The sequence below is a fragment of the Vibrio sp. V30_P3S12P165 genome, assembly GCF_009904905.1.
GTDB classification, from domain to species: Bacteria; Pseudomonadota; Gammaproteobacteria; order Enterobacterales; family Vibrionaceae; genus Vibrio; species Vibrio fujianensis.
In genome coordinates, this window is the sequence record NZ_WXWH01000030.1 from 230,686 (window position 1) to 288,356 (window position 57,671).

The window sequence follows — 57,671 nt, forward strand, 5'->3', positions numbered from 1 at the left end:
CGGCAAGACATTGAAGCAAATTTTGCCGCCTTCAACTTTAACCAAGCATCTGATATTAATCTCTATGAAAACCTTTTAAAACAAGGCTTTACTGCCATTAGCCATGCATTAAAAGAAATTGGACAAATCTTTGTTGATACTAAGTTTGAATTTGGCTATGTCACTGATGTTCATGGACAAGAAAAATTGATTTACATGGATGAAGTAGGAACCCCCGACTCATCGCGAATTTGGGATGAATACCACTACCAATCTGGAAAAATTGTCGAAAACTCTAAAGAGGGCTTTCGTCAATTCTTACTCAACTATTTTTCAGATCCCGATATTTTATTAAACAAAGAGCGGATGCCAGAACGGGAAGCACTTGCTCGTGATAACGCGCTCCCACTGGAGGCTTTCATGGCTATCTCTCATGTCTATCTTGGTATCGCAGAAAAAATTGTAGGGCATCCTATTGAATTAAGTACAAATCCTAAGCAAGAAATTATCGATATTTTACGCGATCAATATGGATTAATTGACTAATGCCACACCCAATAAGGTGAAACAAGGAAACTGGGTGAAATGACCGTAATAAGTAATTTCACCCTATTGAATACCGTTTGGCTTAAGCTGGCGATTTTTATTTGAATCGAGAATACGGTTCACATGCAATACCCTTATAAAGTAATCATAAATTCATCTCTCTCTAACGCTTGAATCTGAGCGGCACTTTTTTCTTGAATCAAAGTGATTTGCTCCGGCTCAAGTGCATAGGGCATAACCAATTTTAGCTCTTCAATCCCTTCTAATTTGGCCAATTTAAGTAACGTAATTAAGTTGGTTTCGTCACTTCTACGAGTAGATAAACGCCGTAACGCCATCTCCCATAGCCGCTCTTCCTGAGTTTGGCTGAGTTTGACGGTATCTTGCCAAACCGTACCAAAGATTGGGGAAAAGGATAATAAAGCTTCTGAAAAGGTCCATTTTTTACGACAAGATACACCTAAAAAATTGGTGTAATCAAACACTACAGCGATGCGTTGTGATGGGTCCATATCTGCCTCGATCTCAATAGTATCCTAACCTCCTTACTATTATGCAGACTTGCTTATATATCAATGTGATATATAAAAACAATCTTCTATGCTTATAAATTGAATCTAAGCGGAATATAAAAACCAATACAGTAACAAGCCGTGTACAAATTCACCTCAATATGTGTCTGGTTGATTAATATTTTCGTTGATGAAAGAAATTTATACAATATCAACCACTCGACTTACTTTTTAAATTGCGCTCGGTAGCGTTCCCAATGCGGTAATTCCCTACGTTTTAGTACCATTTTCCGTAACCCACTTTGGTAGATAACATAAACCCACTTACGCTTAAGATGGTACTCCACTGAGAGTTGTAAATCGCCATTGCCTAAAGCTTTTTTTCGCTGTGCTCTGCGGATAAAAAATCGTCACGTAGCGGTTGGATCGGGAGATCAGACTGAGTCACAAGAATGTCGCACAAAAAGAGGCTAATAATAACGGAAAATGCGTTATTTTTCGTCCTTTTTATTACTTCCTTAGTGGTTATTAGCCGGAATTAACATAATCAATCGAAGGTTAGCTCTTGTCTATTTACAAGCGAGTCGATCAGCCGTTATCATTTTTGAGTTCCTTGTTCCCATCTACCCTACATAGGCCAAAAATGAATAACGATAAACGTCCGCTTTATATTCCTTATGCAGGCCCAGCCCTGCTTAGTACTCCTCTATTAAACAAAGGTAGCGCTTTTAGTGCAGAAGAACGGGCTTCTTTTAACTTGGAAGGTTTATTACCAGAATCAACAGAAACGATCCAAGAGCAAGTGGTGCGTGCTTATCAACAATACTGCAGCTTTGAAAGCGATATGGATAAGCACATCTATCTACGTAATATCCAAGATACTAACGAAACCTTATTTTATCGTTTAGTCCAGAATCATATTTCAGAAATGATGCCGATTATCTATACGCCAACGGTAGGCGCAGCATGTGAAAACTTTTCTAATATTTATCGGCGCGGGCGTGGGCTGTTTATTTCCTATGCCAATCGTGATCGGATTGATGATCTACTAAATAATGCAGCCAATCATAATGTTAAAGTGATCGTGGTTACTGACGGTGAACGTATTTTAGGGCTTGGTGACCAAGGGATTGGTGGCATGGGCATTCCCATCGGTAAGTTATCCCTTTATACCGCGTGTGGTGGGATCAGCCCAGCCTATACACTGCCCATCGTATTAGATGTTGGCACAAATAATCCACAGCGTCTGGCAGATCCTATGTACATGGGCTGGCGTCATCCACGCATTACCGGCATTGAATACGACAATTTTGTGGAAGACTTTATTCAAGCCGTACAACGTCGTTGGCCTGAAGCCTTAGTTCAATTTGAAGACTTTGCGCAAAAAAATGCCATGCCTTTACTCGAACGTTATAAAAACCGTATTTGCTGCTTTAATGATGATATTCAAGGAACAGCAGCCATTACCGTCGGTTCACTTCTTGCGGCATGTAAAGCGGCGGGGAGTAAATTGTCTGAACAACGCATTACCTTCTTAGGTGCAGGCTCAGCAGGCTGTGGTATTGCCGAAGCGATCATTGCTCAAATGGTTTCTGAAGGGATTGATGATACGCAAGCTCGCTCTCAAGTTTATATGGTCGACCGTTGGGGATTATTAGAAGAAGGGATGCCTAATTTACTCGACTTCCAACAACGCCTAGTGCAGAAAAAATCCAATACCAAGAAATGGAAATCGGAAGGCAACGGCTATTCGTTACTTGATGTCGTTCAGCAAGCCAAACCCACCGTCCTCGTTGGCGTGTCCGGCGCACCAGGCCTGTTTAGTGAAGACATCATCAAAGCCATGCATGCTCATTGCCCTCGCCCGATTGTCTTCCCACTGTCAAACCCAACCAGCCGGGTAGAAGCGACACCTTCCGATATTATTCGCTGGACCAATGGTGAAGCATTGGTTGCCACTGGCAGCCCATTTGATCCGGTATTGCATGACGGAAAAACCTATCCCATCGCACAGTGCAACAATAGTTATATCTTTCCAGGAATAGGCTTGGGTGTTCTGGCTGTTGGAGCAAAACGTGTGACCGATGAAATGTTAATGGAATCAAGCCGCGCCCTCGCACGCTGCTCCCCACTCGCCATCCATGGTCATGGGCCGTTGCTACCTCCGTTAGAGTCGATTCATTCAGTCTCGAAAAAAATCGCGGTTGCCGTCGCGAAAAAGGCCATTGAACAAGGCGTTGCTTTAGAAATGACGGATGAAGCTTTAGAGATTGCCATCGAGCAACATTTCTGGCAGCCTTCCTATCGTCGCTATAAACGTACTGCTTTTTAATCAGATTCACGAGCGGTTGAATATTTGAGTGAGGTGACATAGAGCGCATCACTCAACCTTAAGATTGTTTGCGATAAGCCCCGTTTCTGGGGCTTTTGTAACTAGAGGATCAATATGCTGAGTTTTTTTGCCCCAGCTGGACACTATATCGCCCCATACCTTGCTGAAATCTCGATGGCATTCATTGCCTGTTTTCTGGTTATGTTGGGAGGTGAAATTAATGCAATCCTACGTCGAGTGATGCTTAACCAACACTTTATTGTGCGAACATTAGCCTTTATCGCACTCAATGCATTTGGTTACGGCTTACTCATTGTAAAAGCTAGCCCTTACTTAGCTCGGACATTGTCTCATTTAGAGCGAGGCATGATGTTTAGTCTTGTTATCATCAGCTTTATTGTGATAGGCCTATGGGCACAAAAAAACCGTCAAATTTAGCACTTATCCAATTGTGCCGCCGACTTAGAATCGGTTCAAAATTACGCACCGGCGCTACGATGCTGGCCTTACTAAGCTTAGTATTTGTGATTGTGATTTTGACGCTTGATCGCTGGATCAGTTGGCAAGCGGATACTCAGATCATCAATGATACTCAGCAATTACCTCATTTTGAGGTCGCTGTAGTACTCGGCACCAGTAAATATCTTGGCCGAACCCTTAATGATTATTATCGCCACCGAATCGAGACGGCGATTGCACTGTATCAACAGCAAAAAGTGACCCATTTTTTACTCAGTGGTGATAATGCACACCGTTCTTATAACGAACCGTGGACAATGAAACGAGATCTACTCAAAGCTGGTGTACCGGATGAAGCCATCTATCTTGATTATGCTGGATTTAGGACACTCGATTCGATTGTGCGCGCTAAGCGTATTTTTGAAACGGATGATTTTTTGATCATCACTCAACGCTTTCACTGCGAACGAGCCCTATTTATTGCTAAACACCATCACATTAACGCAACCTGTCTTGCGGTTCCTGGCCCAACCCACTATTCTGGCTTTAAAGTGCGTCTGCGAGAAGTTTTTGCCAGAACGAAAGCTTTTTTAGATCTTTATCTATTTGATACTCAACCTAAGTTTTTAGGCCCTAAAGAGCCTATAAAGTTAGACAAAACCACTACAGCGCCTATGCCGGATTAATTTTTTTAATCCTAACCCCCATTGAGCCAAGCTAATAAAAACCATCCATTAACCTAATGAGTCATATCATGTCTTTCACTGTTCGAGGCGTATTAAATAAAATGCGCACCCACCTTAATCCTCAAGTTCAATATCAACTCCCGGTTGGCGAACACCTTATCGATCTCAATCCCTTAATTGGTAAAACACTGACCCTACAGCATACAGGTCATATTTATTGCTGTGCCTGCGGAAAGAAAACCAAAAAAAGTTATTCACAAGGCCATTGTTTTCTTTGTATGAAAAAACTAGCCAGTTGTGACATGTGCATCATGAAACCAGAAACGTGCCATTTTGATCAAGGTACTTGCCGAGAGCCGGAATGGGCACAGACTCATTGCATGGTTGACCACTATGTTTACCTTGCAAATACTTCGAGCTTAAAAGTGGGCATTACCCGCCACAACCAAATTCCGACACGTTGGATTGACCAAGGAGCAACACAAGGGTTGGCTATCTACCAAGTGAAAAACCGCCATATTTCCGGATTGATTGAAATCGAACTTGCCAAGCATATCGCCGATAAAACCAACTGGCGGACTTTATTAAAAAAAGAAGGGAAACCTCTTCCCTTACTTGAACAAGCAGAAACACTCAAACCGCTCTTAGCTGACACGGTTACCAACATTAAGCAACAGTTTGGTAAGGATGCGGTAACGGAAATTTATCACACCATAACGGATATTGAGTATCCTGTTCAGCAACACCCAGAGAAAATAATATCACATAATTTTGATAAACAGCCGCTCATCACTGGCCGTTTGCAAGGAATCAAAGGTCAATATTTGATGTTTGATACTGGAGTTATCAATATCCGAAAGTTTACCTCTTATGAAGTAGAAGTGAGTGCTTAACCAACGGGTAAGCTCGATCATTAACCATCAAACAATGCTTAAATTTTGAGTGAGATGAAACGGCCCCACATGGCCTCACATACAACAAAATTTAATGAGAGATAGCATGATAAATTTACAACAATCATCTGTAGCAAAAGCTTTTTGGCATTATACCTTACCGTCTATTGCTGCACTCATGGTCAGTGGCACCTATCAAATTGTCGATGGTATCTTTGTTGGCCATTTTATCGGAGGCGATGGCCTTGCGGCTATTAGCCTCGCTTGGCCATTTGTGGGAGTTTTACTTGCGTTTGGAATGATGGTAGGCATGGGGGCCGGTGCTCACGCGTCACTAAAAATGGGAGCAGGGCAGCGCCTGCAAGCTAATGGTTATTTGATGCATGCCTTACTACTATTATTAGTAATTGGACTGCCACTGGGCTTGTTACTACATTTTTTGAGTCCCAACTTTTTGCATTTACAAGGAGCCGAAGGTGGCGCTTATACACAAGGGACTCGTTATCTTTACTGGATGATGATTGGCGCTCCCGTGGTCTTGGGTAGCATCGCCCTGCCACTATTAGTCCGTAATGCTGGCGCACCACGCTTAGCGACCATCGCGATGGCCATAGGCGCTCTCGGTAATATCGCACTCGATGCGCTGTTTATTGGCTATTTTCAATTAGGGCTGCAAGGAGCGGCTTTTGCAACCCTCTTGGGTGAATTGAGTTCTGTCATGATCTGCCTTAGCTACTTACTCAGTCGCCGTAGCCACTTACCATTATCTTGGTCGACCTTTAGTTGGAAAATTCAACCCATCATCGACATTCTCAAAACCGGATTATCGAGTATGTTGATGTACCTTTATATCAGTTTTTCAATTGTATTACATAACATGCTACTGCTGCATTATGGGCAAGCCATTCATGTTGCTGCCTATAGTATCGCGGGATACTTAATTACTTTCTATTACTTAATGGCCGAAGGGACAGCGGGAGGCATGCAACCTTTAAGCAGTTTCTATTATGGTGCCAACTTAAAAAACCGTGTCAAAGCCTCCTATAAAATTGCCTGCCTGTTTACATTAGGTAGTGGCATTCTATTTGTGTTGGCCATTCAGTGGTCGCCCGAATTTTTTGCGCAATTTTTTATTGCACAAGACGATCAAACCTTACTCACGACCACAACCTGGGCTATGCGGCTCTTTCTGTGCGCGATGTTTTTGGATGGTTTCCTTATTTTAACCGCCACATGGTTTCAGTCACTTGGATTAGGTAACAAAGCCACTTTTATCACCATGAGTAATATGCTCATTCAAATCCCATTTTTATTGGTGTTACCTAAATTTTGGGGACTGAATGGTATGTGGCTCGCCGTACCCTTGTCTAATATTTGCCTCTCATTGGTGGTCAGTTATATGCTCCTTAAGCAGTGGCAAGCACTCGACCATTCAACTCAAGAACAATAACTTGCTGTAATAGCTTTTCATTATCAACAATATTTTCTACAATCGATTAACTTTTTCAGCATTCAATAGCGGAGTCATCATGAGCGACGTGAAACACTGTAAACTTCTTATCTTAGGCTCAGGTCCAGCTGGCTATACTGCCGCCGTCTATGCTGCACGCGCAAATCTGAACCCTGTACTCGTTACTGGAATGCAACAAGGCGGTCAGCTCACAACCACCACAGAAGTCGAAAACTGGCCGGGAGATGCCGAAGGACTAACCGGCCCCGATTTAATGGAACGTATGGAAGCACATGCCAAGCGATTTGAGACGGAAATTGTCTTTGACCATATTCACCAAGTCGACTTTTCTCAGCGCCCTTTTCGTCTCAAAGGTGATAGCTACCAATATACTTGTGATGCCTTAATTATTTCGACCGGAGCTTCAGCAAAATACCTCGGTTTAGCATCAGAAGAAGCGTTCAAGGGACGAGGCGTTTCTGCTTGTGCTACCTGTGATGGATTCTTCTACCGTAATCAAAAAGTCGCCGTTGTGGGCGGTGGTAACACCGCGGTTGAGGAAGCGCTTTACCTCTCCAATATTGCCGCAGAAGTCCATCTAATTCATCGTCGTGACAGTTTTCGTTCAGAAAAAATATTGATCGATCGCCTGATGGAAAAAGTCGCAAGCGGCAATATTATCTTGCATACCGAACGTACATTAGAAGAAGTACTTGGCGATGATATGGGCGTTACTGGCGTACGCTTAAAAGATACACGTTCTGGCACCTGTGAAGAGCTAGCCGTGATGGGCGTTTTTATCGCCATTGGCCACCAACCTAATACCGATATTTTTAACGGCCAATTAAAAATGCAAGAAGGTTATATCTGGGTGCAATCTGGCCTTGACGGTAATGCGACTCAAACCAGCGTAGCAGGTATTTTTGCTGCAGGTGATGTGATGGATCATAACTATCGTCAGGCGATTACTTCAGCAGGAACAGGCTGTATGGCCGCTCTAGATGCAGAACGCTATCTCGATAGCCTAAATAATCAATAAAGCACAATAAATTATGTCTTGTTGACCAACAACGCCCCAACCCAGCGGTATATCCGCTGGGTTTTCTTTTGTATACTAACGACCTTCCGTTCCAATAATAATTATCAATAAGCCTTTAAAATGGATAAGAAAAAGCAACGCAGTCTCAATATGTGGCTCAAACAGCAAAGCAAGCTCGCCAAGCGCTGGCTCATGCTTGCCATTGGGCTCGGTATCATATCTAGCTTATTTTTGCTCGTTCAAGCCGCCCTCATCGCCACGATTCTTCATCAGTTGATTATTGAACAAGTAGACAAGTACACGCTCATTCCTCAATTTATCGGACTGATGGCAACAATCGCGTTACGATCGATCTGCTCATGGGGCAGAGAAATGGCCGGTTTTCACGCCGGGAAAGAGGTTCGAACCTACATCCGGCAGCTTATTTTTGAGAAGTTACGCTCCTTAGGGCCAGCTTATATTAAGGGCAAGCCCGCAGGCGCTTGGGCAACATTAACGTTAGAGCAAGTTGAAGATATGCACGACTTTTTCGCTCGTTACCTGCCTCAAATGTCACTCGCCGTGTTGATCCCATTGATTATTTTAGTCGTCGTCTTTCCGCTAAACTGGGCGGCTGGATTAATTTTCCTGATAACCGCCCCTTTAGTGCCACTCTTTATGGCTCTCGTTGGAATTAAAGCCGCAGATGCCAGCCGTAAAAACTTTAAGGCTCTGCAACGTTTATCTGGTCACTTTTATGACCGTTTACAATCAATGACAACGATCCGGCTGTTTGATCGCACTCAAGCAGAAACGGAAAAAATGCGTGGCGCATCAGAAGTTTTTCGTAAACGAACCATGGATGTATTACGCATCGCTTTCTTATCCTCTGCGGTATTAGAGTTTTTCACTTCGATTTCTATTGCTATCACCGCGGTCTATTTTGGATTTAGTTTTATTGGTGAATTGAATTTTGGTCACTATGGCACAGGTGTGACGCTCTTTGCTGGCTTATTTATATTAATTCTCGCTCCTGAATTTTATCAGCCGCTGCGCGATCTCGGTACCTTCTACCATGCTAAGCAACAAGCGGTGGCTGCGGCCGAAAGTATTGCGGATTTTTTAGCCATTGATATTGAGAAAGTACATTCAGGTCATCAGATACTCAATCACCAAGAGTCGATTGAGATTATTGCGCAAGATCTATGCGTATTTAGCCCAGAGGGGCATCCGTTGGTTGGCCCCGTTTCTTTTACCTTATCCAGAGGGCAAACCACGGCATTAGTCGGGCCGAGTGGCGCTGGTAAAACCAGCTTAGTGAATGCGATTCTCGGTTTTATGCCTTACCAAGGAAGCCTCACCATCAATGGGATTGAACTAAATCAATGCGATCATCATTGCTGGCGAGCGATGATCAGTTGGGTTGGGCAAAATCCGCTTTTGGTCCACGGTAGCATCCGTGACAACGTCACTCTGGGAAAGGCCGAGATTGATGACCAGCAATTGCAAACGGTACTTGAAGAGGCTTTTGCTCGTGAGTTTGTGGATCATCATGGGTTGGATTATGTAATCAATGATCGCTCTGGAGGATTGTCCGTTGGCCAAGCACAACGTCTCGCTTTAGCCAGAGCTATGTTACAAAATGGCATGTTCTGGTTACTTGATGAGCCAACCGCTAGTTTAGATGCCAAAAGTGAACGATTAGTGATGCACAGCTTAGATCAACAAATTGCCAATAAGACCGCACTACTCGTCACCCATCAACTTGAACCACTTCGCTCAGTTGATCAAATATTAGTCATGCAAGATGGGCATATCGTACAAGTAGGAAGTTTTACTCAACTTAGTGAACAACCAGGGCTGTTTGCCACAATGCTAACCGCAAACCAAACCAGAAAAGCCGCGGATAAGGGGAATTTAGATGCGTGATTTACTACCCTACCTAAAACTGTATAAAAAACATTGGTTTAGTTTATCTCTCGGGATGTTGTTGGCCTTTCTCACTCTTTTTGCATCTATCGGTTTGTTGACGCTATCTGGGTGGTTTTTATCTGCCGCAGCCGTTGCTGGACTCACGATAGCTCGGGAGACATTTAACTATATGCTACCCGGAGCCTTTGTTCGTGGCTTTGCGATGGGGCGTACGGCTGGACGTTGGGGTGAACGCGTCGTTAGCCATAACGCAACCTTTAAATTATTAACCGATTTGCGGGTGTTTTTTTTCCAAAAACTAGCACCGCTCGTACCTGGTCGGCTATCTAGCCTACGAGATGCGGACTTATTAAACCGTTTAGTCGCAGACATTGATGCCATGGATCATGTTTACTTGCGCCTTATTAGTCCACTTACGGTCGGAATACTCGGTATCGCTGGCTTAACCGCTTTACTCTGTTGGTTTGATGCCACTTTAGGACTAACCCTCGGCGGTATTTTACTTCTTATCTTACTCACTTGGCCTCCTCTTTTTTACTGGCTCGGTAAACGCAATGGTCAAGCATTAACCGAGCATAAGGCCCACCTGAGAATTGCCACGTTAGACTGGCTACAAGGTTACAGTGAGTTAGTCATTTTTGGTGCTGAAGCTCACTATCGAAAAGCTATTTTTATCGCGCAAGATAAGTTGCTGTACAACCAAAAAATTAATGCTCATTTTACCGGTCTAGCGCAAGCTTTTTTACTGCTTGTCAATGGTTGGGTTTTAGTTCTCATGCTCTGGCTAGCGGCCGATGGTATCAACGGGCAAGCCCCTGATCCAATGGTCGCTCTCATCGCTTTTGCCACTATGGCTAGCGTTGAACTCCTTATGCCAATTGCCGGAGCTTTTCAACATTTAGGACAAACATTAACCTCTGCTCGACGATTAAACGAAATTCTCCTTAGTGAGCCAGAAGTCTCCTTTACCGAACAACCCACCGTCCATTCGGGACAATTTGATATTTATTTTGATCATGCTTGTTTTCATTATCCAGACAGCTCACAAACGGTGTTAAACCAGATTAACCTCGCGATCCCAACAGGAAACAAAGTAGCCATTGTTGGCCAAACTGGTTCTGGGAAATCGACCTTAATTCAGTTGTTATGCCGTTATTGGGACGTACAACAAGGTCAAATCACCCTTGGTGGCACCCCTCTACAAGCGTGGCAAGAAAGTGACTTACGCTCTGCAATAAGTGTCGTTAGCCAACGAGTTGATATTCTCAATGGTAGCCTACGCGACAATCTAGCATTAGCGAAACCTCATGCTCAAGAAGATGAACTTTGTCAAACACTTATCGATGTAGGTTTAAATAAATTACTTGATGGTCAGGGTTTAAACACTTGGCTCGGTGATGGTGGCCGCCAGTTATCTGGTGGCGAAAAGCGACGTATCGGAATCGCGAGAGCATTATTGCATGATGGTCCAATCTTACTGCTTGATGAACCCACAGAAGGTTTAGACAAGCAAACCGAGCAGCAGATTATGACGCTATTACAAACACAGTTTGCCCATAAAACGGTGATTTTTATTACCCATCGATTGGTCGATCTAGAATCAATGGACACCATTTGTTTAATTGATCAGGGAGAAATTGTAGAACAAGGGGATCATGCCACGCTACTTGCCCAAAAAGCTCGTTACTACCAGCTATATCAAACCTTATAATCCTTTCATCGATAAGCTCTCGGCAAGAAAACATTGCCGAGAGCTAGGATCTATTGAAGGAAACGACATTCTCTCAATGTTATTCCACTGTCAAGGAATGATGTTGCTTTACCGATTTAAATTCTTCCGCCTTATCTGAGTAAATCACTTGGTTTTTTCCTAAAAATTTCGCACGATATAAAGCTTCATCCGCTCGATGTAATAAGCTGTCAATTCCGACATGTTTTTTTGTTGTCGTAACACCGATACTCACTGAAACGGTAATGTTAGGAGCAAATAGTGTCTGTTGGATAGATAACCGTAATGCCTCTGCAAACTGTTTCGCTTGATTGGCATCCATTTCGGGTAACATGACAACAAACTCTTCCCCACCAAGCCGTCCGATGACACCTCGCTGACGAATCACTCTTTGAAATGACTTAGCACACAATTTTAAAACTGTGTCCCCCATTGCGTGCCCATATTTATCATTGACTTTTTTAAAATCATCGACATCTATCATGGCAATACTAATGGGGAAACTCTCGTTTTTTAATAATTGATCTGCCTGACTAAAAAAAGCTCGACGATTAAATAGACCGGTTAAGCTGTCACGAGACGCTTGAATAAAGAGCTCATTATTCAAGCGCTCTAACTTCACGAGCAAAATGATTAGCGTACTGAGTACACTATAGATTATACCCACCATGATAAAAGAAGCTTGGATAAAGCTTGTTCCATGCAATTGGGTACAAAAATCCGGATACCAATATGACAAGAATGCCCGCATAAGAAACCCTAAACCAAATAGCCCCATGGTACACATTAACCATTTTTTTAAGTGTGCATCACCAAAATCCTGACTGAGGTAAAGAGTGTAGGTAATAAAAAATAATTGGGCACTAACCACAAGGCTTGCATAAGTCACACGAGTAGCAATATCGTCTATATACACGCTCATCAATAGTGTTGTAATCACAAAAGGAAGCACAAGTTGCCACACAGGGATTTTTGTAAAAAAAATCCTTCCGAAAGCAAAATGGCCAAATGAAAAGGCGATCGTAACACAGGCATTATAAAAAATAATCGCACCAAAAGGATGAAGCAATGGACGCATATAAAGAAGAAAATTCGCTAATCCATGCAGAAGTAGTGATGCAATCCAGTATTTTATCCCTGGCTCTTTGCCTCTTTCAATCATCAATAATATTGCTAATAACCACTGAATCATGGCCTGAGTGATCAGCAAGGTGGGTGAATCAAGTTCGATCATATAGAGGCTTCACTGGTTTTTAAGTCAATCATAAGATCCCATCCGATGATAACAGTATCAATCATATCATCAATAAAAAGCTAGCATGAATAAGAATTATCAATCCATTGGCATCTTATTATAGTTATGGTAACCATATTGTTACACAGCGAAATTGTTACACAGCTAAGTTTGCGCGAATCGCCATCCAATTAAAAAGCTTGCAGCAAGTCGCCCCTTATTTCATCACGATCAATAGAACCTAATTCTGTGACTAAAGTAGGTAAATATAACAAACCCACGATAATTCCGTTAGGAAGAGAAATAACACATTGAACTCGTTGCCAATTTATATATGATACTTGCCCTATACCTATTATTGTGACATAGATGATAATCGGTATACTCTTTATGAAATGACAACAAATACTCTTTTTCTGTCACTCAATACAGGATCAGACTCAGAGATAAACAACGGAGTTGCTAGTGAAAAAATTATTACTTGCCTCAGCTGTCGCTGTCGCCGCGGTTGGTGGTTATTACTACACAACAGGTTCAGATACTTCAACTGATGCATTGTTAGGGTCAATCCCTGCCGATTCCCCTTTGGTTGTTATGCAAACAGAAGCGTACGACCATTTTGAATACGTCAATACCATGGGGAAATCCCAACAAAGTTTGTATGATTTATTCGCCGATTTCGACCTGACTGCAGAACAAGATTTCATGGTCGCTTATTTAGATGGCTATTTACAAAGTGCTGTCGATAAAAAAACCTTTAAAGCATATTCAGGTACGCCAGATAAAGTAAAACCGGTTTTTTATACGTTAGGTATGATCCCTGTTTATAAAATACAGTTAGAAGATACTGCCGCATTCTGGAATACCATCGATCAAACAGAACAAGCCACGGGTGCAACTCATCAAGCAACTAAATTGGGCAATATTGATTATCGTCGCTATAGACTAAGCGATGAAAATGGCGAAGAGATTAATCTAGTCATCGCGGTTCATGACAATGTGGCTACCTTTACGCTTGATTTTCCTTTACTTAAAGAAGCAAATCCACTTAAGTTAGCATTAGGGGTTGAAAAACCACAAAAGGCTTTTGCTGACAGCGATATTCTTTCTGGACTACAACGTAAATACGGTAAGCAATACAGTAGCTACGGATATTTAGATCACCAAGAGATCATTAAAGGTTTTACCCAACCAGCAAGTAACTTACTTGCTCGACAAGTCGATATCCTGCAAGAATACAATCCAGAACCTTTTATCGAAGAGTTACGTGAACCGAATTGCCAAAGTGAATTTGCAACTATCGCCAGCCACTGGCCAAGAACCGTTGCATTGACTCATTATCAAGCTAAAAATGATCAAGTGAATCTTGACGGACAGATTGTGCTTGAGAGCACCAATAAAGTCATTATTAATGCAATCCAATCGATACGCGGATTTATGCCTAAAATGTCGGCTCAAGACAGCATCTTTGAATTCGGATTCGGGTTAGATGTTGCTAAATTAGCGCCAGCAATCAATACCATTTGGCAAGATATCCAACAACCCACCTATCAGTGCGATTTTTTAGCCGAAATGCAACAAGAAATGGGTTCAGAAAACCCAGCGGCGATGCTAAGTATGGGCTCAAGCATGGTCAGTGGCATGAAGGGAATGCATTTCACCTTAAATGATGTCGCTCTGGATCTGCAAAAACCTTATTCTCCCCAGTTTGAAAAACTCGATTTTCTATTTACCTTATCCGCGGAGAATCCTATAGCGCTGCTCCAAACAGCTCAGATGTTTATCCCTCAACTCGCACAGTTAACCATTCAACCAAATGGTAATCCGGTTGATCTTTCTGCATTACTCAAATCAGAAACAGGCGTTTCTACACCACTCTTTGCACGCTTAAATGACAAGCATCTTGCGCTTTATGCAGGTGAACGGTCATCAACAAACTCGCAAAGTGTGTTGGCATCGTCACTAGAGGCACAAGGCTTATTCCAATTTGCAGTGAACGCACCACGCGTATTGGAATTAATGGAATTAGTGGCAGAGATGCAAGGTGAAGAAGTACCAGAAGATATTAGTGCAGGGTTAAACAGCAATGCCGTTTCTCAAATTACTTTTGATGTAAATGATCATGGTTTTGTTTTAGGCTATGACCATAACGTAAAAACGAAGAAATAGTCACTGTTTTATCTCCCAATAAAAACCCCGAGCATGCTCGGGGTTTTTATTGGCATTCAAATAATAAAGCACTTAGCGATGAGCTTTGCCACCTTGAGAGCGGCCACCTTGCTCGACACCACGGTTTCGCGTACTAGAAGCCGGTTTACGACGAGCATTGGCAGGTGTTTTACTAGTTGTCGTTCCGTTTGTGATACGGGTTTTAGGTTTAGTTGAACCTGTTGTTACGCGTTCTTCATGACGACGAACCGCCCGACGAATTTTCTGGCTACGAGAGCGCTCACGCTTACGAGAAGTGTTGTCTTTAGATTGGTCAAGCATACTTTCTCGCTCAGGGCGTAATTCAACCAATTCACGCAAATAATTCACTTGCTTGAGATCAAGCTCCATCCAACCGCCACGAGGCAGTTTTTTATCCAAGAAAATATCGCCATAACGAACACGTTTCAAACGGCTGACTGTGGTATCTTGAGATTCCCATAAGCGGCGAACTTCACGGTTACGTCCTTCATTAATTACCACGTAAAAGGTATGGTTCATACCTTCACCGCCCGCATAGACAACATCTTCAAAACGGGCTAAACCGTCTTCAAGCTGCACACCTCGAACTAAATTGCGGACTTTTTCTTCGTTAATTTCGCCGAACACACGGACTAAGTATTCACGTTCAACCTGACGGCTGGGATGCATTAAACGATTCGCCAACTCACCATCCGTCGTAAATAGCAGTAAGCCGGAGGTGTTTGCATCCAAGCGCCCTACTGAAATCCAACGAGAACCGCGAATTTTTGGCAGGCGATCAAAAACCGTACGACGACCTTCTGGGTCATGGCGAGTACAGAGCTCTCCTTCGGGTTTATAATACGCTAGCACTCGGCAAATAACCTCTTCTTGTGCTTTGGCTGAAACCACATGCCCGTCGATACGCACAACTGCATTTTCATCGTCTAGGCGCTCGCCCAGAACAGCTACCTTGCCATTAACACTTACACGTCCAGCTCGGATCAGAGCTTCAAGCTCTCGACGAGAACCATGACCAGCACGTGCTAAAACCTTTTGTAACTTTTCGCTCATTTATCTACCTATGATGTCGTCTTCTCAGACGTCGAATGACAATATGCGACGTTAAAATCGCGGTCGCGCATTATCGCAAATAACCAGAAGAAAAGCATCCGTTTTATCCATCATCACCTTTACTCAAATGGTGTCGGATCTCCCGCACCCAAGCGGGTCACTCGCATCTCATCTTCACTAAAATCAATCACTGTTGTGGGCTGTTCCCCTAAATAACCGCCATTTAAAATCACGTCGACGACATGCTCTAAACGATCACGAATTTCTTCAGGATCCGCTTCCGTTGTTTCTTTACCGGGTAAGATCAACGAGGTAGACATCAAAGGTTCACCCAAGGCTTCCAGTAAGTCTAGCGCAATTTTATTGTCTGGCACTCGAATACCAATCGTTTTACGTTTTGCATTCATTAGCCGACGCGGCACTTCTTTGGTTCCTTTAAAAATAAAGGTATATGGCCCCGGAGTATTATTTTTCAGCAGACGAAAAGCCGTATTATCCACTCGGGCATACAATGAAAGCTCAGATAAATCACGGCATAATAGGGTGAAATTGTGCTTATCATCTAAACGACGAATTTGGCAAATACGCTCTAAAGCCTGTTTATTTTCTAACTGACAACCCAGTGCATAACCAGAATCGGTTGGATAAACCACAACCCCACCGTTGCGAATAATGGCTACCGCTTGATTGATCAAACGAGCTTGTGGGTTTTCAGGATGAACATAAAAAAATTGACTCATTCTTATTCCTCATTATCGAGTCTCTCGACTCTAAGGTCTGGAAGATGCTTCCAATCTTTCCAAACCGGTTCAACGCCTGCGGGCAACCAGAGATTTCGTCCTAACTCCATCCACGGAGAGGGGTAATGGAAATCACTGCCTTGCGAAGCGAGTAGATTATACTGTATCGCGTAATCACCGAGGGTACGCTTCTCTTGTGGAGCTTGTTGCGGTTGAGCGACTTCCATCGCATCGCCACCAGCTTCAACAAATGCATTAATTAAGCGCTTAAGCCATTTCGCCGTCAAGTCATATCGGCCCGGATGCGCTAAAACCGCCTGCCCACCAGCGGCATGAATGGCTTCTATCGCGTCAGCCATCGAACACCAAGTGGGAGGAACATAACCTGGGTTATTACGGGTTAAATATTTTTTAAAGACTTGCTGCATGGTTTTTACATAGCCTTCATCCACTAACCATTTAGCAAAATGAGCACGCGTTATCGGTGCATCGCCAGCAATCGCCTGCACTTCTTCCAATACTCCAGGGCGAGTGGCTTTGGCGAGTCGTTCCGCTATTAACTCAGCTCGATAAATACGCCGCTGCTTTTGCTTTTCAATTAATGTCGTTAATGCCACATGCTCAGGGTCAATATTCAGCCCAACGATATGGATGTCTTTATTTTGCCAAACGGTTGAAAACTCAATACCGTTAATCAAGGTAATCGGATATTGACCCGCTTCAATGTACGCATGAGCGGGAGCCAAAGCATCTACCGTATCATGATCAGTAATCGCCAACACATCAATGTTGAATTCCAGTGCACGATCAATCAATTTGTTAGGCTCAAAGCGTCCATCCGATGCCGTTGTGTGACTGTGTAGGTCAATTTTCATCATTTTTTCATTTTGTCTATTATTAAGGCTTGACTTTTCTCTCTCGCACTAGTTAACTAGTACACAAATACAAGAGTACCGTGCTAAGGCTTGCTATGTTACAAGAATTTAACTCAAACCCTAAATCTAATTTCAGATCAGTCAATACTGAACTGAATGGATGGCGTATCTGGGTTCATACCTGGCGGGCTGATGTGTACTGTTAGTTAAACAACGCATTGATAAAGCCCGCTCCCACAGCGGGCTTTTTGTTCGCACAATCAAAACAAACGACACGCGGTAAATCGCCCCTAAAACGTCACCGTATTGAATAGACAAGGAGGTCTTGTGAACAAGACCATGAGCAGACAAAAACCAGCACCGATCCACGTTATCAAGCAAGCGCTGGACTATACACAAGATCCCACCGCACTTTTTCACGCTTTATGTGAAGGGAAAACAGACTGCTTACTGCTGGAATCAGCAGAGATCAACTCCAAACAAAATCTCAAAAGTTTGTTACTGATTGATACCGCAGTACGCATAACGTGCATTGGCCATGAAGTCACATTTAAAGCCCTGAGCGACAATGGTCGTGACTTAATTCAAGTGCTGATCGAGCACCTCAATGAGTCGGTCACCGCTCAGCAGCAAGAAGATTCACTGATTTTATCCTTTTGTGCCCCTTGCAATACGCTTGATGAAGATTCTCGATTGCGTGAGGCTTCTTCCTTTGATGCCCTTCGGCTGGTTCAGCATAGTTTTGACCTCACCCAACAAGATAAACATGCCATCTTTCTCGGTGGATTATTTGCCTATGACTTAGTGGCGAATTTTGAACCATTAGGTGAAGCGAAAGCCATCAATCACTGCCCTGATTACGTTTTTTATGTGGCAGAAACACTGATGGTAGTCGATCACCAACAAGCCACCTGCCAATTGCAAGCCACCACCTTTACAACAAATACCGAGACGTGTACTGCGCTGCAGCAGCGTCTCAACCAAATTAAACAACAAGCGAGTCAATCGTTAGCTCAACCTGTTGCACAAACACTGACACAAATAGAGGTGGCCACCAATATCAGTGATAACGATTTTTGTCACTTAGTCGAAGATCTCAAACAGTATGTGGTACAAGGCGATATTTTTCAGGTTGTCCCTTCACGCCGTTTCACTTTGCCCTGTCCTTCACCGTTAGCTGCTTATCAACGATTAAAAGAAAGTAATCCAAGCCCTTATATGTTCTATATGCAAGATGAACATTTTACGTTATTTGGTGCATCGCCTGAAAGCGCACTCAAATATGAAACACAGACTAACCAAATTGAAATTTATCCGATTGCTGGCACTCGACCTCGAGGAAAGCGGGCTGATGGCTCAATCGATTATGATTTAGATAGTCGAATTGAACTGGAACTACGCTGCGATAAGAAAGAAAACGCCGAACATATGATGCTAGTCGATTTGGCTCGTAATGATGTTGCGCGGATAGCCAAAGCAGGCACTCGCCATGTGGCCGATTTACTAAAAGTGGATCGATATAGCCATGTGATGCATTTGGTTTCTCGTGTTGTCGGTCAGCTGCGTGATGATCTTGATGCGCTACACGCTTATCAAGCCTGCATGAATATGGGCACCTTAACCGGAGCACCAAAAATTCGGGCAATGCAACTGATTCGAGACGTCGAAAAAGAACGTCGAGGTAGCTACGGAGGAGCTGTCGGTTACCTGACTGGGGAAGGCGATTTAGATACCTGCATTGTCATCCGCTCAGCGTATGTCGAGAACGGCATGGCTCATGTTCAAGCGGGGGCCGGTGTCGTTTATGATTCTGACCCACAGTCGGAAGCCGATGAAACTCGCGGAAAAGCGCAAGCCGTTATTTCTGCTATTCAATCCGCGCACCAAGAATAAGGATAGCGATCATGGCAAATATCATATTTATCGATAACTTTGACTCCTTTACCTATAACTTGGTCGACCAATTTCGTTCACTCGGGCACCAAGTGACCATTTATCGGAATCATATCGCGGCTACCGTTATCGAGCAGGCTATCCAACAGTTTGATAATCCGGTACTGGTATTATCTCCGGGCCCAGGAGCCCCCTCTCAGGCAGGAGCCATGCCCAACATTCTTCAACGCTTGAAAGGAAAAGTACCCATGATCGGCATCTGCCTCGGTCATCAAGCGATAGTAGAAGCCTACGGCGGTATCGTTAGCGGAGCCGATGAGATTGTCCATGGTAAAGTTTCCATGATGAAGCATCATCAACACCCTATTTATCAAGGTTTAGCATCACCATTGGCGATTGCTCGTTATCATTCATTAGTGGCCACTCAAGTGCCCGAGTGTTTAACCGTCACCGCACAAGTCGATGGCTTAGTGATGTCTGTCGTCCATGAACAAGACAAAGTGTGCGGATTCCAGTTTCATCCCGAGTCCATTATGACCACGCAAGGAGCCACTTTATTAAAAAATGCCATTAATTGGGTTTTAGGACAATAAACCGTCGCAGGACAATAAACCGTCGATAGGTACTATTTTTACCCGCTCTTTATCAATCATTTTAAATGTGGGTCTTCAAGGATACGGAGAAATAACAATATGCAACATATCATCAATAAACTTTATCAGCAGCAGGCGCTTAATCAGCAGGAGAGCGAAACGCTATTTAGCGCGATTATTCGCGGGGAATGTGATGCTGCATTCATGGCTGCGGCGTTAACTGCCCTTAAAATCAAAGGGGAAACACCAGCAGAGATTGTGGGAGCGACTCAAGCTTTACTCGCTAATGCAGAACATTTCCCACGCCCTGATTATGATTTCGCGGATATCGTCGGCACTGGCGGTGATGGAGCCAATACCATTAATATTTCTACCACTGCCGCATTTGTTGCTGCCGCATGTGGTGTAAAAATTGCTAAACATGGCAACCGTGGCGTCTCCAGCCAATCAGGATCGTCCGATCTCTTAGACGCGTTTGGTATTAATATGACCATGAGCGCGAATGATGCACGTCAAGCTCTGGATAATTTAGGGATAACATTCTTATTTGCGCCGCAATACCACGGTGGGGTTCGCCATGCGATGCCTGTGCGCCAAAGCATGAAAACTCGCACTATTTTCAATATCTTAGGCCCCCTAATTAACCCAGCTCGTCCCAATATTGAATTGATGGGAGTCTACAGTTTAGATTTAGTTCGTCCTATTGCCGAAACCATGCTAAAAATGGGAATGAAACGAGCCGCTGTGGTTCATGGGGCAGGGCTAGACGAAGTCGCGATTCATGGCGAAACGCAGGTGGCTGAAATCAACGATGGTAAAATCATTGAGTACACATTAACGCCAGCCGATTTTGGCCTAAACACCTACCCACTGAACGCAATTCAAGGCGGTACTCCACAAGAGAATCGCGCCATCATCACCAACATTCTAACTGGCAAGGGAACGCCTGCTCAAATGAGCGCCGTCGCAATTAACGTTGCCCTCTTGCTACGCTTATTTGGCTTTGAAGATCTCACCGTCAATGCCGAGCGTGCGATGGATGTCATGAATTCCGGTAAAGCCTACCACTTGGTTCAACAACTAGCAGAACGAGGTTAAATTGACATGTCTGAGCATGATGCATCCCAGCAATTATCTGAACACATTTCCCTAAAACACACTCAAATGGCGGAAGTGTTGGCAAAAATCGTAACAGATAAGGCGGTCTGGGTGGCGAACAGAAAGCTCGCTCAGCCTTTAAACACTTTTCAAACGTTACTTTCAAAAACGGATCGGGACTTTTATCAAGCTCTCGATCAGAGTCAAACCGTTTTTATTTTAGAGTGTAAAAAGGCTTCCCCCTCAAAAGGGCTGATCCGTGATTCATTTGACTTAGATTATATCGCCTCAGTTTATCACCAATATGCCGATGCAATTTCAGTGCTGACCGATGAAAAATATTTTCAAGGTAGCTTCGATTTTATTGCCCGAATTCGCGCTCAAGTCTCGCAACCGGTGCTGTGTAAAGACTTTATGATTGACCCTTACCAAGTTTATCTCGCTCGTCATTACGGCGCGGATGCCATTTTACTCATGCTTTCTGTGCTTAACGATGAACAGTATGGTCAATTGGCTAGCATTGCCCATGAACTGGGAATGGGCATATTAACCGAAGTCAGCAATGAAGAAGAATTGCAACGTGCGATTGCACTCAAAGCCAAAGTGATTGGCATTAATAACCGTAACTTACGTGACCTTTCCACCGACTTAAATCGTACGAAACAGCTCGCACCACAACGACCAAAAGAATGCATTGTTATTTCTGAATCTGGTATTTATAACCATCAACAAGTCCGTGATTTATCTCAATTTGCGAATGGTTTTCTTATCGGTAGCTCCCTGATGAGCGAAGAGAATCTCGAACAAGCGGTACGTAAAGTGATCTTGGGTGAAAATAAAGTCTGTGGATTAACTCATGCCCATGACGCGGTAAAAGCCTATCAAGCAGGTGCGGTTTATGGCGGATTAATTTTTGTTGAACCGTCAAAACGCTATGTCGATAAAGAAGCGGCACGTCTAATCATGAGCGGCGCGCCATTGCTTTATGTGGGCGTATTTCAAAACCATCCTATTGATCATGTGGTTGAAATAGCTCTCGACCTCAGTTTAACCGCGGTGCAACTGCATGGGGATGAAGATCAAGTCTATATCAATGCGCTGAAAACTCGTTTACCCGAGCACATAAAAATTTGGAAGGCTTATGGCGTCACCAACGCATTACCTAAGTTATTTGATCATGTTGAACGACATTTATTCGATAGTAAGGCCGGAGATCAAATGGGCGGTACTGGGCAAGCTTTTGATTGGCAACTCATTACTCAGCCACAGCGCATCATGCTCGCCGGGGGAATTACCCCTAACAATGTGAAACAAGCCGCACGTATTGGCTGCCTTGGTGTCGATCTCAATTCCGGCGTTGAAAGCGAGCCGGGGAAAAAAGATGCGGCGAAGTTACAGCAAGCATTCAGCGCACTACGAGAATACTAATAATTTTACTTTTGAAGAATAAGACATGGTAATCATGTCATTAGATGTGAAGGAATAAGAGCATGGCAAAACTTAACGCCTATTTTGGCGAGTACGGTGGTCAGTTCGTACCACAAATTTTAGTTCCAGCCCTCAATCAACTGGAACAGGCATTTATTGATGCTCAGCAGGACTCTGAGTTTCGTTCCGAATTTATGACGTTGCTGCAAGAGTATGCCGGCCGCCCAACGGCACTGACGCTCACTCGCAACATCACTAAAGGAACAAAGACGAAACTGTATCTTAAACGTGAAGATCTCTTACATGGTGGCGCACATAAAACCAACCAAGTTTTGGGTCAAGCGCTGCTCGCTAAGCGCATGGGCAAAAAAGAAATTATTGCAGAAACAGGCGCTGGGCAACATGGCGTGGCAACCGCCCTAGCCTGTGCTTTGCTGGGCTTAAAATGTCGTATCTACATGGGAGCCAAAGACGTCGAACGTCAAAGTCCAAACGTTTTTCGGATGCGTTTAATGGGAGCGCAAGTGATTTCCGTCAACTCTGGCTCAGCGACCCTAAAAGACGCTTGTAACGAAGCAATGCGAGATTGGGCGTCCAGTTACGAAACCACACACTATTTATTAGGCACTGCCGCTGGCCCTCACCCTTTCCCAACCATCGTGCGAGAATTCCAACGCATTATTGGCGAGGAGACCAAAAATCAAATTTTAGCCCGTGAAGGTCGATTACCTGATGCCGTGATCGCTTGCATTGGCGGTGGTTCAAATGCTATTGGCATGTTTGCCGATTTTATTGACGAAGCCTCAGTTCGCTTGATTGGGGTGGAGCCTGCAGGAAAAGGGATCGATACCGCTCAACATGGTGCTCCTCTGCGGCATGGCAAAACGGGAATTTTCTTTGGCATGAAAGCCCCCTTAATGCAAGATGAAGATGGTCAAGTTGAAGAGTCTTATTCGATCTCCGCTGGATTAGACTTCCCCTCTGTTGGCCCACAACACGCACACCTACATGCAACAGGCCGAGCCGAATATGAAAGTGCCACCGATGATGAAGCGCTAGACGCTTTCCAACTGTTAGCCCGCCAAGAAGGAATCATTCCAGCGTTGGAGTCATCTCATGCTTTAGCTCATGCGGTCAAAATGGCGTATGCAGAACCCGAAAAAGAACAATTATTAGTGGTGAATTTATCGGGACGAGGCGATAAGGACATTTTTACCGTCCATAAAATTTTAGAAGACAAAGGAGTGCTGTAATGAACCGTTATCAATCACTTTTCCAGCGTCTGGCTAACGATAAACAAGGGGCATTTATCCCATTTGTTACTATCGGTGATCCTTCGCCAGAACAATCGCTGCGCATCATGCAAACCTTAATTGATGCGGGTGCTGATGGTTTAGAGCTCGGGATTCCTTTTTCTGATCCTTTAGCCGATGGCCCAACCATTCAAGCCGCAAATATTCGAGCTTTAAACGCCGAGACGACCCCTGAGGTATGTTTTAGCTTAATCGCTAAGATCCGGGCCAACAACCCAGATTTACCGATAGGATTACTCATGTATGCCAACCTCGTGTATGCGCGTGGGATTGAAAACTTTTATCAACGTTGTCAGCAAGCGGGAGTTGACTCTGTGCTGGTCGCCGATGTTCCAACCAATGAGAGCCAACCCTTTGTGGCCGCGGCAGAAAAATTTGGTATTCAACCGATTTTCATCGCCCCACCCACGGCCGATGACGCCACATTACAAGCGGTGGCTCAGTTGGGTAAAGGTTATACTTATTTACTGTCACGATCCGGGGTAACAGGAGCGGAAACCAAAGCCAATATGCCAGTGGGCACACTCCTACAACGGCTAAATCAATGTCAAGCAGCACCGGCACTACTAGGGTTTGGCATTTCAGAACCAGAGCAAGTCAAACAAGCCATTCAAGCGGGGGCAGCCGGTGCCATTTCTGGTTCCGCCGTGGTAAAAATCATTGAGAAACACATCAATGAACCCGAGAAAATGCTGGCTGAACTGCATACATTTACCTCGGCGATGAAGGCTGCAACCCGCAAAGCTTAGGTAAACCTATCACCTAACATAGAGCAATAGCTGTCTACCAGATGAGGCACTATTGCTCTTTCTATCCAGCCGCCCCTCAGTTGCATCGATTTTCTAACGCTTCACTGCGTCAGAAAATCTTTATCAATGTCACAAAAATTTTACCTAACAATGCGATATTTTGTTTCAAAATATCTTTATTGGTTTAGCTCATGCCATAATTTGGTTAGACTGTCAGTAATTTACTACTTGGATCTTGCTTTATAATGAAACAACTGCTCGATTTTATTCCACTGATTATTTTTTTCGCTCTGTTTAAGTTTTACGATATTTATGTCGCAACAGGGGCGCTGATTGCAGCCACGGCGATACAAATCATCGTGACCTATTTTCTGTTCAAAAAGGTCGAAAAAATTCAGTTAATCACCTTTGCTTTAGTGACTGTTTTTGGTGGCATGACGATCTTCTTACATGACGATAATTTCATTAAATGGAAAGTGACCATTGTCTATTTAGTCTTTGCTTTAGGCTTAGCCATTAGCCATTGGCTTGGAAAATCTGCGATTAAAGGCATGCTCGGTAAAGAGCTAACTCTACCTGAAACGGTCTGGACAAAAATCACCTGGGCTTGGGTTGTCTTTTTCCTCGTGTGCGCGGTACTCAATATTTATATCGCCTATCAATTATCACTCGATGTATGGGTCAACTTCAAAGTATTTGGTCTACTTCTCGCAACCTTCGCCTACACACTATTGACCGGTATTTACATCTATAAACACCTGCCGAAAGAACAAAATAGCTCTAAACATTCTTAACTATTTTGAGTCGAGAAGACATTTCTGGTTATAATTAACCCTCTTTTTCAGCGGCCTTCGCGGTCGCTGTTTTGTTTGCTGTGGATGCCAATCATGAACCAGAATGTAAACTCCCCCAAGGGGCAGCTTTTACTGAGAACACTTGCCATGCCGGCCGACACCAATGCCAATGGTGATATTTTTGGTGGGTGGATTATGTCGCAATTAGACTTGGCTGGTGGCATTCTCGCTAAAGAAATTTCCAGTGGAAGAATTGTCACAGTTTCAGTGTCAAGCATTACCTTTAAAAAGCCCGTCAAGGTGGGTGATGTGGTATGCTGCTACGGTGAATGTACCAAAATTGGCCGGACATCGATGTCAATTAACTTGGAAGTATGGGTTAAACCAGTTAAAGAAGACGGCGTACTTGACCGCTTCCAAGTCTGTGAAGCAACGTTTAATTATGTTGCTATTGATGCAGAAGGACGCCCAAGAGTGATCAACCACCAACATTGATCACCGCAAGGAATGAACCTCACTTTTAAAATCATTGGATTTGGTGCATGACCTAAACCCGTTCACCATTATAAGGATAGCAATATGTGGTATGTTATTTTCGCCCAAGATGTAGAAGACTCGCTAGCGCAACGAATGAGTGTCAGAGCAGAACATTTAGAACGCTTACAAACTTTACGCAATGAAGGTCGGCTATTGGTTGCAGGGCCACTCCCTGCGATTGATGCAGAAGATCCCGGAGAGGCCGGATTTACTGGTTCAACCATCATCGCTGAGTTTGACTCTTTGCAAGCCGCTCAAGCTTGGGCGGATGCGGATCCTTACCACAAGGTTGGCGCTTATGCGCACGTTATCGTCAAGCCGTTTAAAAAAGTTTTTTAACTATGAAAAAATCATTACTCGGTATCACCAGTCTGATGTTTATTCTGCTTAGTGGATGCAGCTCTACTGGTGATCAACAAAAGCATTTAGAACTATTAGCCGCCAATCGTGCCAGTGTACTCAATGCCGAGCTGCCGATTGAACAAGGGCCACTGAATATCATGCGTGCTAGCTCTAAAGGTACGATGATCGAAATGATGATGATCTACAATATTGATCAGCAAGGTGCACAATCCCTTACCCAAGTGATAGAAAACAGTGTTCAACGTTTTTGTTCTAGTACCGATATTCGAGCCAATCTTGATGCGGGTATCAGTTACCGATTACAAGTTCGTAATCCAAGAGGTCAACTAATGGTCGATCAAATCGTCACTAAAACTCAATGTCACTGAGTTACTCCATGCCATCGTATTCAATCAACAAAGGCCTCACTAGAGGCCTTTATAATGAAAATATAATCCCCTCTATTTTTTCTGCCATTCTTCACGTAACGCTTTAGCAGCCAGCACTAAATTGGTTAATGCGGCTTCCACCTCTGGCCAATTTCGTGTTTTTAGCCCGCAATCGGGGTTCACCCATAACCGTTCAACAGGGATTTTCTCCGCAGCTTTACGCAACAACCCTTCAATCCAGGCTTGTGATGGAATGTTAGGGGAGTGGATATCATACACACCCGGCCCTATGGCATTCGGGTAATTAAACGCTTCAAATGCTTTGAGTAATTCCATATTCGAGCGCGAGGTTTCAATGGTAATCACGTCCGCATCAAGCGCGGCAACAGAATCAATAATTTCATTAAATTCGCTATAACACATGTGAGTATGGATTTGTGTTTCAGGTCGAGCGCTCGCAGCCGATATTTTGAACGCTTGCACTGCCCATTGTAAATAAGCTTGATGATCCCGTTTCTTCAATGGTAAGCCTTCACGAATCGCAGGTTCGTCAATTTGGATAATATTGATGCCTGCATCCTGCAAGTCAGACACTTCATCACGCAACGCCAATGCCAATTGCTGAGCAATTTGCTCCCGAGTAATGTCTTCACGTGGGAACGTCCAGCAAAGGATCGTAACCGGCCCAGTCAACATCCCTTTCACCTTTTTACTGGTAAGTGATTGTGCATAACTTGACCACTCTACCGTCATGGGCTTCTCTCGTTCAATATCGGCTACCACTATGGCAGGCTTCACACAACGAGAACCGTAACTCTGCACCCAACCAAACTGCGTGGTTTGGAAACCAGCAAGATTTTCAGCAAAATATTCCACCATGTCATTACGTTCGGCTTCGCCATGCACCAGCACATCCAAGCCCAGATCTTCTTGACGTTGAACCGCATCGGCAATATGTCCTTTAAGCGCATTCACATAATCCGTTTCAGCTAACTTGCCCTGTCGGTAAGCTCGACGTTCGGCACGAATATCTCCCGTTTGTGGGAAAGAACCAATGGTTGTCGTCGGTAACAGGGGAAGCCCAAGCACTTCTTGTTGATGGTAAGCACGCTCTGCATAAGGTGCACTTCGCTCAGCAAGAGAATCGGTAATACTGTTAAGCCGAGCTTGAACTTGAGGCTTATTAACATGAATGGCTTGTTGACGCGCTACAATAGGCTGACTGTACGTCTCACAGGCCAATATTGCTGCATGATCGCCATCTAATGCTTGGCCGAGCAGCGAAATTTCGGTCAGTTTTTGTTTGGCAAAAGCGAACCAGCTCTGCACTTCTGGTGAAAGGTTCGCTTCTAGTTCTAGATCAACGGGGCTATGGAGTAGAGAACAAGAGCTGGCAACCCATAAGCGATCCCCCAACTGTGCTTTTACTGGCTGAAGTTGATTGAGTTGTGAAGCGAGATCGGCTCGCCAGACATTCCGTCCATTCACCACACCCGCCGATAATACCCAGTCTTGAGGAAGCTTTTCTAATACCTCATCGAGTTGCTGAGGAGCTGCTGAAAGATCAATATGCAGACCATTAACGGGCAGTTTAACAATTTTATCTAACGTATCACTTACAGAATCAAAATAGGTGGTCAACAGTAATTTCACCTCACCTTGAATCACCTGATAAGCCAGTTTAAAGGCCTCTTGCCACGGCGTTTCAAGTTCCAGAGCTAGGATCGGCTCATCAATTTGTACCCAAGTCACTCCCTGCTTGGCTAATTTAGCTAAAATCGCTTGATAAGCAGTAAGTAGACGAGGAAGTAATGTCAGTCGATCAAAACCTTCCCCAACCTCTTTACCTAAATAAAGATAACTTAACGGGCCAAGAAGAACGGGTTTAACCGGATAGCCAGCTTTGACGGCTTCATTCACTTCATCAAACAATTGTGGCCAACTTACCTCAAAACTATCTGTAGCACTAAATTCCGGCACAATGTAATGATAGTTAGTGTTAAACCATTTAGTCATATCAGAAGCGGCGCTGCCACTGCATCCACAATGATTTTGTGACTGACCACGCCCGACTCGAAATAGCGTATCGAGATCAGGAAAACCATGACGATGGCGTTCGGGAACATGACCAAGCAAAAGTGTTGTAGTTAATACATGATCATACCAAGCAAAATCACCCGCAGTCACAAAACTCAACCCTGCCTCTTGCTGCTGGTGCCAGTTTTGTTGACGAATACTTTGTCCAACCTGTTGCAGTTGAGATTGCTCAATTTCACCACGCCAATACTGCTCCAGGGCAAATTTTAGCTGACGTTTTTCACCAATACGTGGGTAACCGAGAATATGCGTTGTCGTTGCCATGTGTTTTATCCTTCTATAGATAGGTGCAGACATTAAAAGACATCTGGATGGCTAAACTATCGCGTAACATGATACTGAATACAATCACCAATTATTCAACTTGTTTATTAGAAAATTTCATGTTTATAAACATTTCATTCGTAGGATTAACAACAAATAGCCATCTAGATGTTTACACGGTTAAAAAAAACACGTAAGTTTAGATAAATTAATAATAAAAAAGGGAAGGTGAAGGTGATACATGATCGAGCTTAAACATTTAAGAACCTTAGTTTCACTGCGAGAAACGGGCTCACTAACCGCCACCGCCACGGCTTTACACCTGACTCAGTCGGCGTTATCCCATCAAATAAAAGATCTTGAAGCTCGGATTGGTGGACAACTTTTTCTCCGCAAAACACGCCCGGTTCGTTTTACATCAGAAGGTAATATTCTGCTTCGCATTGCCGATGAAATATTGCCACGCTTAGCCAAAGCAGAGAACGAACTCGCCAGCCTGAAAGAAGATGTGAATGGACGCTTACACATGGCAATTGAATGCCATTCTTGCTTCCAATGGTTAATGCCTGCCCTGCGTGAATATCAATTAGCTTGGCCCAGTGTAACGCTCGATTTTTCCTCAGGGTTTGGTTTTGAACCCTTACCTGCATTACTAGCAGGAGAGCTAGACTTGGTGATTACCTCTGATATTTTACCGCGCTCAGAGGTGCATTATGAACCCTTATTTGACTTTGAAATGCGCCTTATTACTGCAACCAACCATCCACTCGCTGATAAAACCGTCATCACACCACAAGATTTGGCCGAACAAACCATGCTGTGTTATCCGGTACAAAAACAACGCTTAGATGTCGTCAAACATTTCCTACACCCGGCAGGCGTAGAACCAGCAAAGTGGAAACAAGCAGACAATACTTTAATGCTAGTCCAAATGGTGTCTGCCGGATTAGGCGTTGCCACGTTGCCCAACTGGGCGATCAGTGAATTTTCACGCCAGGGACTTATCACCAGCAAACCATTAGGCGATGGATTATGGCGTCGGTTATTTGCCGCAACCCGCCACAGCGAAAAAGACAAGCGTTACTTACAAGCTTTTTTTGCTATCGCTCGCCAACAATGCAAAAGCCACCTTGACGGGATCAAGATGGCTTAAATTATGCGGAAAACAAGCTATTAATACGATTTAAACTGGTTGGTGAGAGGGTCATACCTAAAGCCTAGATTACTCAACTTACCAACCACATGTTGTTCATTCATCTCATACATGGATACGAGTTCATCCAAGCTATCACACTCTAAACGCAGTTTTTCATTAATAATGCCTAATAAAATTGCGTCATCAAGACGGCTAATGTTGCTTAAATCCATCATTTTGCTCCTTTCTCGTCGCCCTGATAGTAAGCTTAGCTGCAATTTTATCAATCCGTCGTGATTTTCCTCTCGAAATATCGCCGACAATGACCCTATAAATAAAGACGATAGAAACCGGTTACCGCAACTAACATCAAGAGTAACGCAAGCAATAAGGAGGCTTTGGTCACAGGTTTTACTAATAGTAAATGCCAACACCAAGCAAAAATACCCGCTACCAATAACGAAAAGCTCACCAGTAGTGGCTGGATCATGGCTGAAAGCTGCTCAGCCTCAAGTTGATATGCGTAAGGTACAATGCAGAGCGTTGTCACCATTGCCGATAAAATCCCCACCACAGGTAAAATGCGGTGAAAAGCTTGTAGACGAGTTTTAGCGATCGTCAATAGCAAATGGCCAAATAACGCACCGAGTAAAAATATCAGACTCAATAGTGTAATGGCCATTGAACCATTCAGCGACTGCCCCATCAATATAGCCACAAATGCCAAAGCTAACCCATCGGCAAGGTACAAAACCCACAGCGGCCCTTCATGGCGTGTCTTTTTGGTTTGCACTTGAGAATAAAAATAAAGCAAAGCAAAGACAATTAAACACACCTCGATTTTCAGTGAAGCGACAGCAAGCCATAAGATAGCTAACGCGGGTAATACTTTATGTAACCGGCCACGTTGACCTGGACAGATATCACCTTTCACCAATACTAATGTCAGTAATAATTGCGTGCCAAGCAACATGGGGGCCATAACGCTCAGTAAGGAATCAAGCATACATTCTTCATTAACGGAAAATTTGGGACGATGATACCAAAAGCCATTCGATTTTGCCTACCGCTTTACCCACGAATTCAACACTTCTACCGCTCACATCATGCGCCACTGACTGTTTTATCATTGCTATGGCTTGGATTCGTTATTTGTACCGAAAATCAACTGTTCGCCGAACACACAGCTTGAGCATTTGTTTATAGTTAAGACAAAAATAAGAGGTTATGATGAAAAAACTGTTATTAGCAAGCATGCTTTGCCTCCCCTTACTTGGCTGCATGGCACAAGAGCCGTCTCCCCCTTTACAAGCCGATCAACAATGGGTAACTGGGCAACTCGAGAATGGACTCACCTACCACATCTATCCAGATCATCATCAAGCGGTATCGATTCGCCTATATTTTCATACCGGTTCATTGCAAGAATCCCCTACACAAGCTGGCTATGCACACTTTGTTGAACACATGGCATTTAATGGCAGCCTCCATTATGCCCATAATGATGTCATTACCATGGTACAGCAAGCAGGAGCTAGCTTTGGCCCCGATCTTAATGCCTATACCACTTATCAAGAAACCGTTTATACACTCGACTTACCCGACAACCTCGCCGTAGATAAAGCATTACTTTGGTTTAGAGATATTGCCGATGGACTCACCTTCTCTCCGCAAGAAGTCGAGAAAGAGAAAGGGGTAATTATGGGTGAGTTTCGCCACCGCTATCGGGAAGAAAAACCATTAGAACAACAATATTATGAGCATTTGATTGCAACAACCGATTATGCAGAACATGACGTGCTGGGCACGAAGGTACAGGTTCAGCAAGCCACAGCACAAGATCTCCAAGCATTTTATCAACAATGGTATCAACCTCAATTAGCAGAAGTCGTTATCACCGGTAATCTAACACTAGCTCAAGGCGAGGAATGGATTCAACGCTATTTTTCCAGTTGGCAGAAAGGCACAACGCCTCGACCTGAACCGGTAAAAAAACGCCAACAAAACCTGCAAGACTACGTTGCACACGTAGCAACTGGCGAACATGCCAGCTTCTCATTACTGATTGGTCGAGGCCGTCATTCTATGACGACTCACGAGCAGTTATTAGACCATCGATTAGATAATATTGCTGAACAATTAATTGATCAGCGCCTAAAAACGGTATTTCGTGACAGCGCCCAGCTGCATTCACAATTGTATGCCATGAACTATCCTGTACTTGATCAACGCTATACTTTGATTGGTAGTACATTCCCCTACCAACAACGCTCTCTTGTACAAGAACTAATCTTATCAACACTCTCTTCACTGCGTGATTTTGGTGTCACACAAGAAGAATTAGAGGCTCAGTTGCATCCATTCAAAGATGATCTCCAGTATGCAGCACAAAATAAATATGACTTATTACCCAATGAACATGCCAATCATCGCATTTGGGCGATAACCAACCAACAAGTCCTGCAGAGTACTTTCGACTTTCAATATGGCCTCAAACAACTACTCAATACCGCAACCATAGAGCAGGTTAATCAACGTTTAAAACAGTTACTGAACGGTGATGCTGCCATCATTATTGGGGCAGATAAACAAGAGAACCTGGAACAACTTACCGATGAATTGAGCCAGTTAAAAAAATTAAGAAAACGTCGTGGGACGCAATTAAATGCAGCGGATGTTGCTACCATTTTACACCAGCCAACGCAGCCTGGGGAAATTATCACATCCCAATCGATTCATAGCGATCCCGAGATCGTGCAATGGCAACTCGAAAATAACGTCAATGTTTATCTCTATAGAACCTATAACAATAGAAATCAGCTGCACCTTTTTTATAGCCGTGTCGGTGGAATAGCCGCATTACCCAGCGAACTTTATTCAGCCGTTGATATTACGCCAATGGTCTTAACTCGTTCAGGGATTGGCAGCATGGATGGGTCACAGGTTGACAGTTATATGAAAAGAAAAAATATGTCTATGCAATTCATTATAGACACGACCACACATTGGTTAAATATAAACGTCAATAAGCCAGATTTAGATGACGCGTTGGCCTTAATTCATCAATATTCCACCGCACCTAAGGTTGATAATGCGCAATTGGCTGCAGTAACACAAACTCAGCAAGAAAACTTGCGCCAATTTTTGACCACGCCACTAGGCCAATTTACCAATGAGATCAATCTCGCCTCTTATAGTAAGGATAGTTATCAGCAACTGCGCTATTTAGTAGGCCAACCCACACCGACTCGAACACAAGTTCTTAACGTCCATCAACAGCTGTTTAAACAGGGGAAGTTCAACCTCATTATTGTTGGTGATATTGCCCCATCCGACATCACTCCACTGTTACGTCAGTACATTGCCAATATCCCACTCATTGCCCAACCACCAGTCGAGATTAATCCACACTTTAAACCTTCACTGGTCAACAGAATAGAAAAGACCATCAATACTGAAGATAGTGCCGTCGTCATTCATCGTTATGTCTCATCTGATATATCCAACCAAAGTGCTAAAAAAATCTTCCTCGAAGACATGCTACACCGTTTAGTCAACCAAAAATTACTCGCTAATATCCGAGAAAGTAAAGGATTGGATTATACCCCCATGATTTACGTGATTAATAAGGATGGCGAACCCTATTCTGATTGGCTGATGATTGCACATGTGGCCCCTGCGAATGTGGCACAAACAGAACAAGCTTTTCAAGAAGTGATCACCAGTTTAACCCAGAGTATTAGTGAAGAAGAGACTCAGACGGTCGCTAAACAATTAATCGTGGCACTTAAACCTATAGAGGATAAACCGGAACAGATGGCCTTCATGCTCAACCGCTATATCACCCATGGCTATGGTTTTGAAGCCTTAATGAATATTGAAGCGACCGCTCAAAGTATTACCGCTCAGGAAATGCATCAGAGAGCATTACAAATTTTTGGTGATGGGAGTAAAAAACAAATTAGCATCATGCTACCCAACTAGCCGATAAAATAAGCCAAGCTTACCCTGCTTGGCTTTTTCAATCGGCACAGCCACTCAGTTACTTTTTACCACACAGAAGTAGGTGTACTTTGCCAATAACATGGTAAACTGCTGCGCTATTTTATGTGGCCTATTTTTTCACCAATAGCAACCACTCAAAGGTCAAAATAAAATTAGGGTGACAGACTCGGTATACCCAATAATGTGCCCCACCTTTGCCCAAAGCCATGAGAGTAAGAGTCAACTAAATGATTGTAAAGAAAATAAATGAACACAAAAAATACTGGGCGGAATGCTTTGGTATTGCTCCTTTCCTTCCAACTTCACGTAAAGAGATGGAGACTTTAGGATGGGATAGTTGTGACATTATTATCGTCACCGGAGACGCCTATGTCGATCACCCTAGTTTTGGCATGGCTATCATCGGTCGCTTACTTGAAGCTCAAGGATTTAGAGTTGGGATCATTGCCCAGCCAGAATGGCAAGATAAAAGCGCGTTTATGGCTCTCGGTCAGCCCAACCTATTTTTTGGTATTACTGCGGGCAATATGGACTCCATGATCAACCGCTATACCGCAGATAAAAAGGTGCGCCATGATGATGCCTACACCCCCAATAATGAAGGTGGGAAACGTCCAGATCGTGCTACCTTAGTCTATTCTCAGCGCTGCCGTGAAGCGTATAAAGAGGTTCCTATTGTTCTTGGTGGCATTGAAGCGAGCTTACGACGTGTCGCGCATTATGATTATTGGTCCGATAAGATTCGTCGTTCGGTACTGTTTGATGCCAAAGCGGACATACTCCTATTTGGTAACGCTGAACGCGCTTTAGTGGAGGTTGCGCATCGACTTGCAAATGGCGAGCCGATAGCGACCATGACCAACATTCGTGGTACTGCGATAAACCTACCACACGCTCCCGACGGTTTTACCATCATCGATTCCTCGCGTATTGATAAACCGAGCAAACCTTTTGTGCCAACCAATCCTTACGACGTTGAAACGCTATGCGACACGAAATCGGACACCGCAGAAATCGAAGCCAAACCGATTACCATCCGGGCTTCTCGCCATGATTCGCTAACGACAGCCGTTCGTTTACCCTCTTATGAAAAGTTGATCAACGACCGTATTTTATACGCACATGCTAGCCGTGTACTGCATTTAGAAACCAACCCTTATTCAGGCCGCGCCCTGATTCAAAGCCATGGTAACCGTGAACTTTGGGTAAACCCAGCGCCGATTCCATTAACCACCGAAGAGATGGATTATGTTTTTGATCTGCCTTATGCCCGGATTCCGCACCCTAAATATGGCAAAGCCAAGATTCCGGCTTACGATATGATCAAAACCTCGGTCAATATTATGCGTGGATGCTTCGGTGGCTGCTCTTTTTGTTCAATCACCGAGCATGAAGGACGGATAATCCAAAACCGTTCTAAAGAATCCATACTTGGTGAGTTGACAGCCATTAGAGACAAAGTCCCCGGTTTTACCGGGACAATTTCAGACTTAGGAGGCCCGACCGCCAACATGTATCGCTTGGGTTGTTCAGATCCTAAAGCAGAAGCAAACTGCCGCCGTCCTTCTTGTGTGTTTCCGGGAATTTGTCATAAGCTCAATACCGATCATAAACACACCATCGATCTTTATCGAGAAGCCCGAAAGATTCCTGGTATTAAGAAAATTCTTATCGCTTCTGGGGTACGCTACGATTTAGCGATTGAGTCTCCAGAATATGTGCGTGAACTGGTGACTCACCATGTGGGGGGTTATCTAAAAATTGCCCCTGAGCATACTGAAAAAAGACCACTGGATTTAATGATGAAACCAGGAATGGGTACTTATGACCGCTTTAAACAACTGTTTGAAAAATACAGTGCGGAAGCAGGTAAAAAACAATATTTAATACCTTATTTTATCTCTGCTCATCCAGGAACCGAAGACGAAGACATGGTCAACCTTGCATTGTGGCTTAAAAATAATAACTATCAGTGTGATCAAGTACAAAATTTTTACCCCTCTCCGATGTGTAATGCCACGGCCATGTATCACTCACAAGTGAATCCGCTTAAACGCGTGAAATATAAGAAACGAGAAGATATTACCGTAGCCAAAGGAGAACGTCAGCGTCGCTTGCACAAAGCACTGCTGCGTTATCATGATCCTCTTAATTGGCCACTTATCCGTGAAGCATTAGTCGCAATGGGTAAAAAATATTTAATTGGTGACAAGCCTGGCTGCTTAGTCCCCGCTGAAGATAATGAGCAATCAACAGCAAATCCACGTCGTAAATCAGGTCGTCACGGTTCTAACCGCTTTGCAACCAAACACACTAAACATCAACCGGGATTTGATGCACTTCGCGATCATGCGTCAAGTCAAACTCGTGGCAGTAAAACCAATCAGAACAGCCGCCCTAAAACAAAAGTCAACACGAAGAAAAAACGGGGAAACTCCGTTCGCCCATAAAGCGGAGTATACCTCTTAATAAAAAAACCTCAGGTATAAATACCCGAGGTTTTTTTTACAATCTATGTTAGTGATTTCTCACAACATCAATGATTACACAATAAATTTATTCATCACTGCATCTTGACGACGAACGTTCTCTAACTGCTCTCGCATTTGATCATTTGACTGACTCGCAGTATCAGAAACTTGAACCGATAAATCTTTAATTTTCACCGTATTCGCGTTAATTTCTTCAGCTACTAAGCTCTGTTCCTCTGCCGCTGATGCAATTTGCATATTCATATCCGTGATCTGTTGGATAGCTTGACGAATACGCAATAACGCATCATTTGCTTCACAAGCTTTGGCGACTGTTTCTGTCGCAGTATCTTTACTTTGTTGCATCGCTCCTGCAACGGCACTCGATCCGACTTGCAATTGCTCAATCATATTTCTGATTTCAGTCGTCGATTGTTGCGTTCGTTGAGCCAGAGTTCGAACTTCATCAGCAACCACGGCAAAACCACGACCGGATTCTCCTGCTCGAGCTGCTTCAATGGCCGCATTTAACGCCAATAAGTTGGTTTGATCAGCAATATCATTGATGACTTTTAAAATCGTCTCGATATTGGATGTCGCGACTTCAAGCTGCTTCACTTCTTCAACCGCTTGATCGATTCTTAATGCAAGGGCATTGATCGCCTCAGTGGTATGGTTAACCACTTGTGAACCTTCTTCAGTTGCATTATCCGCTTCTTGGGCAGCGGAAGCGGCCCCTTGTGCGTTGCTGGCAACATCATTAGATGTGGTCGCCATTTCATGCATCGCGGTTGCGAGCTGCTCCACTTCATGCATTTGATTTTGCATTGCCTCAGTTGAAGATTGCAAGCCATGCGCTGTCGATTCGGTACTATGCATAATTTGCTGACCAATTTGCTTAGATTCACTAATTAACCGTTGCAAGGTTTCGGTAAATTGATTGAACCCGGTGGCTAGCCGCGCAAATTCAAAATCTGTATTGGTATCTAACCGCTTCGTGAGATCGCCTTGCCCAGACGCCACGTCCTGTATTGCATCATTTAAGGTGTCCAAAGGCCGCATGAGAACACGAAGTATTAGCGAAAGAATCAAGGTACTGATGACTAACGCAATCACAGAATAAATCAAAGCACTGCGCCGCAAATCATCAATAGCAGCAAAAGCAATACTTTCATCCAGTAAAACGCCAACTGACCACTTTTCACCCGGTATATCGACAAAACGCAACTGATAGTCTCGTCCATCAAGCGTTATTTCTTGTATCTCTCGACTCATTTTGACTCTGGGTAAGAAGTCAGACATGGGTTTACCATTTAATTTCTCATCAGGGTGAGCAACCAGTGTTCCGTCATCGGCAACAATAAAAAGATACCCTGCATCAAATAAGGAAACTTGGTTCACTAATTTGGCTAGCGAGACTAAACTCACATCAAAGAAAATCGCACCGGAAAATTGTCCTTGATATGTCACTGGCGTCGCGATAGAAATTAAAATTTCTCCGGTTGCTGAATCTGCGTAGGGAGCTGTGATCGTCAACTGACCGGCATTTTTAGCATCTCGATACCAAGGGCGAGCTCTCGGATCCCATGTTGCTCCTGGATCCCAATTAGGATCGCTACCTACGTGACCCCCATTACTTTCATATCCAAAACCCACCAAAATAAAGTGATCGTTCAAAACGGGCTGCCTCAATATATCGGCAACATGGTCTGGCTCAATATTATCCTCGACTAATTGAGTGACATACTGAGCGAGTACTTTACTTCCATTGAGTTCTTTACTGACCGTACTGCGCACACCCTGTACTATCTCTTCAGCACTATTGTTGACTTGTGTTTCAATTTCTGTCCGTACCGTGAAATACTGTTGTGTCGACAATAATGCCAGTGTTAAAAGCAACATCACCGAAGATGCTGCAACCACTTTATGGCTAAATTTCATGGGTTACCTCTCTAAGCAAATTATCCCTATCATGCACGTTTTACTGTGCGATTCCCTTAACCACATCAGGACAACCAGCAAGCCATTCTCGGCCTTACTTCTTTCCTTACAGAGCCTAAAGGTTTTTGCTAAGCCATTAACACCAAGCCATGGTCAGTTTATTGTTATTTTCATTATTGAGTATGGACCAATAGGAAGCAGTTTTCATTATAATTGATCGTAAAGTATCAATAAAAATAATGATAAACTGCACAGAAGCGTGAAAAAGTTCATCAGGAGTAAAAAGGCTCACTCGCATGAGCCTTAAGTCGGACCCATTTGGGGCATCAATCATTAAGCGTATTGATTTTCAAACGCTTGCATAAAGTCAACTAAAGCTTGCACCCCTTCCAGTGGCATGGCGTTATAAATAGAAGCGCGCATACCACCGACCACGCGGTGTCCTTTTAATGACAACAAGCCACGAGCTTCGGCCAATTCTAAAAAGGTGCCATCCAACTCTGGTTTTGCTAATTGGAAAGGAACATTCATCAGAGAACGATTATCAGGATGAATGTTATTACGATAAAAGTTTGATGCGTCGATATAGTCGTAAAGCAGCGCAGCTTTAGCTCGGTTTACTTGCTCTATCGCTTGCACACCACCTTGCTCTTTTAACCATTGAAAAACTAACCCAGAAAGATACCAAGCAAAGGTCGGTGGAGTATTAAACATGGAATCTTTTTCGGCAAGCACTCGGTAATTTAGTGTCGTTGGCAAAGCTTGATTCGCTAAATCAAGTAAATCATCACGCACAATCACAATACAGAGCCCGGCAGGGCCAATATTTTTCTGAGCTCCAGCATAAATAACGCCATATCGAGTAATATCGATTTCACGTGACAAAATCGTTGAAGACATATCCGCAACTATCGGCTTATCCGTAACGGGTAACTCATTGATTTCTATGCCATCGATAGTTTCATTAGGACAAAAGTGCACAAAAGCAGCGTCAGGGTCAATATGCCATTCACTGGCGGGAAGTACTGCAATTTTTGCATCTTTCTCAGTTTTCGCATCAAAAATATCGACCTCGCAGTATTTCTTTGCTTCTTGCACCGCACTGGCCGCCCAATATCCCGCATCAATGTAAGTGGCACAAGTCGCTTGGCCGAGTAAATTCATCGGAACCGCTGCAAATTGAGCTCGAGCACCACCTTGACAAAATAAAACTTTATAATTGTCAGGAATCGCCAATAAATCACGCAGATCTTGCTCAGCCTGTTGCGCTACATGGATAAAAGGCTTGCTGCGATGACTAATTTCCATCACTGACGCGCCAAGACCATGCCAATTGACAAATTCTGCCTGTGCTTTAGCCATGACCGCTTTAGGTAGTGCAGCGGGGCCCGCACTAAAATTAAAAACAGTGTCCGTATTCGGCTCCATGTTTAGCTTACTCCTGCTATAAAAATGTGATTTGGACTTACTATAACTCGATCAAAGAGATTGAAGAAGAGCCAAAGATGATGTCTTTTAAAATTTCATTTTGCTCTTTTATCAACAATGCTTATTTAAGGCATGGACACAATCACCCTAACAGCGACAAATGAACCTTTTCCAGCCTCTCTGAACTATACCCAAGCAACTTGGAGTTGCAGGTAGGCGGCAAGTGAGTGACAAATTTGTCTGGAACAAATTTGAACAGCCGTAGGCTGGCCTTTGGTGAGGGCCACGGATGGCTCTCATCATCCCCATGAGCATAGACAGGCTATGTGATTGGGGTGAAAGAACGTAGCCAACACCCCTGCAGCTTCAAGTAGAAAGGGTATAATGTTTACTGGAGCAGAAGTGGCATCATCAACGCGGTCAACGGAACTTGTTTACCACTAGCGAAAACCAATAGCCCATTGTGAATATCCACTTTTAATTGATAACCTTGTTCATTGTGTGTCGCCATCTCCATCAAGACTAATTGATCCACGCCTTGCTGGATAAAAGGATAATCCTTCACCAATGATTGCGATACCAACGCCTCTAAAGAACCGCTTAAAACTGAAAAAAGTGCGCCGGGATCGTGTAAAACATCATGGGTGCCCTCTGGTACTGTCAGCTGCCATTTAGCCTCCAATTCACCTTGCCCCATCGTCAGCGCTAATCGATTTAGCGTGAGACTAAAGCCTTGTGAAAATAGTTTCTCAATCGCAGGGCGTGCTTGATTTATCAAAGAATTCGATAAAGTGCGGCCATCTTGATAAAGTTCAGACAACTGAGTAAAGGCCTTTCTATCCACATCACCAAGGGTAAAATCAAAGATTGCGTCACGAATTTCATCGTCACCAGTTTTTAGTGCACGAACAGTCACCATATGCTGGCCAGTGAATCGTTGCTTGGATGCATCCATCGAAGAACGAAACTCATACATGGCGTGATTCAGATTAAACCTGGTAGCCTGTCGAACATCACGAATGGTCATCTCTCCCAAGGTTATTTTATGTTGGCCAACCCAAAAACCCTTCTCTTGTTTGCCCTTTCCCTCACCATAAACATTAGCTAATTGTACTTGTTCACCATTGGTAAAGTTCAAGGCAATAGATGGAAGCGTTAAAGCATAACTGATCTCACCCAAAATCGATGCCGTGCCTTGTAAACTTGAAGCGGTCATGGATAACGTAAACGGCTGTTCTCCTTTTGATTGATAGAACCAATTATCTAAGTGCATTTGAAAATCTGTACTACCATTGAGGCGAGTCTGAGTGTTGAGCTGTAGAGGAATATGGGTTTGTTCCGAAAAGGTCGAAACAGCCGAAAGGCTAAAGGCATGATGCTGAATATCGCTGTTGATCACCCACTCAGTTGGTAAACCTTGTTGTTCAAGCTGCCGTTTGATATCTCGATCTAAAACCGTGTATCGCGTCACCGCTGAGGATGAAAAATAACCTCGCTCATAGCTGACTAATTCGGTTTTAACTTGATCATTACTTAGGTTTGCCAAGCCATCGGTGACTATTTTTTGACCGACCTGCCCGACTGCTAAAGGCCAACAAAGAATTAGAGCAACCGCCCCACCCACAGCGCCAATTCGTTTCAGCGTTTTCATAAAATAAGATTTTCCTTGTAATATATCCAGTCAACCTCACCGACGCATTGACCCAGCGAAAAGGAACTGGGCTGATCGATTGGACGACTCAGTCTATAAGTTTGGCCAAAAACCATCTCAATGGACAATAAAAATGATTGCATGAAGAAAATTAATTTCTCATTGTACAGATTCAAGGTTCTTAAACCCAGCTCTCAAATAAACTGTATAAAACTTGTTACAATGTTAGAACTATGAATAGATAGGTTTGAGAACATTGTGAATTCATATGCGCTACTTTGTTTAGACAATAATCCCGTCAGCGTCGAGCAGTGGCGTCATGAATTGAGTGCCTTTATCACGAAGTTTGACCTCTATACCGCAGAATCATTCGAAGAAGCTGATCAAGCTCTCGAATTTATTGAAGAGCAAAACCAGATCGTCGCCTTGGTGATTGCAAGCCATCATCAACACTTTGATGGTGCTAACTTTTTAGTCCAGTTGGATAAATTAGCACATACCAAAAATGCAAGAAAAATCCTTATCAGTTGCGGGCAAGATATTCAAGCTATTCTAAATGCCGTCAATGAAGGTCGACTGGACTACTGCTTAACCAAACCCCTACAAGACAATGTGTTATATAAAACCGTCTTCCAAGAATTGACCAATTATATCCTGCAATATGATAAAGATAATATTCTTAGCTACAGTACCCTGCTCGACCAAACCCGTATTCTTCGCGCTCATATTGATAATAAAATGCACCTCTATCGAGAAGGGTTCATCAGCGATTATCATCGCCTAACCGATCACCAACTGGCCGAACAAGTGATTGGTGCGCTACGTCAATTCTTTGCTCAAGCCGACGAGACTCGAGCTTGTCGAACCTACTCCGCTGAACATTTATTAACCAAAGAAGGAGAAGCCAACCAGTTTTTATGGTTTATTACTGCCGGAGAAGTTGCACTCTATAAAAAAGATGAACAGGGTCAACAAAGAGAAGTCGTGCGCCATACTAAAGGTAATTTAGTCGGTGGGATGTCTTTTGTTACAGGAGAACCTTCTTTTTCAACGGCAATTACCTTAACTAAAACAGAGGTCATCAAACTTGATCGAGATGTGTTTGCCAAGGTTATGCATAATGACACGCAGCTATTACCACTTTTCACCAACTTATTATTACGACATTTTAATCGTCGTTTACAACGCAGTATTAATACCAAACTACAATTACAAAAAACCATTGAATCCTTAGAGTTAGCACATCAACAGCTTATCGAGAGTGAAAAAATGGCCGTACTTGGACAATTAGTTGCAGGTGTTGCACATGAGTTGAATAATCCCGTTGCTGCCATCTTACGAGGAAGTGATACATTACGCACCCACCTCAATCAATTGATTTGTCATAAGGCTTTACAACCATTAGAGCAAAAAGGAGTACAGCTCCTTGGGCAAGCGTTACAAGTCAATCCAATGTCAACCGCCAAAGAACGTGAAAAAGCCAAAACATTAGAGCAACACATCCATCATCGATTACTTGCAAAAAAAATGGTCAAACTCGGTTTGGAAAATGACCACACACTACGTAATCAGGTAAAAAATAATCCGCAACAGGCAGAACAAGACATAGAAATGCTGGAACGTTACTATCTTGTTGGCAGTAACTTACGTTCAATTCAAGTGTGCGCACAACGTATTGCGGATATGGTCAAAAGTTTAAAAAGTTATGCGCGACCAGACGATGAAACCTTCCATCTCGCTGATATTCATGAAGGATTAGAGGATACACTGATTATCTTTGAAAACCATTTAAAGAGACACACCGTTGAAAAACATTACGGTGATATTCCACCAGTATTATGCCTACCGATTGCGTTACAACAAGTTTGGACTAACCTGATTTCCAACGCCATTGAAGCCTTTCCTGAACATGGGTCATTAACGATTAAGACTGAATTACAGCACGATCAAGAAACAAGTTACGTTGTGGTTAGCTTTACCGATAATGGCAACGGTATTCCACCAGAACGTCAACAACAAATTTTTGCATTAAATTACACCACCAAGCGGGAAGGACATTTTGGGCTCGGTATTGGTCTATCAATTTGTCAACAAATTGTCCACCAACATCGAGGATGGATAGCCGTTGATAGTCAAGTCAATAAATACACCACGATGCAAGTCTGGTTACCGACCACCTCAGAGCGTATATAGATATTAAGGAGAATAAAATGCATAAGTTAATGATTTTATGTGTTGATGATGAAAGAGAAGTTCTCGATAGTGTTCTGCAGGATCTCCGTGATTTTGAAACTCATTTTATTATTGAGGCGGCAGAGTCGGTAGCAGAAGCTAAAGCGGTTATTGAGGATTATCAACAACAGAAAATACCGTTAGCCCTTATTTTATGCGATCACATTATGCCAAAAGAAACTGGGATTCATTTCTTAATTGAACTCAATCAACAGGAGCAAACCCAGAAAACACGCAAAATACTACTGACAGGGCAAGCAGGATTGGATGATACGGTCGAAGCCATTAACCACTCTAGTTTGGATTTTTTTATCAATAAACCTTGGCAATCAAAACAGCTTTGTCAGATTGTACGTGAACAACTCACGCAGTATGTAATCGAACACGAGCAAGATTTAATGCCTTGGATACAAATCTTGGATGCGGAACCGATTCTAAATGCCATTGCAGCCAATCGTATGAGCTATGGCGAATAGTTAATCAAAAATCATACAAGTGGCATTTTTTTTGCTTATTTTTTGTTAAGGTGACAAAAGCCTGACATTTTAGGGTGGAGTTGTCATGCGTGAGTGAATTATGATGTAAGAGCCAAGTGGCCTAACATAAGCCACTCCCCCATGAAAATAAAATCAGTCAAGAGTGTATTGACCTTGTTTTAGGTAAACTCTGCTGATATACCGTGCTTAGGTTATGTTTAAGTTGTAGCACTTTGTCATGGCGGAAACACCGCTTTAATATGGAATTCATCATAAACAGATAGGTTTATCGAGATTATGCGCAAAACAATCCTTGCAACCGCACTACTTTTTGCTTCAGCACACGCTTTAGCCCAGGTTGACCCCAATAGTCCGACGGTCATGAGCAACTTCAATTATGACTACATTGAGGCCAGAATTGGTATTAGCCCAACCACTTATGGTGCAGGCTTTAGTAAATCAATTCATCCTAATGCTCATGTTGTCGCTCGCATTGACTCAGAATTTGATAGTGATTTTGATTTGGCAACCGGTTTCGGTTTTCATGCTCCAGTCAATAATTGGGCCGATTTTACAGGGGAAATGTTATTTCGCTTACAAGATCGTAAACATCAAGGCAGTGCCGATACCGGGATGGAACTTAATCTTGGCGTACGCCAGTGGCTAGGGCCACAGTTTGAAGTCGGCGGCAAAGGAGGGTATGTCTCGATTGATGATAACGAAGATTGGTTCGGTTCCGTTTTTGCCCGTTTTCATTCAACCGAACTTTTCTCACTGGGAGCCGAAGCCCGTTTTAATGATGCTTATGGCGATCAAGTTTTATTTACTGCGCGTTTTAATTATTAATCGCCTTGTGTACGATAACCATCACCCTACTGATGGTTTAGATAGGCTAAGAAAAAACCGAGGTGAAGTCCTCGGTTTTTTCTTTTATGCTGATGTTAATGGTGCTGACAGTACTCAAGAAGCTGTCGCTTTCTCGGCTCTTGTAACAATTTCCAGTGCACGCCTTCAATCGCCCCTGCAAATTTCCATAACAATTTTACATCAACATCGCTACCATAAACTTGTCGCACTTTACTAAACACTTTTGGTGCACCTAGTTTAATGAAGGTATCAACATCATCAATACCAGCTTTTTTTACCATCCGTTCTAACGTTAACTGCATATTGGGCAGATCACGTAAACGACGACTCGCTTGAGATTTTTGAAAATTACGCTGCATAATTGAATAACGAATCGAACGTTGAATAATGCTCTCTAGCTCTGGATGCTGATTTTCAAATAACTCGGTAATATCATAGTAATTCACCGTAGCAGTTGTTTGCTTCTTCACATGTCGGTACTTCTCGCACCCTAAATTGATAAGCTGTTGATCCAACTCCTCACTACCACGAATGAAAATCGCTTCTTCCGTTAATAATGCATACATGGCATCTTGCTGAAATAAGCCAATACCACCAAACATAGAACGCTTTTGATAAGCGCCAAACTTAATAACATAATCAAAAAATGTATGCTCACTCATCTCCATGGATCCTTTCATCGTCGTCCCCGAGTCACAAAGATCACCAGAAGCAGCAAGTTATAGCGAAATAAAAGTAGAGGTTTATCGCAAGCTTATTTGTACTACATGCCCGCATATTTATTTCTTTCTATGATAGTTAATGAAGCGAAATAAGTCCGGACTTAACTCACAGCAAATAAATTTTAAAATTAAAATTATGAGATCAGATTCACAACCTTAGGATATTGAATCGTCAATATCATCATAATATTCATACAAAATGTATAGTCAGTCATTAAATTCAGCATCTCTATGGCAATTTCTGCGCTTAAAGGTTGCTTCACAGGATTAGCCATCGGTAGAATGACTCGACTTTCCGATTTTACTCATACTCAATGAACCATTTATCATTTTACTGGCTTCCAGAGAATAAACAGCAACTTATCCAAGGATTGGAGAGTGAATTTGCTCAGTTAGTTGAACTCTCTATTAGTACAGGGCAGATTTCGCTACCTCCTATCCCCGATGTTGTCATCAAAATACAGGCATTATCTCGTTCTGAATCGACTTCTATTTTTGATATTGCCACCTGTTTAACCGATGATCCTAGCTTAGCTGCCGTGGTGATTCGTATTGCAAACTCAGTGGTATTTAATCGACGTAACATTACGTGTACCGACTTAGTCACAGCAGTTTCGCGCTTAGGGATCCACCGAGTACGTGACATTGTCACAGCACAAGCCATTGAGCAGCTAAAACATTCGATTAATTTGAGTGCCGAATGTAATAAAATGCTCACTCGCAGCGCAAGCGTCGCCCGTGAACTCGGAGCCACGATGGTGTTAGTAGCACAGAATTTCAAACGAATAGAACCTGAAGATTATCTATATCTTGAGCAAGAAAAAGCCCTTCTGGTTGGGCTATTAGCTGATATTGGCCTATTTTGCTTAGTCAATGAATACCATCTTTATCTTGAAAAAGGGCACTACCTTGATCCTGATATTGCAATGCAAATATTTCACTCAAGTTGCTCAACCACCAGCAAGCTTGTGTTAAAACACTGGGGATTTGACGATGATTTTCTCGAAGTTGCTTGTAATCAACAATTAGTGGATCATTGCCAAGAAGTCAGTTACCTTGATATCGCTCGCATTGCCCATCATTTGCTCCTATTTAGAAAACAAGATGAAGCTTTGGATGAGCATGACGTTGAAATCAACGTTACGGGAGCGGAAGTGCTTTACCACCTAAGTAGTCTTGATGACCAAGAATTTCGCTCTCAGCTTAAGGCCGTAATCAACGCTAGTGGCTTCTAATTTGTACAGCTGAGGAATATATGCTTTCAGGGATGTTGTTTATCTTTGCTCCACTGGTGGTGGGGTATCTCTTTTCTATTTCCAATAAGAATGGACTCTTATTGCTTAATCGAGCCACGGTTTCACTTATCTACCTGATCTTATTTTTGATGGGGCTTAGTCTTGCAGCATTAGATAATTTAGGTAGTCATTTACAACTGATTTTGCAATTTGCTGGCACTTTTTTTGTGGTGCTCGCAGCCTGCAATCTACTTGCACTTCCTTGGGTTGATAAATGGTTACCCCTCGATACCCAAACCACACACACCAAACTCCCCCGATCAAGTATGGCGCTAGAATCATTGAAACTCATTTTGGTGGTCGGTGGTGGCCTTGCGATAGGAGTGTTACTAAATTTTGATCTTTCTTGGGTAGAGAAAACTAGCGAATGGATTCTATTCGTTTTACTTTTTTTTATTGGTGTTCAACTACGAAACAGTGGGTTAACACTCAAACAAATTCTCCTTAACAAACATGGCATGATTATCGCTGCCGTCGTTATTATAACTTGCTGGATTGGTGGAGCGATCGCGGCCCTTATCCTCCATATTCCGCTTTACCACGGATTAGCCATGGCATCCGGATTTGGCTGGTATTCGTTATCTGGGATACTGATGGGGGATGCCTTCGGCCCAGTTTATGGTGGAGCCTCTTTTCTTATTGAGTTGAGTCGAGAGCTTGTTTCTCTCGTGTTAATCCCAATGCTGATTGGCCGTAAACCATGTACCTCAATCGGCTATGCGGGTGCAACTGCGATGGATTTTACTCTCCCTATTATTCAAACCACAGGTGGAGTAAGGTGCGTGCCTGTGGCGATCGTCAGTGGTTTTATTTTGAGCTTATTAGTGCCTGTATTTATGCTGTTTTTTGTCTCTCTTGCAAGCTAGATCGCAGGAATAAACCAACGCATCATTTACAATAAGCAAACATATTTAAGCTCAATGTAACACCAATATCACATAATAAGCCCAATTAAGGGGTAAACCATACCGTCTCACAAGGAATCATTTTGCTATGAAACGCTCTATTGTCACTTTGCTGCTGGCCGCGGCCAGCTCAATGACTGCCACGGCAGCCGACAATCAATGCCTCGCTCAAAAGTACGATGCTTACATTGATGCATCTTTGGCTTGGTATCAAGATCTCGCCACAATCACAGCAGAAAAATATCCAGATCTAGCTGACGTCAGCCAATGGTTTCTAACGGGACGCCAGCACCATTTTGAATTAAATCGCACGGCGGTACGCTATTACCTTCAACATCAACCTGAGAAAGTGGCCACTTCACAACCGATAGAATCTTGGCTCAAACTAGAGCAACAAGAGATCAAGCAACTCGCCACTCGCGATGATGAGTTAGGTCTCAGCGCGAAAACAACGTTCGATGATCGTCAAAACAAACCACACGAAAAAAATTATCAATTACGTTCCGCTTTTGCCGAGTTACTCAGCCACCCTAAGCAGATCGAACCCGTACTCAATCGATATAATCAAGCAATCGCCAAAGCGGAACGCATTCATTGCTTATAACATTCATTGCTTATAAATTGTGGTCATGCTCACTTTGTTACCTCGAGTATCACGTCAAATCTAAACGAATAAAGGCGGGACATTGGTTTCATTTTCGTTTAGATTGTTTCGCTTAAAGAGATCGACAGCTAATAATATAACGACACGGTATGGCACCAGAATACAAAACAGCGGATGTAAGCTTTGATAACCTTCTGCGCATCTTTACAGTTCCAGAAGGGCCCGATTCAACCCTGACTCGTATTGAGGCAGAACTGTCACGTAATTTAAACCAATTTTTGCGCGAGCATATTGTCGCGGAAGAAAAACCACTCAAAGAAATAGAGAAGGATTTCTCGGATCCGCACATTCCCGAAGCTCCAGCATTTGTCTCTGATCACACTCAACATCTGATGGATACCTTGGTCGCCCAGTCAGTACATACTGCCTCGCCAAGTTTTATCGGCCATATGACTTCGGCTTTACCTTATTTTTTGATGCCGTTGTCAAAAATCATGATCGCTTTAAACCAAAACCTCGTTAAAATTGAAACATCTAAAGCATTTACCCCTCTTGAACGGCAAGTGCTAGGCATGCTGCATCGACTCATTTACACCCAACCAGACCATTTTTATCAGCAATGGATGCACAGTGCTGATCATTCACTCGGAGCTTTTTGTTCAGGAGGAACGGTTGCCAACATTACCGCTCTATGGGTCGCCCGTAATAATGCACTAAAAGCACGAGATCATTTTACCGGGGTTGAAAAAGAAGGCCTATATAAGGCGATGCAGCATTATGGCTATCAAGGGTTAGCCATTTTGGTTTCTGAACGTGGACACTACTCACTCAAAAAAGCAGCCGACATATTAGGTATCGGCCAAGATGGGCTAGTAGCCGTACGTACAGATGAAAATAACCGCTTATGCCCTATCGATCTGCAATCTAAGATTCAAATGCTAAAAGCACAGAGAATTCATCCTTTTGCTGTGATCGGCGTGGCGGGCACAACCGAAACGGGGCATATCGATCCACTACATGATATTGCTCGTATCTGCCGAATTGAACACTGCCACTTTCATGTCGATGCTGCATGGGGAGGGGCTACTTTAATGTCAAAAACTTATCGCCACTTGCTTGACGGAATCGAATTAGCAGACTCGGTGACCATTGATGCACATAAGCAGCTGTATATTCCAATGGGTGCTGGCATGGTATTATTTAAAAATCCCAATGCCATGAAAGCGATAGAGCATCACGCACAATATATTCTACGCCAAGGATCAAAAGATCTCGGTAGCCACACCTTAGAAGGCTCTCGCTCTGGTATGGCGATGCTCGTTTATGCCAGCATGCACATAATTAGCCGCGCTGGCTACCAACTACTTATCGATCAAAGCATTGAAAAGGCAAAATATTTTAGCTCACTGATTGAACAACAACCCGACTTTGAGCTTGTTTCACAACCCGAGCTTTGCCTGCTAACTTATCGCTATCTACCCAAACCAGTCAAAAACATACGAACAACGATATCTTTACCAGAAAAAACACACTTGAATCAGTTACTCAATGAGTTAACGAAATTTATTCAGAAAAAACAAAGAGAAATGGGTAAATCTTTTGTGTCAAGAACTCGTCTAAATCCCCTGAGTTGGGAACATTTGGATACCCTAGTTTTTCGGGTTGTATTAGCAAACCCCTTAACGACACACGATATTTTACAATCGATACTGCAAGAACAAAGAGACATTGCGACAACCTATGCTCCCCTCTTGCTCGAGCAAATCAATCAGTATTGTCAGCAAATTGCGACACAGTAACGCAATCCAATCGATGAGGCATATTTACTAAACAGAAAGAAAAAATGAAAATTTCTTTCTGTTTGCTGTAATTTGTCCACCATAATAAGCCATGAATGTACTTATTCTCGGCTTATTAATCACTAAAACTGTAGTTTTTATAAAATTTAGTTTGAGGCTTGTCATATTCTTATCAATTGATTGTGTGTTTCGTTTCTGAATTACGACGACTTCGGTTTATACTCACACAATGGCGTTGGTGCCTGTGTCGTCTTAGAAATGGTTTGTTTCTCTCCCCCTAAACAGACACAAGCAATAAACCAACGAGTTGTTCTCTAGGCCCGCGTGAACACTATGAATACATTAGAAAAAATCCAAAAAAATCTGGAAAACTTTAGCAAGTCGGAACGTAAAGTCGCCGAAGTGATTATGGCGTCGCCACAAACCGCCATTCATTCCAGCATTGCCACGCTGGCAAAAATGGCCGATGTGAGTGAACCGACTGTAAATCGCTTTTGCCGCCGTTTAGATACAAAAGGCTTTCCTGACTTTAAACTTCATCTCGCCCAAAGTTTGGCCAACGGTACTCCTTATGTAAACCGAAACGTCGAAGAAGATGATGGCCCAGATGCTTATACGCATAAGATTTTCGAATCAACCATGGCGTGTTTAGATGTCGCCAAAAATAGTCTCGACCCGATGCAAATTAATCGCGCAGTCGATCTTCTCACTCAAGCTAAAAGAATATCTTTCTTTGGACTGGGAGCCTCCTCTTCCGTTGCTCGTGATGCACAAAACAAGTTTATTCGGTTTAATATCCCCATTACTTGCTTTGAAGATATCGTGATGCAGCGCATGAGCTGTATCAACTGCACCGATAATGATGTGATTGTCTTAATTTCACATACCGGGCGGACGAAAAGCCAAGTGGAGATCGCAAACCTCGCTCGTGAAAATGGAGCGACTGTCATTGCGATTACGGCCAAAGATTCACCACTTGATAAAGCAAGCTCATTATCAATTTGTTTAGATGTCCCGGAAGATACTGATGTCTACATGCCAATGGCAAGCCGAGTGGTACAAATGACCGTGATTGATGTGCTGGCAACAGGATTTACACTCCGACGAGGCTCGGGGTTTCGTGAAAACCTAAAACGAGTAAAAGAAGTATTGAAAGATTCTCGCTACGATAAATTATCGCAATTTTAAATCATCGCAAATAAAAACGGAGGCTTATACTCCGTTTTTATTTTACCCGATGCTCCTGACTTGAAACTGCAATAAGATTGACAAGGTTTAGGATGCCAAAGGGCCGATTCATCGATGGCGCTAGCAATTAACTTACCACTCAACGGCACCCCTAACCGCCGCCTATTTGAGAGGCAGTAAGCATTAAGGGTTTAATTCACTTCCTTGTGCCAATATATCTTCTTCTATCACTTGCATTTTAACCTCATCAGCAACCACCTCAACTCTCGCTTTTCCTACTTCATCACAAGAACAAACCTGACGTAAAATATAGACTAAACGTGCATGCGTTAGAGGAAGCGGATTTCCTTTTATGGCTTGAGAACGTAACGCATCTTGCGCAACTTGTTCAAATGAGGTAGTACAAACACCAAATTGAGCGAGAGTCGGTAACTTCAGTTTGTCTAACATCATTTGTACCCAAAGTATCCCATCCTCAATATTGACATTTTTTCGCTTGGTTAATATTTGTGAAATTCGATAATAACGCTGCATAATATCATGACGCTTCTCTTGCTTGGCAGCGTTAATATTTTCACGCATAACATAAGGGGCCAAACGCGCGGTAATGACACTATGTGGTGCATCTAACTTTCCACCTAATGCCGAAGCCAAACCATGAGCGGCACCTAACTTGGCATTAGTGATTGCCATCCCTCCAAGCATCGCAGCAAAAGAGAGATCAGAGCGTGCCGAGGGTTCATCTCGACAACATGCCGCGACAGTTGAACGCGCTAAACGACGCAGCCCTTCTTCACAAATCATGTCCGTTAACGGATTCGGTTCACCACAGACGTAAGCCTCCATTAAATGTGTAAAAGCATCCATTGCGCCACGTCCAGAGGTATAACTATCGGTTCCATAAGTTAAGCTCGGATCAATAATGGCGACAGCAGCCAACATATCCGGACTGCGTAAACTCACTTTCACTTTATCTTGCCCTGATTTTAGCACAGCATTTTTAGTGACTTCTGAGCCTGTACTGGCAGTCGTGGGTATTGCAATAAATGGTAGCGGTTTGGTTTTTAACGGCACATTACGCCCCACAACTTCAACATAATCGTACACATTACCTTGATTGGGAATAATGGCCGCTAACGCTTTCCCCATATCCAGCACACTCCCCCCACCTATCGCGACCACCACTTGAGGTTGAAAACGCCGTCCAGCCATCGCCGCTTCTTCGACCATGGTAATGTTGGGTTCACCATGGATAGCAATATGTTGATAGCGCATATGCTGTTGCTGTAAATACTGAGTCACCGTCTGAGCACGCTGAAGATTTTTTCCTGAAACTAACAGTACACTATATCCATATTGATTAATCATGGATAACGAGTTTTGCAATACGCCTTCACCGAATACAATTCGATTCGATGTCATAAATTGAAACATGCTGCCTCCACGCCGCCCAAACTTTCCTGAGAGAGTTCAAGCTTGCGATCAATTCAGCCATCATTTTTTGATGCAGTGCAATGAGCAAAGAAATAAAATAAAAATCATTAAAGAGTATGCACATCATCACATCCTTCATGCACAATTACATCTTGTTATACCCAAACAACTTGGTGTTGCAGGTAGGCGGCAAGTGAGTGATAAATTTGTCTGGAACAAATTTGAACAGCCGTAGGCAAGCGATGTGATTGGGGTGAACGAACGCAGCCAACACCCCTGCAGCATCCATTAGGAAGGAGATACCTTGGGTGATGAGAAGAAATGAGTCATTGAATCGAATAAAAAATCAACCATTGTTTTTGCCTATTAGAGCGAATGCTAATTCACGCTTTATTTCCTAATTGGGATCGGGCATAGTTGCGCAAACAAAATAAAGGAGACAGTTATGTTCGTTGTGATTTTTGGCCGCCCGGCTTGTCCTTACTGTGTTCGAGCAAAAGAACACGCAGAAACCCTAAAAGCAAAACGTGATGACTTCAACTATCGTTATGTGGATATTCATGAAGAAGGGATCTCAAAAGCCGACCTAGAAAAGACGGTTGGAAAACCGGTTGAAACCGTGCCGCAAATCTTTATCGACCAACAACACATTGGTGGCTGTACTGAATTCGAAGCGTATGCAAAAGAGCATTTAGGATTGTTTGACGAATAAACACCACGTCTGCAACGATAAGAAAACCCCGCCCACCTGTTGCGGGGTTTTCTGTGTCTATTCGATGAAAACTCGTACAAAAATAAAAAAATTCACTTATATTTTTGACTATTTACGATACAATCATCACAATTTAACCACCCCCTGCTTGCACGCTTAAATTGAGCCAAATTGTGAATATCGACGTTGTACTTTTGCTAGAACAAAACCCCATTCTTCTTATTTTTGTCGTCTTAGCGATAGGCCTTGCCTTCGGAAAAATACGCTTTGGCAGTTTACAACTAGGAAATTCGATCGGCGTACTGATTACCGCGCTGGTGATGGGCCATTTAGGCTTTTCATTTAATGCTGAAGCCCTAACGATTGGTTTTATGCTATTTATTTATTGTGTCGGTATCGAGGCTGGCCCTAATTTTTTTAGCATTTTCCTCCGCGATGGTAAACATTATTTGATTCTCAGTTTAGTCGTATTAATCACGGCGATGTGGATCACTTATTTTGCAAGCCATTATTTCAATCTCGATTATGGCTTAGCTGCGGGAATGATGGCCGGAGCGCTAACCTCTACTCCAGTTTTAGTTGGTGCACAGGATGCCCTCAACTCTGGATTAGCCGCTATTCCTCGCAATATGGATTTATCATTGATTTTAGAAAGTGTATCGGTTGGTTATGCGATGGCTTACCTCATCGGCTTAATTAGCATGATCATGTTTGCCAAACTCTTGCCTAAATTACAAAAACAAAATCTGTCCGATTCAGCCCAACAGATTGCTCAAGAACGCGGGATTGGTGGACAACGAAAAGTTTATCTTCCGATTATCCGTGCTTATCGAGTTGGCCCCGAATTGATCAATTGGGTGGATGGCCGTAATTTGCGAGAATTGGGTATCTATCGTCAAACTGGGTGCTATATAGAGCGAATTCGTCGTAATGGTATTCTCGCCCATCCAGATGGGGATGCAATATTACAAGAAGGGGATGAAATAGCATTGGTCGGCTTCCCTGATAGTCATGCTCGCCTCGACCCCAGTTTCCGTAATGGGAAAGAGGTCTTTGACCGTAACCTTCTCGACTTACGCATTACCGAAGAAGAAATTGTAGTAAAAAGTGACAGTATCGCGGGTAAACGACTTTCTGATCTTAACTTATCAGAATATGGTTGTTTCTTAAACCGAGTAGTACGGGCACAAATAGAAATGCCAATGGATCTCGATATTGTGCTTGCGAAAGGAGACGTTCTGCAAGTCAGCGGTGAGAAGAGTCGCGTTAAAGGGTTAGCGGAAAAAATCGGTTTTATCTCGATTCATAGCCAAATGGCCGATTTAATGGCGTTTTGTAGCTTCTTTATTCTCGGTATCGTATTTGGTTTAATCACCATGACTTTTGGTCAAGTCTCATTTAGCTTAGGTAATGCAGTCGGGCTGTTATTATCTGGTATCACCCTGGGTTTTCTACGCGCGAATCACCCAACCTTTGGCTATGTGCCCCAAGGTGCCCTAAATATGGTTAAAGACTTAGGCCTAATGTTCTTTATGGTCGGCATCGGTTTAAGTGCAGGGGGGAAAATGTTTGATCATTTATCCGATGTGGGGCCTCAAGTCATCGGGGTCGCTTTTATTGTCAGTGTGTTACCCGTGGTGTTTGCCTATCTTGTCGGTGCTTATTTGCTTAAGATGAACCGTGCCTTACTTTTTGGTGCCATTATCGGAGCCCGAACTTGCGCCCCTGCTATGGATATCGTTAATGATTATGCAAAATCGACCATTCCCGCGCTCGGTTATGCTGGCACCTACGCTATTGCCAATATTTTAATGACCTTAGCCGGAACCATCTTAATTATTTTAAACTAAAGTAAAGCAATGAGTTAACAAAGCAAAAAGGCGCAAATTGCGCCTTTTTGTTATTTTTGATGGAAACCATTAAGCTCAGATATCGATTACATCAAATGTGACTTCAGGGTTGACATCGGCATCATAGTCCACACCATCAACACCAAAACCAAACAGCTTTAAGAACTCTTCTTTATACCCTTCATAATCCGTCAATGTTTTTAGATTTTCAGTGGTAATTTGTGGCCATAGTTGACGGCAATGTTGTTGAATATCGTCACGTAACTCCCAGTCATCCAAACGTAAACGGTTCTGTTCATCGGTTTCAGGCGCACTACCATCCGCTTTATACAAACGTTGACTAAACATACGGTAAATTTGCTCCATACACCCCTCATGGATACCCTCTTCCCGCATTTTTTTAAAGACCATAGCGATATAAAGTGGCATCACTGGAATAGCGGAACTTGCCTGAGTGACAACCGATTTCAAGACAGCAACATTAGCACTCCCGCCTTTAGTCGCGAGTTGTGCATTTAATGCCTTAGCGGCACGGTCGAGATCCATTTTTGCACGACCCAACGCCCCATCCCAATAAATTGGCCAAGTCAGCTCGGTACCGATATAGCTATACGCAACCGTTTTACAGCCTTGAGCCAAAACGCCTGCTTCATCAAGCGCTTGAATCCACAATTCCCAGTCTTGTCCGCCCATGACCGTAATGGTATCTTGAATTTCTTGCTCTGTGGCAGGTTCAACACTTGCTTCAATAATAACATCTTTATTGGTATCTACCGCAGTTGAGGTATACGTCTGACCAATTGGTTTCAGTGACGAACGAATCACTTCGCCGGTTTCAGGCAGTTTACGCACTGGCGACGCGAGCGAGTAAACGACCAAATCAATTTGACCTAGATCTTGCTTAATCAACTCAATCGTTTTTTGCTTTGCATCATCAGAAAACGCATCACCGTTAAGACTTTTTGCGTACAGACCTTCAGCATGTGCCAATTTCTCAAAAGCTGCGGCATTGTAAAAACCCGCCGTTCCAGTTTTTTTCTCAGTGCCCGGTTTTTCAAAAAAGACGCCAATCGTCGCGGCACCACCGCCAAAAGCTGCGGCAATACGAGAAGATAAGCCATAGCCGCTAGAAGCCCCAACCACGAGCACCCGCTTTGGCGCATTCGCAATCGGCGCTTGTGCTTTGGTGTAGGCAATTTGTTCTTTTACGTTCGCTTCACAACCCACAGGGTGGGTTGTGGTACAGATAAATCCACGAATTTTCGGTTTGATGATCATATTCAACTTCCTTCAAAAATCTTGCTTAGGATAAAAGTTTCAACGGCAAATCGCATCTTATTTCGATTAAAATGTACTTTTTTGCCAAGTGGTTGGAGCTGTTAATCATCATTTTGCCACAATCCGCTTAAAAATGAGACAAGGCCTCAAATATGAGGCCTTGTGAACAGGGGGACAGCATACCAACTAACGCTAAGCAACATGATTGAGTTTGACTGGCTTGACCTTGTTCGTGCGTACTTCTGACATATCATGGCTAAAATGGTCGACCTGAATCGCCTTATAACGCAATTTATCGGCAGCTAAAATTGCATCGACTTCATCATCAGTGAGCACACCCGCCGCTTTCGCTTGTGCTAAACGTTCCATCAATGGCCCTTTACGAGCAACCTTGCCTTCTTTTACCGCCTTATTCATTTGTCGCTCTAGGCCCTTGACACTGTACATGGCAAGAAATGCTTTTTCCATCAAGCCGACACTATCATTTTCATCTTGCCCGACATAACACAAATGGGTTAGACGATCTCGGTGGGCTCCTGGGGTCATTAAGCTT

At 43.3% G+C, this 57,671-nt stretch carries 46 protein-coding genes and 2 pseudogenes (2 of these 48 only partly in view); 33 read left to right on the top strand and 15 right to left on the bottom strand.

Annotated elements, in window-relative coordinates:
* Positions 1-525, top strand: the 3' portion of a protein-coding gene (locus CAG57_RS06690; protein WP_161433658.1) for a phosphoribosylaminoimidazolesuccinocarboxamide synthase. Its footprint begins 579 nt before the window's first position; 525 of the gene's 1,104 nt are visible here — the last part of the coding sequence; its start codon lies beyond the left edge, outside the window; it ends in the stop codon at positions 523-525.
* Between the two features lie 134 nt (positions 526-659).
* On the opposite strand, the gene CAG57_RS06695 is transcribed toward CAG57_RS06690, so the two are convergent.
* On the bottom strand, positions 660-1,037 hold the full coding sequence (locus tag CAG57_RS06695; RefSeq protein ID WP_170886952.1) for a transporter: 378 nt from the start codon (positions 1,035-1,037) through the stop codon (positions 660-662).
* A 643-nt stretch (positions 1,038-1,680) separates the two neighbouring features.
* Between CAG57_RS06695 and CAG57_RS06700 the strand changes: the two genes are divergently transcribed.
* The 8 genes from CAG57_RS06700 (at position 1,681) to cydC (ending at position 11,518) form a co-directional block, all read left to right on the top strand.
* A complete protein-coding gene (locus tag CAG57_RS06700; protein ID WP_099612308.1) occupies positions 1,681-3,369 on the top strand; it encodes an NAD-dependent malic enzyme in 1,689 nt (562 codons plus the stop codon).
* A 114-nt stretch (positions 3,370-3,483) separates the two neighbouring features.
* Positions 3,484-3,807: a DUF3392 domain-containing protein gene (locus CAG57_RS06705; RefSeq protein ID WP_161427630.1), complete on the top strand. Its 324-nt coding sequence runs from the start codon at positions 3,484-3,486 to the stop codon at positions 3,805-3,807.
* A complete protein-coding gene (locus CAG57_RS06710) occupies positions 3,780-4,514 on the top strand; it encodes a SanA/YdcF family protein (protein ID WP_161427629.1) in 735 nt (244 codons plus the stop codon). Before CAG57_RS06705 ends, CAG57_RS06710 begins: the two co-directional genes overlap by 28 nt.
* Positions 4,515-4,582: 68 nt before the next feature.
* The gene (locus CAG57_RS06715) at positions 4,583-5,407 is read left to right on the top strand and encodes a DUF2797 domain-containing protein (RefSeq protein WP_161427628.1); all 825 of its coding nucleotides are present in this window, start codon (positions 4,583-4,585) and stop codon (positions 5,405-5,407) included.
* A 106-nt stretch (positions 5,408-5,513) separates the two neighbouring features.
* The gene (locus tag CAG57_RS06720) at positions 5,514-6,857 is read left to right on the top strand and encodes an MATE family efflux transporter (RefSeq protein ID WP_161427627.1); all 1,344 of its coding nucleotides are present in this window, start codon (positions 5,514-5,516) and stop codon (positions 6,855-6,857) included.
* Between the two features lie 79 nt (positions 6,858-6,936).
* On the top strand, positions 6,937-7,896 hold the full coding sequence (trxB, locus tag CAG57_RS06725; RefSeq protein WP_161427626.1) for a thioredoxin-disulfide reductase: 960 nt from the start codon (positions 6,937-6,939) through the stop codon (positions 7,894-7,896).
* Between the two features lie 120 nt (positions 7,897-8,016).
* Positions 8,017-9,804: a heme ABC transporter permease/ATP-binding protein CydD gene (cydD, locus tag CAG57_RS06730; protein WP_161427625.1), complete on the top strand. Its 1,788-nt coding sequence runs from the start codon at positions 8,017-8,019 to the stop codon at positions 9,802-9,804.
* Positions 9,797-11,518: a heme ABC transporter ATP-binding protein/permease CydC gene (gene cydC / locus CAG57_RS06735; protein ID WP_161427624.1), complete on the top strand. Its 1,722-nt coding sequence runs from the start codon at positions 9,797-9,799 to the stop codon at positions 11,516-11,518. The genes cydD and cydC overlap by 8 nt, the downstream gene beginning before the upstream one ends.
* A gap of 79 nt (positions 11,519-11,597) precedes the next feature.
* On the opposite strand, the gene CAG57_RS06740 is transcribed toward cydC, so the two are convergent.
* Positions 11,598-12,770: a GGDEF domain-containing protein gene (locus CAG57_RS06740; protein ID WP_161430588.1), complete on the bottom strand. Its 1,173-nt coding sequence runs from the start codon at positions 12,768-12,770 to the stop codon at positions 11,598-11,600.
* Between the two features lie 465 nt (positions 12,771-13,235).
* Here CAG57_RS06740 and CAG57_RS06745 point away from each other — a divergent pair, with 465 nt between their 5' ends.
* Positions 13,236-14,939 (top strand): hypothetical protein, encoded by a 1,704-nt coding sequence (locus CAG57_RS06745; RefSeq protein WP_337247023.1) that lies wholly within the window; start codon positions 13,236-13,238, stop codon positions 14,937-14,939.
* A 72-nt stretch (positions 14,940-15,011) separates the two neighbouring features.
* On the opposite strand, the gene rluB is transcribed toward CAG57_RS06745, so the two are convergent.
* The 3 genes from rluB to rnm form a co-directional block, all read right to left on the bottom strand.
* Positions 15,012-16,013 carry a 23S rRNA pseudouridine(2605) synthase RluB gene (gene rluB, locus CAG57_RS06750; protein ID WP_099612300.1) on the bottom strand — a complete coding sequence of 334 codons (1,002 nt, stop codon included), beginning with the start codon at positions 16,011-16,013 and terminating at the stop codon, positions 15,012-15,014.
* 119 nt (positions 16,014-16,132) lie between these two features.
* Positions 16,133-16,753, bottom strand: coding sequence for an L-threonylcarbamoyladenylate synthase (locus tag CAG57_RS06755; protein ID WP_099612299.1), 621 nt, complete (start codon positions 16,751-16,753; stop codon positions 16,133-16,135).
* A 2-nt stretch (positions 16,754-16,755) separates the two neighbouring features.
* Positions 16,756-17,628: an RNase RNM gene (gene rnm / locus CAG57_RS06760; RefSeq protein WP_161426783.1), complete on the bottom strand. Its 873-nt coding sequence runs from the start codon at positions 17,626-17,628 to the stop codon at positions 16,756-16,758.
* A gap of 339 nt (positions 17,629-17,967) precedes the next feature.
* Here rnm and CAG57_RS06770 point away from each other — a divergent pair, with 339 nt between their 5' ends.
* The 10 genes from CAG57_RS06770 to CAG57_RS06815 all read left to right on the top strand — a co-directional run bounded on the left by CAG57_RS06770 (position 17,968) and on the right by CAG57_RS06815 (position 26,764).
* Complete coding sequence (locus CAG57_RS06770; RefSeq protein ID WP_161426784.1) at positions 17,968-19,521, top strand: anthranilate synthase component 1; 1,554 nt, start codon at positions 17,968-17,970, stop codon at positions 19,519-19,521.
* Positions 19,522-19,532: 11 nt separating this feature from the next.
* Positions 19,533-20,114: an aminodeoxychorismate/anthranilate synthase component II gene (locus CAG57_RS06775; RefSeq protein WP_099612296.1), complete on the top strand. Its 582-nt coding sequence runs from the start codon at positions 19,533-19,535 to the stop codon at positions 20,112-20,114.
* 99 nt (positions 20,115-20,213) lie between these two features.
* Positions 20,214-21,212, top strand: a complete 999-nt coding sequence (gene trpD, locus CAG57_RS06780) for an anthranilate phosphoribosyltransferase (RefSeq protein WP_161426777.1) — start codon at positions 20,214-20,216, stop codon at positions 21,210-21,212.
* Positions 21,213-21,218: 6 nt separating this feature from the next.
* Positions 21,219-22,640 (top strand): bifunctional indole-3-glycerol-phosphate synthase TrpC/phosphoribosylanthranilate isomerase TrpF, encoded by a 1,422-nt coding sequence (trpCF, locus tag CAG57_RS06785; protein ID WP_161426778.1) that lies wholly within the window; start codon positions 21,219-21,221, stop codon positions 22,638-22,640.
* A 62-nt stretch (positions 22,641-22,702) separates the two neighbouring features.
* Positions 22,703-23,893, top strand: a complete 1,191-nt coding sequence (gene trpB, locus CAG57_RS06790; protein ID WP_161426779.1) for a tryptophan synthase subunit beta — start codon at positions 22,703-22,705, stop codon at positions 23,891-23,893.
* Positions 23,893-24,702 (top strand): tryptophan synthase subunit alpha, encoded by an 810-nt coding sequence (trpA, locus tag CAG57_RS06795; protein WP_161426780.1) that lies wholly within the window; start codon positions 23,893-23,895, stop codon positions 24,700-24,702. Before trpB ends, trpA begins: the two co-directional genes overlap by 1 nt.
* 245 nt (positions 24,703-24,947) lie before the next feature.
* Complete coding sequence (locus CAG57_RS06800) at positions 24,948-25,496, top strand: septation protein A (RefSeq protein WP_099612292.1); 549 nt, start codon at positions 24,948-24,950, stop codon at positions 25,494-25,496.
* Positions 25,497-25,589: 93 nt separating this feature from the next.
* The gene (gene yciA / locus CAG57_RS06805; RefSeq protein ID WP_099612291.1) at positions 25,590-25,991 is read left to right on the top strand and encodes an acyl-CoA thioester hydrolase YciA; all 402 of its coding nucleotides are present in this window, start codon (positions 25,590-25,592) and stop codon (positions 25,989-25,991) included.
* 84 nt (positions 25,992-26,075) lie between these two features.
* Complete coding sequence (locus CAG57_RS06810; protein WP_161426781.1) at positions 26,076-26,372, top strand: YciI family protein; 297 nt, start codon at positions 26,076-26,078, stop codon at positions 26,370-26,372.
* 2 nt (positions 26,373-26,374) lie between these two features.
* The gene (locus CAG57_RS06815) at positions 26,375-26,764 is read left to right on the top strand and encodes a GspS/AspS pilotin family protein (RefSeq protein WP_099612290.1); all 390 of its coding nucleotides are present in this window, start codon (positions 26,375-26,377) and stop codon (positions 26,762-26,764) included.
* Between the two features lie 72 nt (positions 26,765-26,836).
* Here the strand turns inward: CAG57_RS06815 and metE are convergent, their stop codons facing one another.
* Positions 26,837-29,125, bottom strand: a complete 2,289-nt coding sequence (metE, locus tag CAG57_RS06820; protein WP_161426782.1) for a 5-methyltetrahydropteroyltriglutamate--homocysteine S-methyltransferase — start codon at positions 29,123-29,125, stop codon at positions 26,837-26,839.
* Positions 29,126-29,366: 241 nt separating this feature from the next.
* Here metE and metR point away from each other — a divergent pair, with 241 nt between their 5' ends.
* Positions 29,367-30,278, top strand: a complete 912-nt coding sequence (metR, locus tag CAG57_RS06825) for an HTH-type transcriptional regulator MetR (RefSeq protein ID WP_099612288.1) — start codon at positions 29,367-29,369, stop codon at positions 30,276-30,278.
* A gap of 20 nt (positions 30,279-30,298) precedes the next feature.
* On the opposite strand, the gene CAG57_RS06830 is transcribed toward metR, so the two are convergent.
* Entirely contained in the window at positions 30,299-30,493 is a 195-nt protein-coding gene (locus tag CAG57_RS06830; protein WP_161427527.1) for a DUF4250 domain-containing protein, read from the bottom strand.
* A 95-nt stretch (positions 30,494-30,588) separates the two neighbouring features.
* Positions 30,589-31,266: a hypothetical protein gene (locus tag CAG57_RS06835; RefSeq protein WP_161427526.1), complete on the bottom strand. Its 678-nt coding sequence runs from the start codon at positions 31,264-31,266 to the stop codon at positions 30,589-30,591.
* 221 nt (positions 31,267-31,487) lie between these two features.
* Between CAG57_RS06835 and CAG57_RS06840 the strand changes: the two genes are divergently transcribed.
* A complete protein-coding gene (locus tag CAG57_RS06840) occupies positions 31,488-34,244 on the top strand; it encodes a M16 family metallopeptidase (protein ID WP_161433667.1) in 2,757 nt (918 codons plus the stop codon).
* Between the two features lie 248 nt (positions 34,245-34,492).
* Positions 34,493-36,661 (top strand): annotated as a pseudogene (locus CAG57_RS06845) (YgiQ family radical SAM protein); the annotation flags it as partial.
* 147 nt (positions 36,662-36,808) lie between these two features.
* Here CAG57_RS06845 and CAG57_RS06850 read toward each other — a convergent pair.
* From CAG57_RS06850 to CAG57_RS06860, 3 genes are all read right to left on the bottom strand, one after another.
* The gene (locus CAG57_RS06850) at positions 36,809-38,677 is read right to left on the bottom strand and encodes a methyl-accepting chemotaxis protein (RefSeq protein WP_161427735.1); all 1,869 of its coding nucleotides are present in this window, start codon (positions 38,675-38,677) and stop codon (positions 36,809-36,811) included.
* 333 nt (positions 38,678-39,010) lie between these two features.
* Entirely contained in the window at positions 39,011-40,105 is a 1,095-nt protein-coding gene (gene serC / locus CAG57_RS06855; RefSeq protein WP_099612284.1) for a 3-phosphoserine/phosphohydroxythreonine transaminase, read from the bottom strand.
* Between the two features lie 388 nt (positions 40,106-40,493).
* Positions 40,494-41,756 carry a DUF945 family protein gene (locus CAG57_RS06860; RefSeq protein WP_161427736.1) on the bottom strand — a complete coding sequence of 421 codons (1,263 nt, stop codon included), beginning with the start codon at positions 41,754-41,756 and terminating at the stop codon, positions 40,494-40,496.
* A gap of 258 nt (positions 41,757-42,014) precedes the next feature.
* On the opposite strand from CAG57_RS06860, the gene CAG57_RS06865 reads away from it, so the two are divergent.
* The 3 genes from CAG57_RS06865 (at position 42,015) to CAG57_RS06875 (ending at position 45,310) form a co-directional block, all read left to right on the top strand.
* Complete coding sequence (locus CAG57_RS06865; RefSeq protein ID WP_099612282.1) at positions 42,015-43,949, top strand: ATP-binding protein; 1,935 nt, start codon at positions 42,015-42,017, stop codon at positions 43,947-43,949.
* A 17-nt stretch (positions 43,950-43,966) separates the two neighbouring features.
* Entirely contained in the window at positions 43,967-44,464 is a 498-nt protein-coding gene (locus tag CAG57_RS06870; RefSeq protein ID WP_099612281.1) for a response regulator, read from the top strand.
* Between the two features lie 297 nt (positions 44,465-44,761).
* Positions 44,762-45,310 (top strand): hypothetical protein, encoded by a 549-nt coding sequence (locus tag CAG57_RS06875; RefSeq protein ID WP_161428377.1) that lies wholly within the window; start codon positions 44,762-44,764, stop codon positions 45,308-45,310.
* 95 nt (positions 45,311-45,405) lie between these two features.
* On the opposite strand, the gene CAG57_RS06880 is transcribed toward CAG57_RS06875, so the two are convergent.
* A complete protein-coding gene (locus CAG57_RS06880) occupies positions 45,406-45,993 on the bottom strand; it encodes a TfoX/Sxy family DNA transformation protein (protein ID WP_099612279.1) in 588 nt (195 codons plus the stop codon).
* 374 nt (positions 45,994-46,367) lie between these two features.
* Between CAG57_RS06880 and CAG57_RS06885 the strand changes: the two genes are divergently transcribed.
* From CAG57_RS06885 to CAG57_RS06905, 5 genes are all read left to right on the top strand, one after another.
* Positions 46,368-47,288 carry an HDOD domain-containing protein gene (locus CAG57_RS06885; protein WP_099612278.1) on the top strand — a complete coding sequence of 307 codons (921 nt, stop codon included), beginning with the start codon at positions 46,368-46,370 and terminating at the stop codon, positions 47,286-47,288.
* 20 nt (positions 47,289-47,308) lie between these two features.
* A complete protein-coding gene (locus CAG57_RS06890) occupies positions 47,309-48,214 on the top strand; it encodes a lysine exporter LysO family protein (protein ID WP_161427656.1) in 906 nt (301 codons plus the stop codon).
* 127 nt (positions 48,215-48,341) lie between these two features.
* Complete coding sequence (locus CAG57_RS06895) at positions 48,342-48,857, top strand: hypothetical protein (protein ID WP_099612277.1); 516 nt, start codon at positions 48,342-48,344, stop codon at positions 48,855-48,857.
* Between the two features lie 149 nt (positions 48,858-49,006).
* Entirely contained in the window at positions 49,007-50,656 is a 1,650-nt protein-coding gene (gene panP, locus CAG57_RS06900; protein WP_161427655.1) for a pyridoxal-dependent aspartate 1-decarboxylase PanP, read from the top strand.
* Positions 50,657-50,989: 333 nt separating this feature from the next.
* On the top strand, positions 50,990-51,844 hold the full coding sequence (locus CAG57_RS06905) for a MurR/RpiR family transcriptional regulator (protein ID WP_099612275.1): 855 nt from the start codon (positions 50,990-50,992) through the stop codon (positions 51,842-51,844).
* Positions 51,845-52,125: 281 nt separating this feature from the next.
* Here CAG57_RS06905 and CAG57_RS06910 read toward each other — a convergent pair.
* A pseudogene (locus tag CAG57_RS06910) lies at positions 52,126-53,278 on the bottom strand (iron-containing alcohol dehydrogenase); the annotation flags it as partial.
* Positions 53,279-53,723: 445 nt separating this feature from the next.
* Between CAG57_RS06910 and CAG57_RS06915 the strand changes: the two are divergent.
* A complete protein-coding gene (locus CAG57_RS06915) occupies positions 53,724-53,990 on the top strand; it encodes a GrxA family glutaredoxin (RefSeq protein ID WP_099612274.1) in 267 nt (88 codons plus the stop codon).
* Positions 53,991-54,163: 173 nt separating this feature from the next.
* Complete coding sequence (locus CAG57_RS06920) at positions 54,164-55,840, top strand: aspartate:alanine antiporter (RefSeq protein ID WP_161427653.1); 1,677 nt, start codon at positions 54,164-54,166, stop codon at positions 55,838-55,840.
* A gap of 75 nt (positions 55,841-55,915) precedes the next feature.
* Here the strand turns inward: CAG57_RS06920 and fabV are convergent, their stop codons facing one another.
* Both fabV and CAG57_RS06930 read right to left on the bottom strand, forming a co-directional pair.
* Positions 55,916-57,118 (bottom strand): enoyl-ACP reductase FabV, encoded by a 1,203-nt coding sequence (gene fabV, locus CAG57_RS06925; protein ID WP_161427652.1) that lies wholly within the window; start codon positions 57,116-57,118, stop codon positions 55,916-55,918.
* Positions 57,119-57,310: 192 nt separating this feature from the next.
* Positions 57,311-57,671, bottom strand: the 3' end of a protein-coding gene (locus CAG57_RS06930) for an acyl-CoA dehydrogenase (RefSeq protein WP_099612272.1). The gene runs 1,922 nt beyond the window's last position; the window shows 361 of its 2,283 coding nt (coding positions 1,923-2,283); its start codon lies off the right edge, out of view; its stop codon occupies positions 57,311-57,313.

What these genes read in the sequence shown, in the direction of transcription:
- CAG57_RS06895 (WP_099612277.1), top strand. Translation starts at nt 48,342, where the DNA reads ATGAAACGCTCTATTGTCACTTTGCTGCTGGCCGCGGCCAGCTCAATG.
- trpCF (WP_161426778.1), top strand. Translation starts at nt 21,219, where the DNA reads ATGTCTGAGCATGATGCATCCCAGCAATTATCTGAACACATTTCCCTA.
- CAG57_RS06850 (WP_161427735.1), bottom strand. Translation starts at nt 38,677, where the DNA reads ATGAAATTTAGCCATAAAGTGGTTGCAGCATCTTCGGTGATGTTGCTT.
- CAG57_RS06715 (WP_161427628.1), top strand. Translation starts at nt 4,583, where the DNA reads ATGTCTTTCACTGTTCGAGGCGTATTAAATAAAATGCGCACCCACCTT.
- CAG57_RS06705 (WP_161427630.1), top strand. Translation starts at nt 3,484, where the DNA reads ATGCTGAGTTTTTTTGCCCCAGCTGGACACTATATCGCCCCATACCTT.
- cydC (WP_161427624.1), top strand. Translation starts at nt 9,797, where the DNA reads ATGCGTGATTTACTACCCTACCTAAAACTGTATAAAAAACATTGGTTT.
- CAG57_RS06770 (WP_161426784.1), top strand. Translation starts at nt 17,968, where the DNA reads ATGAGCAGACAAAAACCAGCACCGATCCACGTTATCAAGCAAGCGCTG.
- trpB (WP_161426779.1), top strand. Translation starts at nt 22,703, where the DNA reads ATGGCAAAACTTAACGCCTATTTTGGCGAGTACGGTGGTCAGTTCGTA.
- rluB (WP_099612300.1), bottom strand. Translation starts at nt 16,013, where the DNA reads ATGAGCGAAAAGTTACAAAAGGTTTTAGCACGTGCTGGTCATGGTTCT.
- CAG57_RS06800 (WP_099612292.1), top strand. Translation starts at nt 24,948, where the DNA reads ATGAAACAACTGCTCGATTTTATTCCACTGATTATTTTTTTCGCTCTG.
- CAG57_RS06835 (WP_161427526.1), bottom strand. Translation starts at nt 31,266, where the DNA reads ATGCTTGATTCCTTACTGAGCGTTATGGCCCCCATGTTGCTTGGCACG.
- trpD (WP_161426777.1), top strand. Translation starts at nt 20,214, where the DNA reads ATGCAACATATCATCAATAAACTTTATCAGCAGCAGGCGCTTAATCAG.
- cydD (WP_161427625.1), top strand. Translation starts at nt 8,017, where the DNA reads ATGGATAAGAAAAAGCAACGCAGTCTCAATATGTGGCTCAAACAGCAA.
- CAG57_RS06880 (WP_099612279.1), bottom strand. Translation starts at nt 45,993, where the DNA reads ATGAGTGAGCATACATTTTTTGATTATGTTATTAAGTTTGGCGCTTAT.
- trxB (WP_161427626.1), top strand. Translation starts at nt 6,937, where the DNA reads ATGAGCGACGTGAAACACTGTAAACTTCTTATCTTAGGCTCAGGTCCA.
- CAG57_RS06830 (WP_161427527.1), bottom strand. Translation starts at nt 30,493, where the DNA reads ATGGATTTAAGCAACATTAGCCGTCTTGATGACGCAATTTTATTAGGC.
- CAG57_RS06875 (WP_161428377.1), top strand. Translation starts at nt 44,762, where the DNA reads ATGCGCAAAACAATCCTTGCAACCGCACTACTTTTTGCTTCAGCACAC.
- CAG57_RS06870 (WP_099612281.1), top strand. Translation starts at nt 43,967, where the DNA reads ATGCATAAGTTAATGATTTTATGTGTTGATGATGAAAGAGAAGTTCTC.
- metE (WP_161426782.1), bottom strand. Translation starts at nt 29,125, where the DNA reads ATGGCAACGACAACGCATATTCTCGGTTACCCACGTATTGGTGAAAAA.
- panP (WP_161427655.1), top strand. Translation starts at nt 49,007, where the DNA reads ATGGCACCAGAATACAAAACAGCGGATGTAAGCTTTGATAACCTTCTG.
- CAG57_RS06755 (WP_099612299.1), bottom strand. Translation starts at nt 16,753, where the DNA reads ATGAGTCAATTTTTTTATGTTCATCCTGAAAACCCACAAGCTCGTTTG.
- metR (WP_099612288.1), top strand. Translation starts at nt 29,367, where the DNA reads ATGATCGAGCTTAAACATTTAAGAACCTTAGTTTCACTGCGAGAAACG.
- CAG57_RS06905 (WP_099612275.1), top strand. Translation starts at nt 50,990, where the DNA reads ATGAATACATTAGAAAAAATCCAAAAAAATCTGGAAAACTTTAGCAAG.
- CAG57_RS06815 (WP_099612290.1), top strand. Translation starts at nt 26,375, where the DNA reads ATGAAAAAATCATTACTCGGTATCACCAGTCTGATGTTTATTCTGCTT.
- CAG57_RS06840 (WP_161433667.1), top strand. Translation starts at nt 31,488, where the DNA reads ATGATGAAAAAACTGTTATTAGCAAGCATGCTTTGCCTCCCCTTACTT.
- CAG57_RS06720 (WP_161427627.1), top strand. Translation starts at nt 5,514, where the DNA reads ATGATAAATTTACAACAATCATCTGTAGCAAAAGCTTTTTGGCATTAT.
- serC (WP_099612284.1), bottom strand. Translation starts at nt 40,105, where the DNA reads ATGGAGCCGAATACGGACACTGTTTTTAATTTTAGTGCGGGCCCCGCT.
- CAG57_RS06710 (WP_161427629.1), top strand. Translation starts at nt 3,780, where the DNA reads ATGGGCACAAAAAAACCGTCAAATTTAGCACTTATCCAATTGTGCCGC.
- trpA (WP_161426780.1), top strand. Translation starts at nt 23,893, where the DNA reads ATGAACCGTTATCAATCACTTTTCCAGCGTCTGGCTAACGATAAACAA.
- CAG57_RS06810 (WP_161426781.1), top strand. Translation starts at nt 26,076, where the DNA reads ATGTGGTATGTTATTTTCGCCCAAGATGTAGAAGACTCGCTAGCGCAA.
- CAG57_RS06860 (WP_161427736.1), bottom strand. Translation starts at nt 41,756, where the DNA reads ATGAAAACGCTGAAACGAATTGGCGCTGTGGGTGGGGCGGTTGCTCTA.
- CAG57_RS06740 (WP_161430588.1), bottom strand. Translation starts at nt 12,770, where the DNA reads ATGATCGAACTTGATTCACCCACCTTGCTGATCACTCAGGCCATGATT.
- CAG57_RS06885 (WP_099612278.1), top strand. Translation starts at nt 46,368, where the DNA reads ATGAACCATTTATCATTTTACTGGCTTCCAGAGAATAAACAGCAACTT.
- CAG57_RS06890 (WP_161427656.1), top strand. Translation starts at nt 47,309, where the DNA reads ATGCTTTCAGGGATGTTGTTTATCTTTGCTCCACTGGTGGTGGGGTAT.
- CAG57_RS06775 (WP_099612296.1), top strand. Translation starts at nt 19,533, where the DNA reads ATGGCAAATATCATATTTATCGATAACTTTGACTCCTTTACCTATAAC.
- CAG57_RS06700 (WP_099612308.1), top strand. Translation starts at nt 1,681, where the DNA reads ATGAATAACGATAAACGTCCGCTTTATATTCCTTATGCAGGCCCAGCC.
- CAG57_RS06695 (WP_170886952.1), bottom strand. Translation starts at nt 1,037, where the DNA reads ATGGACCCATCACAACGCATCGCTGTAGTGTTTGATTACACCAATTTT.
- rnm (WP_161426783.1), bottom strand. Translation starts at nt 17,628, where the DNA reads ATGAAAATTGACCTACACAGTCACACAACGGCATCGGATGGACGCTTT.
- yciA (WP_099612291.1), top strand. Translation starts at nt 25,590, where the DNA reads ATGAACCAGAATGTAAACTCCCCCAAGGGGCAGCTTTTACTGAGAACA.
- CAG57_RS06915 (WP_099612274.1), top strand. Translation starts at nt 53,724, where the DNA reads ATGTTCGTTGTGATTTTTGGCCGCCCGGCTTGTCCTTACTGTGTTCGA.
- fabV (WP_161427652.1), bottom strand. Translation starts at nt 57,118, where the DNA reads ATGATCATCAAACCGAAAATTCGTGGATTTATCTGTACCACAACCCAC.